This is a genomic window from candidate division WOR-3 bacterium (genome assembly GCA_039801725.1).
Taxonomy (GTDB): Bacteria; Hydrothermota; Tepidihabitantia; order Tepidihabitantales; family DTDR01; genus DTDR01.
In genome coordinates this window covers 1-57,379 of record JBDRVE010000004.1, presented here as the reverse complement: position 1 = coordinate 57,379, position 57,379 = coordinate 1, and the positions used below count along the sequence as shown (strand labels likewise).

Annotated in this window: 63 protein-coding genes (1 of these 63 cut by a window edge); 31 read left to right on the top strand and 32 right to left on the bottom strand. The window is 31.3% G+C overall.

From position 1 onward, the window contains the following. The 4 genes in view from ABIK75_01710 to ABIK75_01695 are tightly spaced (at most 11 nt apart) and all read right to left on the bottom strand, a layout consistent with a single transcriptional unit that may run on beyond the window. Positions 1-437, bottom strand: the start of a protein-coding gene (locus ABIK75_01710) for a Ni/Fe hydrogenase subunit alpha (protein MEO0089813.1). Its footprint begins 853 nt before the window's first position; 437 of the gene's 1,290 nt are visible here — the first part of the coding sequence; the start codon lies at positions 435-437; the stop codon falls past the left edge of the window. Continuing rightward, positions 434-1,210: a sulfhydrogenase 1 subunit delta gene (locus ABIK75_01705; protein MEO0089812.1), complete on the bottom strand. Its 777-nt coding sequence runs from the start codon at positions 1,208-1,210 to the stop codon at positions 434-436. Before ABIK75_01705 ends, ABIK75_01710 begins: the two co-directional genes overlap by 4 nt. 11 nt (positions 1,211-1,221) lie before the next feature. Further along, positions 1,222-2,058 carry an FAD/NAD(P)-binding protein gene (locus ABIK75_01700; protein ID MEO0089811.1) on the bottom strand — a complete coding sequence of 279 codons (837 nt, stop codon included), beginning with the start codon at positions 2,056-2,058 and terminating at the stop codon, positions 1,222-1,224. Continuing rightward, positions 2,055-3,083: a 4Fe-4S dicluster domain-containing protein gene (locus ABIK75_01695; GenBank protein MEO0089810.1), complete on the bottom strand. Its 1,029-nt coding sequence runs from the start codon at positions 3,081-3,083 to the stop codon at positions 2,055-2,057. Before ABIK75_01695 ends, ABIK75_01700 begins: the two co-directional genes overlap by 4 nt. An 847-nt stretch (positions 3,084-3,930) precedes the next feature. On the opposite strand from ABIK75_01695, the gene ABIK75_01690 reads away from it, so the two are divergent. From ABIK75_01690 to ABIK75_01605, 18 genes are all read left to right on the top strand, one after another. Then, complete coding sequence (locus tag ABIK75_01690; protein ID MEO0089809.1) at positions 3,931-4,248, top strand: hypothetical protein; 318 nt, start codon at positions 3,931-3,933, stop codon at positions 4,246-4,248. 15 nt (positions 4,249-4,263) lie between these two features. Further along, entirely contained in the window at positions 4,264-4,713 is a 450-nt protein-coding gene (gene smpB, locus ABIK75_01685; GenBank protein MEO0089808.1) for an SsrA-binding protein SmpB, read from the top strand. Next, positions 4,707-6,071, top strand: coding sequence for an N-acetylmuramoyl-L-alanine amidase (locus ABIK75_01680; protein MEO0089807.1), 1,365 nt, complete (start codon positions 4,707-4,709; stop codon positions 6,069-6,071). Before smpB ends, ABIK75_01680 begins: the two co-directional genes overlap by 7 nt. Beyond that, positions 6,068-6,850, top strand: a complete 783-nt coding sequence (gene murI, locus ABIK75_01675) for a glutamate racemase (GenBank protein MEO0089806.1) — start codon at positions 6,068-6,070, stop codon at positions 6,848-6,850. The genes ABIK75_01680 and murI overlap by 4 nt, the downstream gene beginning before the upstream one ends. A gap of 8 nt (positions 6,851-6,858) precedes the next feature. Further along, entirely contained in the window at positions 6,859-7,575 is a 717-nt protein-coding gene (gene rph, locus ABIK75_01670) for a ribonuclease PH (GenBank protein ID MEO0089805.1), read from the top strand. Further along, entirely contained in the window at positions 7,572-8,225 is a 654-nt protein-coding gene (locus ABIK75_01665; GenBank protein MEO0089804.1) for an endonuclease V, read from the top strand. Before rph ends, ABIK75_01665 begins: the two co-directional genes overlap by 4 nt. Continuing rightward, entirely contained in the window at positions 8,212-9,324 is a 1,113-nt protein-coding gene (chrA, locus tag ABIK75_01660) for a chromate efflux transporter (protein ID MEO0089803.1), read from the top strand. The genes ABIK75_01665 and chrA overlap by 14 nt, the downstream gene beginning before the upstream one ends. A gap of 596 nt (positions 9,325-9,920) precedes the next feature. Continuing rightward, complete coding sequence (locus tag ABIK75_01655) at positions 9,921-10,454, top strand: type II secretion system protein (GenBank protein ID MEO0089802.1); 534 nt, start codon at positions 9,921-9,923, stop codon at positions 10,452-10,454. Positions 10,455-10,462: 8 nt separating this feature from the next. Next, on the top strand, positions 10,463-10,975 hold the full coding sequence (locus ABIK75_01650) for a prepilin-type N-terminal cleavage/methylation domain-containing protein (protein ID MEO0089801.1): 513 nt from the start codon (positions 10,463-10,465) through the stop codon (positions 10,973-10,975). 3 nt (positions 10,976-10,978) lie between these two features. After that, entirely contained in the window at positions 10,979-11,746 is a 768-nt protein-coding gene (locus ABIK75_01645) for a prepilin-type N-terminal cleavage/methylation domain-containing protein (GenBank protein ID MEO0089800.1), read from the top strand. A gap of 7 nt (positions 11,747-11,753) precedes the next feature. Further along, positions 11,754-12,887 (top strand): prepilin-type N-terminal cleavage/methylation domain-containing protein, encoded by a 1,134-nt coding sequence (locus ABIK75_01640; protein MEO0089799.1) that lies wholly within the window; start codon positions 11,754-11,756, stop codon positions 12,885-12,887. Between the two features lie 13 nt (positions 12,888-12,900). Beyond that, complete coding sequence (pilM, locus tag ABIK75_01635; protein ID MEO0089798.1) at positions 12,901-14,511, top strand: type IV pilus assembly protein PilM; 1,611 nt, start codon at positions 12,901-12,903, stop codon at positions 14,509-14,511. A gap of 10 nt (positions 14,512-14,521) precedes the next feature. Beyond that, positions 14,522-15,094, top strand: a complete 573-nt coding sequence (gene pilO / locus ABIK75_01630; GenBank protein ID MEO0089797.1) for a type 4a pilus biogenesis protein PilO — start codon at positions 14,522-14,524, stop codon at positions 15,092-15,094. A gap of 8 nt (positions 15,095-15,102) precedes the next feature. Further along, the gene (locus ABIK75_01625; GenBank protein ID MEO0089796.1) at positions 15,103-15,639 is read left to right on the top strand and encodes a hypothetical protein; all 537 of its coding nucleotides are present in this window, start codon (positions 15,103-15,105) and stop codon (positions 15,637-15,639) included. 35 nt (positions 15,640-15,674) lie between these two features. Next, positions 15,675-16,190, top strand: a complete 516-nt coding sequence (locus ABIK75_01620) for a hypothetical protein (protein ID MEO0089795.1) — start codon at positions 15,675-15,677, stop codon at positions 16,188-16,190. 21 nt (positions 16,191-16,211) lie between these two features. Then, positions 16,212-17,762 (top strand): secretin N-terminal domain-containing protein, encoded by a 1,551-nt coding sequence (locus ABIK75_01615; GenBank protein ID MEO0089794.1) that lies wholly within the window; start codon positions 16,212-16,214, stop codon positions 17,760-17,762. Between the two features lie 31 nt (positions 17,763-17,793). After that, positions 17,794-18,918, top strand: coding sequence for a type IV pilus twitching motility protein PilT (locus ABIK75_01610; GenBank protein MEO0089793.1), 1,125 nt, complete (start codon positions 17,794-17,796; stop codon positions 18,916-18,918). Beyond that, a complete protein-coding gene (locus tag ABIK75_01605) occupies positions 18,905-19,669 on the top strand; it encodes a prepilin peptidase (GenBank protein ID MEO0089792.1) in 765 nt (254 codons plus the stop codon). The genes ABIK75_01610 and ABIK75_01605 overlap by 14 nt, the downstream gene beginning before the upstream one ends. Here the strand turns inward: ABIK75_01605 and ABIK75_01600 are convergent. Beyond that, complete coding sequence (locus ABIK75_01600; GenBank protein ID MEO0089791.1) at positions 19,659-20,090, bottom strand: hypothetical protein; 432 nt, start codon at positions 20,088-20,090, stop codon at positions 19,659-19,661. The genes ABIK75_01605 and ABIK75_01600 overlap by 11 nt on opposite strands. A 354-nt stretch (positions 20,091-20,444) precedes the next feature. Between ABIK75_01600 and ABIK75_01595 the strand changes: the two genes are divergently transcribed. Continuing rightward, on the top strand, positions 20,445-21,203 hold the full coding sequence (locus ABIK75_01595; GenBank protein ID MEO0089790.1) for a YebC/PmpR family DNA-binding transcriptional regulator: 759 nt from the start codon (positions 20,445-20,447) through the stop codon (positions 21,201-21,203). A 155-nt stretch (positions 21,204-21,358) separates the two neighbouring features. Beyond that, the gene (locus ABIK75_01590) at positions 21,359-22,666 is read left to right on the top strand and encodes a hypothetical protein (GenBank protein ID MEO0089789.1); all 1,308 of its coding nucleotides are present in this window, start codon (positions 21,359-21,361) and stop codon (positions 22,664-22,666) included. 1 nt (position 22,667) lies between these two features. Here the strand turns inward: ABIK75_01590 and ABIK75_01585 are convergent, their stop codons facing one another. Genes ABIK75_01585 through ABIK75_01575 form a run of 3 tightly spaced genes read right to left on the bottom strand, consistent with a single transcriptional unit; the run spans position 22,668 to position 24,413 of the window. After that, entirely contained in the window at positions 22,668-23,066 is a 399-nt protein-coding gene (locus ABIK75_01585) for an EamA family transporter (GenBank protein ID MEO0089788.1), read from the bottom strand. Positions 23,067-23,068: 2 nt separating this feature from the next. Beyond that, positions 23,069-24,004, bottom strand: a complete 936-nt coding sequence (locus ABIK75_01580; protein MEO0089787.1) for an ATP-binding protein — start codon at positions 24,002-24,004, stop codon at positions 23,069-23,071. Positions 24,005-24,020: 16 nt separating this feature from the next. Next, the gene (locus ABIK75_01575) at positions 24,021-24,413 is read right to left on the bottom strand and encodes a hypothetical protein (protein MEO0089786.1); all 393 of its coding nucleotides are present in this window, start codon (positions 24,411-24,413) and stop codon (positions 24,021-24,023) included. A gap of 93 nt (positions 24,414-24,506) precedes the next feature. On the opposite strand from ABIK75_01575, the gene ABIK75_01570 reads away from it, so the two are divergent. The 5 genes from ABIK75_01570 to truD all read left to right on the top strand — a co-directional run bounded on the left by ABIK75_01570 (position 24,507) and on the right by truD (position 30,163). Beyond that, on the top strand, positions 24,507-25,343 hold the full coding sequence (locus ABIK75_01570; protein ID MEO0089785.1) for a lipoyl synthase: 837 nt from the start codon (positions 24,507-24,509) through the stop codon (positions 25,341-25,343). Between the two features lie 782 nt (positions 25,344-26,125). Further along, the gene (locus tag ABIK75_01565; GenBank protein ID MEO0089784.1) at positions 26,126-26,680 is read left to right on the top strand and encodes a Fe-S-containing hydro-lyase; all 555 of its coding nucleotides are present in this window, start codon (positions 26,126-26,128) and stop codon (positions 26,678-26,680) included. A gap of 14 nt (positions 26,681-26,694) precedes the next feature. Beyond that, entirely contained in the window at positions 26,695-27,366 is a 672-nt protein-coding gene (locus ABIK75_01560; protein ID MEO0089783.1) for a 4Fe-4S dicluster domain-containing protein, read from the top strand. 20 nt (positions 27,367-27,386) lie between these two features. Further along, positions 27,387-29,018 (top strand): FAD-dependent oxidoreductase, encoded by a 1,632-nt coding sequence (locus ABIK75_01555; protein MEO0089782.1) that lies wholly within the window; start codon positions 27,387-27,389, stop codon positions 29,016-29,018. Beyond that, on the top strand, positions 28,982-30,163 hold the full coding sequence (gene truD, locus ABIK75_01550) for a tRNA pseudouridine(13) synthase TruD (GenBank protein MEO0089781.1): 1,182 nt from the start codon (positions 28,982-28,984) through the stop codon (positions 30,161-30,163). Before ABIK75_01555 ends, truD begins: the two co-directional genes overlap by 37 nt. 3 nt (positions 30,164-30,166) lie before the next feature. Here the strand turns inward: truD and ABIK75_01545 are convergent, their stop codons facing one another. From ABIK75_01545 to ABIK75_01530, 4 genes are all read right to left on the bottom strand, one after another. After that, complete coding sequence (locus ABIK75_01545; protein MEO0089780.1) at positions 30,167-30,652, bottom strand: metallophosphoesterase; 486 nt, start codon at positions 30,650-30,652, stop codon at positions 30,167-30,169. Further along, complete coding sequence (locus tag ABIK75_01540; GenBank protein MEO0089779.1) at positions 30,645-32,045, bottom strand: transglutaminase-like domain-containing protein; 1,401 nt, start codon at positions 32,043-32,045, stop codon at positions 30,645-30,647. The genes ABIK75_01545 and ABIK75_01540 overlap by 8 nt, the downstream gene beginning before the upstream one ends. A 33-nt stretch (positions 32,046-32,078) precedes the next feature. Next, positions 32,079-33,194 carry a PilT/PilU family type 4a pilus ATPase gene (locus ABIK75_01535; GenBank protein ID MEO0089778.1) on the bottom strand — a complete coding sequence of 372 codons (1,116 nt, stop codon included), beginning with the start codon at positions 33,192-33,194 and terminating at the stop codon, positions 32,079-32,081. A gap of 316 nt (positions 33,195-33,510) precedes the next feature. Beyond that, the gene (locus ABIK75_01530) at positions 33,511-33,765 is read right to left on the bottom strand and encodes a hypothetical protein (protein ID MEO0089777.1); all 255 of its coding nucleotides are present in this window, start codon (positions 33,763-33,765) and stop codon (positions 33,511-33,513) included. A gap of 14 nt (positions 33,766-33,779) precedes the next feature. Between ABIK75_01530 and ABIK75_01525 the strand changes: the two genes are divergently transcribed. After that, positions 33,780-33,938, top strand: coding sequence for a hypothetical protein (locus ABIK75_01525; protein ID MEO0089776.1), 159 nt, complete (start codon positions 33,780-33,782; stop codon positions 33,936-33,938). After that, complete coding sequence (locus tag ABIK75_01520; protein ID MEO0089775.1) at positions 33,904-34,311, top strand: integrase core domain-containing protein; 408 nt, start codon at positions 33,904-33,906, stop codon at positions 34,309-34,311. Before ABIK75_01525 ends, ABIK75_01520 begins: the two co-directional genes overlap by 35 nt. Positions 34,312-34,597: 286 nt before the next feature. Here the strand turns inward: ABIK75_01520 and ABIK75_01515 are convergent, their stop codons facing one another. The 10 genes from ABIK75_01515 to ABIK75_01470 all read right to left on the bottom strand — a co-directional run bounded on the left by ABIK75_01515 (position 34,598) and on the right by ABIK75_01470 (position 45,166). Then, positions 34,598-34,903: a DUF721 domain-containing protein gene (locus ABIK75_01515; GenBank protein MEO0089774.1), complete on the bottom strand. Its 306-nt coding sequence runs from the start codon at positions 34,901-34,903 to the stop codon at positions 34,598-34,600. After that, positions 34,904-36,493 (bottom strand): sigma-70 family RNA polymerase sigma factor, encoded by a 1,590-nt coding sequence (locus ABIK75_01510; protein MEO0089773.1) that lies wholly within the window; start codon positions 36,491-36,493, stop codon positions 34,904-34,906. Continuing rightward, positions 36,490-38,157: a DNA primase gene (gene dnaG / locus ABIK75_01505; protein ID MEO0089772.1), complete on the bottom strand. Its 1,668-nt coding sequence runs from the start codon at positions 38,155-38,157 to the stop codon at positions 36,490-36,492. The genes ABIK75_01510 and dnaG overlap by 4 nt, the downstream gene beginning before the upstream one ends. After that, entirely contained in the window at positions 38,135-40,171 is a 2,037-nt protein-coding gene (locus ABIK75_01500; GenBank protein ID MEO0089771.1) for a hypothetical protein, read from the bottom strand. The genes dnaG and ABIK75_01500 overlap by 23 nt, the downstream gene beginning before the upstream one ends. A 1-nt stretch (position 40,172) precedes the next feature. Then, positions 40,173-40,364, bottom strand: coding sequence for a 30S ribosomal protein S21 (gene rpsU / locus ABIK75_01495; GenBank protein MEO0089770.1), 192 nt, complete (start codon positions 40,362-40,364; stop codon positions 40,173-40,175). A gap of 14 nt (positions 40,365-40,378) precedes the next feature. Then, positions 40,379-41,122 (bottom strand): RsmE family RNA methyltransferase, encoded by a 744-nt coding sequence (locus tag ABIK75_01490; GenBank protein ID MEO0089769.1) that lies wholly within the window; start codon positions 41,120-41,122, stop codon positions 40,379-40,381. After that, the gene (locus ABIK75_01485) at positions 41,119-42,267 is read right to left on the bottom strand and encodes a DnaJ C-terminal domain-containing protein (protein MEO0089768.1); all 1,149 of its coding nucleotides are present in this window, start codon (positions 42,265-42,267) and stop codon (positions 41,119-41,121) included. The genes ABIK75_01490 and ABIK75_01485 overlap by 4 nt, the downstream gene beginning before the upstream one ends. A 68-nt stretch (positions 42,268-42,335) precedes the next feature. After that, entirely contained in the window at positions 42,336-42,785 is a 450-nt protein-coding gene (locus tag ABIK75_01480; GenBank protein MEO0089767.1) for a sigma factor-like helix-turn-helix DNA-binding protein, read from the bottom strand. A 12-nt stretch (positions 42,786-42,797) separates the two neighbouring features. Further along, a complete protein-coding gene (dnaK, locus tag ABIK75_01475; protein MEO0089766.1) occupies positions 42,798-44,660 on the bottom strand; it encodes a molecular chaperone DnaK in 1,863 nt (620 codons plus the stop codon). 38 nt (positions 44,661-44,698) lie between these two features. Beyond that, the gene (locus ABIK75_01470) at positions 44,699-45,166 is read right to left on the bottom strand and encodes a nucleotide exchange factor GrpE (protein MEO0089765.1); all 468 of its coding nucleotides are present in this window, start codon (positions 45,164-45,166) and stop codon (positions 44,699-44,701) included. 82 nt (positions 45,167-45,248) lie between these two features. On the opposite strand from ABIK75_01470, the gene ABIK75_01465 reads away from it, so the two are divergent. Both ABIK75_01465 and asnS read left to right on the top strand, forming a co-directional pair. Then, entirely contained in the window at positions 45,249-45,731 is a 483-nt protein-coding gene (locus ABIK75_01465) for an adenosine-specific kinase (protein MEO0089764.1), read from the top strand. Then, entirely contained in the window at positions 45,728-47,014 is a 1,287-nt protein-coding gene (gene asnS / locus ABIK75_01460) for an asparagine--tRNA ligase (protein ID MEO0089763.1), read from the top strand. Before ABIK75_01465 ends, asnS begins: the two co-directional genes overlap by 4 nt. A 1-nt stretch (position 47,015) precedes the next feature. Here the strand turns inward: asnS and rdgB are convergent, their stop codons facing one another. From rdgB to ABIK75_01430, 6 genes are read right to left on the bottom strand one after another with little or no spacing between them, the layout of a single operon-like run. After that, positions 47,016-47,603 carry an RdgB/HAM1 family non-canonical purine NTP pyrophosphatase gene (gene rdgB, locus ABIK75_01455; GenBank protein ID MEO0089762.1) on the bottom strand — a complete coding sequence of 196 codons (588 nt, stop codon included), beginning with the start codon at positions 47,601-47,603 and terminating at the stop codon, positions 47,016-47,018. Continuing rightward, on the bottom strand, positions 47,600-48,685 hold the full coding sequence (locus ABIK75_01450; GenBank protein ID MEO0089761.1) for a sugar phosphate nucleotidyltransferase: 1,086 nt from the start codon (positions 48,683-48,685) through the stop codon (positions 47,600-47,602). Before ABIK75_01450 ends, rdgB begins: the two co-directional genes overlap by 4 nt. Continuing rightward, complete coding sequence (locus tag ABIK75_01445; GenBank protein MEO0089760.1) at positions 48,675-49,328, bottom strand: DUF3108 domain-containing protein; 654 nt, start codon at positions 49,326-49,328, stop codon at positions 48,675-48,677. Before ABIK75_01445 ends, ABIK75_01450 begins: the two co-directional genes overlap by 11 nt. A 54-nt stretch (positions 49,329-49,382) precedes the next feature. Next, positions 49,383-50,165: a hypothetical protein gene (locus tag ABIK75_01440; GenBank protein MEO0089759.1), complete on the bottom strand. Its 783-nt coding sequence runs from the start codon at positions 50,163-50,165 to the stop codon at positions 49,383-49,385. A 12-nt stretch (positions 50,166-50,177) separates the two neighbouring features. Continuing rightward, positions 50,178-50,450 (bottom strand): hypothetical protein, encoded by a 273-nt coding sequence (locus tag ABIK75_01435; GenBank protein ID MEO0089758.1) that lies wholly within the window; start codon positions 50,448-50,450, stop codon positions 50,178-50,180. 28 nt (positions 50,451-50,478) lie between these two features. After that, positions 50,479-50,991, bottom strand: coding sequence for a CvpA family protein (locus ABIK75_01430; GenBank protein MEO0089757.1), 513 nt, complete (start codon positions 50,989-50,991; stop codon positions 50,479-50,481). A 203-nt stretch (positions 50,992-51,194) separates the two neighbouring features. Here ABIK75_01430 and ABIK75_01425 point away from each other — a divergent pair, with 203 nt between their 5' ends. Next, the gene (locus tag ABIK75_01425; protein MEO0089756.1) at positions 51,195-52,796 is read left to right on the top strand and encodes a T9SS type A sorting domain-containing protein; all 1,602 of its coding nucleotides are present in this window, start codon (positions 51,195-51,197) and stop codon (positions 52,794-52,796) included. A 55-nt stretch (positions 52,797-52,851) separates the two neighbouring features. Here ABIK75_01425 and ABIK75_01420 read toward each other — a convergent pair whose 3' ends face one another. From ABIK75_01420 to ABIK75_01405, 4 genes are read right to left on the bottom strand one after another with little or no spacing between them, the layout of a single operon-like run. Next, positions 52,852-53,994 (bottom strand): acyl-CoA dehydrogenase, encoded by a 1,143-nt coding sequence (locus tag ABIK75_01420; protein ID MEO0089755.1) that lies wholly within the window; start codon positions 53,992-53,994, stop codon positions 52,852-52,854. A gap of 13 nt (positions 53,995-54,007) precedes the next feature. Further along, a complete protein-coding gene (locus ABIK75_01415) occupies positions 54,008-55,132 on the bottom strand; it encodes an acyl-CoA dehydrogenase family protein (GenBank protein ID MEO0089754.1) in 1,125 nt (374 codons plus the stop codon). Positions 55,133-55,134: 2 nt separating this feature from the next. Beyond that, entirely contained in the window at positions 55,135-55,896 is a 762-nt protein-coding gene (locus tag ABIK75_01410) for a CoA-transferase (protein MEO0089753.1), read from the bottom strand. Positions 55,897-55,898: 2 nt separating this feature from the next. Beyond that, entirely contained in the window at positions 55,899-56,870 is a 972-nt protein-coding gene (locus ABIK75_01405; GenBank protein ID MEO0089752.1) for a CoA-transferase, read from the bottom strand. A 152-nt stretch (positions 56,871-57,022) separates the two neighbouring features. Between ABIK75_01405 and ABIK75_01400 the strand changes: the two genes are divergently transcribed. Further along, positions 57,023-57,379 (top strand): hypothetical protein (locus ABIK75_01400; protein MEO0089751.1); only part of this gene is annotated, 357 nt, incomplete at its 3' end.

Sequence of the window (57,379 nt, the reverse complement as noted above, 5' to 3'; positions counted from 1 at the left end):
ATGGAATTTCCAAATTTCTTAATTCTCAAACCAATTTGAACGAGATCCGGAAATTTTTCTGCCATACTAATAGCATCGGGAAATCCCAAGAAGTCAGGCAAGGCAAGAAAGAAAAGATGTAAGGCATGACTTTCTAACATTTCTCCATAATGAGCTAAATCTCGTAAAAGGATAATTTCGTTAGGAACTTTAATATTACCAATTTTTTCTAATGCCCGAATCGCTGAGTAACGATGGGAAACATTACAGATTGCGCAAATCCGACATACTATATTCAGTACTTCTTCTGGGGTTTTGTTAAGGACCAAGGTTTCAAAAAGCCTGGGACCTTCGGGAATTTCAAATTTGATGCTTTTAAATTTATTCTTGTAAATTTCAATATAAATATTTCCGTGTCCCTCAACACGGGTAACTAAATCTACTTTTATTTTCTTCATCTTTTATTTTTAAGTTGTTTTAAAATTTCTTTTGCTTTTGTTCCCCAAAATAGTCTCACTTTTTTTTCTAATTCCTTAAAAGGAATGTTATTTTCTTGAAAGATTTTTAACCAAGAAGAAAGGTTTAAATCTTCGTAAGGACCGAAACAGCCAACACAAGGTAGATTGTTAGTTGGACATCTTGCTGAGCAGCCGGCACGAGTTAAAGGACCTAAACAGGGAATCCTTTTTAAAAGGAGACAATTGTTTTCTCGCCATTTGCATTCTAAACAGACAGGATAATAAGGTAATTCTACCGGCAGATTTCTCAAAAGTCTTGTAAAGTTAAAAAGAAAAAGTTTAAAATCAATAGGGCAACCCGGAATAAAATAATCTACTTTTACATAATTTTCTAATGGTTTTGATTCCAAGGGTTTTAAAATAGCAAATTTATGAGGATAAACGGAGTTGAAACGGGTTAAAAAATCCTCTTGGTGAGAATACATTGATTGTAAACCACCAAAAGAAGCACAAGTCCCTAAGGCTACTAAAATTTTGCTTTTTTCTCTTATTTTTTTAAGTTCTTCTATTTGCTCTTCGCTGGTTATCGAACCTTCAACGAAGGCAATGTCTAAATTTGTTTTTTCATTTCGTTTGCTTGTTGCCAAACGAAAACTGACAATTTCTACCGAATTCCAAACTTTTAGAAGATAATCTTCATTGTGAACAATAGTTAATAAATCACCGGCACAGCCGGTAAATTCATAAAAACCAACTTTTAATTTCTTTTCCATATTCTTAAATTTTATATTAAATCTTTCATATGTAATACATCCCAATAAGTAAAAACTGGTCCGTCAACACAAGTATAAATGGAACCAATAACACAATGTCCACATTTTCCCATACCGCACCGCATCCTTCTCTCTAAGGTCATTAAAATTTGGTGTTTAGGGATTTCTAAACTTACTAATTTATCAATTACAAATCGATACATTATCGGCGGACCACACACTGCCGCATAGGTTTTTTGCGGATCAATATCTTTTAAATATTTGAAAAGTTCGGTTACCACCCCAATTTTCTCGGTCCAAGTTCCGGTATCATCTTTGTCTACTGTTAAAAGACATTCTAAATCTTCTCGTTCTTTTAATTCTAAAAATTCCCTTAAAAATAACATTTCCTTTGGTCGTCGGGCACCATAAAGAAAATAGATCTTTTTAAATAAATCACGGTTATCTAAAGCATACAAAAGTAAAGAACGCAAAGGCACTGCTCCTAAACCGCCAGCAACAATAATTAGATTATAACCATACATTTTTTCAATTGGAAATCCATTGCCATAAGGTCCCCGAATATGAATTATTTCATTCTCTTTTAATTTAAACAGTTGCTCTGTTAGAACACCAATTTTCCTAATACCAAATTCTAATAAACCAGGACGAGATGGTGAGGAGGAAATAGAAAAAGGGGCTTCCCCAGCTCCAAAAAGAGAGATCATCATAAATTGGCCAGGTTTGTAGTTTATAGTTAAGGCTTTTTCAATATCTATCGGCCTTACTTGGAAGAAACGTACATTTTCAATTAAATCATATCTTCTTACAATTCTCATTGGAATAGGTTGGTACAAATTTTCGTTCATTTTTTAGCTCCCTCTCCTTTTAAAATTTTTGTTATTTCAGTCACATTAATATTCACTGGACAATTAGCGATACAGCGACCACAACCCACACATGCTGGTTTGCCAAATTCGGTAATGAAGGCTTTTAATTTATGAGTGTACCAAAGTTTTACCCGATCTGCTCTTCTTTCACGAAAGTTAAAGCCACCAGCAACCAAGGCAAAAGTTTTTAACATACAACTATCCCAAAATCTTTCCCTTTTTCCAGGTTCATCTTCGATGCCTAAATAATCAGCAATATTAAAACACGTACAGGTAGGGCAGACCATACTACAAGTTCCACAAGAAAGACACTTTTCGCCAATTTCTTCCCAGATTTCTAAATCATAACTTAATTCCATAATATCCGGCATCGCAGTAAGGTCTAAATTAAGTTGGTATTGATTATCTCGCCACTTCCGCCATTCAATATAACGATTTAAATCCTGAGAGGTGATTTTTTCTTCAAATAGATCTAAACGACAACGTAATAAATCATCTCCTTCTGAAGAGCCAACCCAAACAAGATAGTAATCATCTAAGTCAGTAAATCCTAAATCAAAACCTTCTTCGACAAAGTGAGTATTCAAGGACCGAGCAAAGCACTTTTCGTCAGGAACACACGAAAGAGCAACGATCAATGTTGACTTCCTATGGATTAAATAATAATAATCAGGATATCTTTCTTTATACAATCGATCTAAAATTAAAAGAGCATGAATTTCGCAAGGATGGACACCAAAGATAATTCTTTTTTTAACATCCTTTAAGGCATTTTCGTATTTACCATCTTTGGTATAAAAGAAGGTATTAAATTTTGGTGGAATAAGAAATTTTTTTAAAGGTAAAATAGGTCTTAAGGCATTGAGATTTAATAGGGAATAATCACTAATTTTTTCATAGACATCAATATCTCCTTTCTTTATCGGTCCCCAAACTTCTCCAAAGTCTTCTAAACTTTTTAGATATTCCTTTAAATATTCCTTTTTTAATTTATAAGCCTTCATAACATAAAAATTATATCAATACTTAATACAAAAGTCAAATGAAAAAAGTAAATGTGTTAGCGCGTGTTTTACCAAGTTAATAAAAATTAAAAAAACTGGTAACCTAAAGGGGTATTTTTTCGTCTTATATATAGAAGGAAAAAAGGAGTAGTTGATGTTGAAAGTTTCGTTAGATAAGTTATTGAAAATAAACCTAAAAGGGAGGTGCTTAACGCGGTCTATTTTCTATATTTAATAACTAAATAATATATTTTCTAAAATTTACCTTAATAAAGCAGGAGGAGTTTGTTTTCTATTGGATAGGGGACTGTATAGGAGATATTATAGTATTTAGTCTTCATTATCGATAAAATGAGAGTTAAGAAAGATATATTAATTAATAATTAGAATTAAGAATTGAATAAACTCTCAATATTAGTTTCTAAAGATAAATAAGATAATTTCCTAAAAATTGATTTCAGTTTTATGAAGTATTTATATTCTATCTTGATTTTCTTACGTCAATATAAATTTCTTTCTTGCTTCCTAATCTCCTGTTTTAAACCTTAATAAATAGATACCTGGCTTTTACTTGAAAGAGTCAGTTTTTAATAGTAATATTTTATATGAAAATTTTTCTTTTGTTTCTAAAAAGAATAGTATCACTTACTCAGAGACCCTCTGTTCGAGATAATCTTTACTTTGAATAATATCAACCTTTGTCTGATAAATTGAAACTGAAGTATATAGATTGCCAATGAGAAGCGTATTTCTACTTGAACTTATCAAATTCCAATAACAACGATATTTTAGAGTTATACTCTGTATTTACTTGATTTTATATATTTCTTTATTATAATTTATTACTATGAAAAAAGAAAAATTCGATTATAATAAAATTAAAAAAGAGTACGAGAAGGCTGGTTTTAACGTAGCGAAATTAGCCGAAAGGTTGGGGATTTCTTATAAAAAGGCTTATTATCTTGTTCATTATAAATCTCTTTTGATTGAGGATGAAAGTACGTATGATAAAATTAAAAAACTTCTTAATAAAGGAGTAGGTTCAATCAAAGAATTGGCAGATAAAATTGCTGTGAGCGAAACGGTAATTCGTTGGCATCTTAAAAAATATCCTGAGTTAAAAGAAAAATTTCTCAAAAATCGGGAGAAAGCTAAGAAAAAATAAGAGTATTTCTAAGGAATGAAAATTGTTGCTCAAAACCGAAAGGCTATTCATAATTATTTTATTGAAGAAAAATACGAAGCAGGAATTGAATTAAAAGGAAGTGAAGTAAAATCAATAAGAGAAGGTAAGATTTCTATTGAAGAAGGTTATTGTACAATTGAAAATGGCGAAATGTTTTTAAAAGATGTCCATATTGCTCCTTATGAAAAAGGAAGCGTTTTTAATCCCGATCCCAAAAGAAAAAGAAAATTACTACTTCATAAAAATGAGATAAAAAGATTGGTCGGTAAAATAGAGAGGAAGGGATATACCTTAATTCCCTTAAAAGTCTATTTTAATGATAAAGGAAGGTGTAAAATTGAAATTGCTTTAGCAAAGGGGAAGAAGGTTGTTGATAAAAGAAAGGAATTAAGAGAAAGGGCACTTAAAAGAGAAGAACGGTATTATCATAAATATAAATGGTAATAAGAAAATCCTTTTTCTTATTCCTTTTATTTCTTAATTTTCTTTTTGCCCGAAAAATTATTGTTGGTAACGAAACGACAGAAACTATCGTTTTTGAAGATAAAGAATATTTATTGTTAACCGATTTCATTAAAGGATTAAACGTACAATCTTGGTTTGTTGAAAACAAAGTTTTTTTAATTTTTGATGATTCATTAAAGACAGAAATAATTATTGATTTAGAAAAGCCGTTGATAAAAATAAATTTTGAAGAAATAAAAGTTCCTTATCCAGTTTTAAAAATAGGAAACAATTATTTTTTATCCTTGTTTACTTGTGAAAAAATTTTAGAGAAAATAAAAATTCCTCAACCGGAATTTCCAATAGAAAAAAAATCTATTGTGCCCGAAGTTACTCAAATCAAAGTTTATGAAAAAAAGGACACCACTATAATAACTTTTTATTTAAATTCCGAGGCTTATTTTTCTACCAAAAGTTCCTCCCATCGGGACTATGAGATAAGTTTTCAAGCTAAATCTCAAATTAATAAATTACCGGTGCTGGGGCATTTAAAAAGTTATGAAATAAAAAAAGAGGATGGTTTTAATATTAAATTTTATTTAAAAAAAGAATGCGATGTTCGAATTAATAAAGAGAAAGGCGTAGTAGTATTGAAATTTTTACCTCGATTAAAAGAGGGAATAAAATTAGTAGTGATTGATCCGGGACATGGCGGAAAAGATCCAGGGGCAATTGGTAAAATGGGAACGAAAGAAAAAGATTTAAATTTAAAGATTGCTAGGAAGTTAAAAAAGTATTTAGAAAAATATGGCTTGGATGTCATTTTAACGAGGAATAGCGATATTTTTCTTTCTTTATCAGAAAGGGCAAAGATTGCTAACGATAATAAAGCAGATTTATTTATCAGTATCCACTGTAATTCGGCACCAAAAAAAAATTCTTATGCTAGTGGTTTTGAAGTCTATTTTCTTTCAGAAGCGAGGAGTGATTGGGAAAGGGCTGTAGCGCAAGCCGAGAATGAAGTAATTAAATACGAAATTACTAAAAGTGATGTCAACGATGATCTTTTAGCTTTTATTCTTGCGGACTTAGCACAACAAGAATTTTTAAAAGAATCCCAAGAACTAGCCGCCGCCATCCAGGATGCGGTATGTGAAGTTCTGGATATCGAGAATCGAGGAGTTAAGCAGGCAGGGTTTTATGTTTTAAAAGGTGCTTTCATGCCGGCGGTGTTAATCGAGTGTGGTTTTTTAAGCAACCGAAAAGAAGAAGCTCTTTTAATAAAAGATTGGTATCAAGATAAATTAGCAAAAGGTATTGCTGAAGGAATAAAGAGGTTTATTAGTCAAAAGAAATGATTGGCGTTTTTGACTCAGGTTTAGGAGGTTTAACCGTAGTAAAAGAGATAAAAAAAATAATGCCGGAAATTAAAATTCTTTATTTTGGCGATACAGCTCATTTGCCTTATGGAGAAAAGTCTGAGGAAATCATTAAAAAATACACTTTGGCTGCCTGTAATTTTTTGAAGAGAAGAAAAGTAAAAGTAATTGTTATTGCCTGCCATTCTGCTTCTTCAGTTGCTCTTGATTACGTAAAGAGCAAAATTTCTTTGCCGATAATCGGTGTGATTGAAGCAGGAGTAAAAGCCGCTATTAAGAAAACTAAAAGTAAAAGAGTTGGTGTGATTGGTACTCGCATCACAATTAAATCAGGAGCTTATGAGAGAGTTTTTAAAAATTATGATAAGGAGATAGAAATTATCGCTCGACCAACACCTTTATTAGTACCGTTGGTGGAAGAGGGTTGGATAAATCATTATATCACTAAAGAAGTTTTAAAGTTATATCTTCAACCTTTAAAAGAAGAGAAAATAGATACTTTACTTTTAGGGTGTACTCATTACCCTTTATTAAAAAAAACAATAAAAGAAATATTTAAAAACAAAATTGCTGTTGTTGATTCTGCTGAAGAGTTGGCTAGATCAATAGTAGGTTTTTTAGATTATAAAAAAATAGAAAAAGAAAAAGGAGAATTAATAATCTACCTTACCGATATTCCACCGGAATTTGAAAAAATTGCTCGTAATTTTTTAGGTTTTTCACCAGAAAAAGTTATGCGAGTAGCGCCCCAAGAATAACAATGGTAATAAGAAAAGATGGTAGAAGATATGATGAGATAAGAAAAATTGAAGTCAACATTGGATATTTAGAAAATCCTTTAGGTTCTTGTTTAATAAAAGCTGGGAATACAATTGTATTATGTACTGTAAGTTATGAAAAGAAGGTTCCACCTTTTTTATTAGGGAAAGAGAGCGGTTGGCTTACAGCTGAGTATTCTCTGTTGCCTGGTTCTACTTCTCAAAGAATTCCACGGGAAGCAACAATCCTGCGAGTAAATTCTCGGTCTCAAGAAATAAAAAGATTTATTGGCCGTTCTCTGAGGGCAGTTATTGATTTATCAATTCTTAAAGATATCACTCTTTATGTGGATTGTGATGTTTTACAAGCTGACGGAGGTACGAGGACGATTTCTGTTACCGGTGGTTTTTTTGCTCTTATGGATGCTGTTAAAAAAATGCTTCGTATGGGAATGATAGAAAAAAATCCAATTATCGATTACTTAGCAGCAATTTCTGTGGGAGTTGTTAATGGCGAAATACTTTTGGATTTAAATTATGAAGAAGATTTTAATGCCGAAGTAGATATGAATGTTGTTTTGACAGGAAGCGAGAAAATTGTTGAAATTCAAGCAACAGCTGAAAAAGCATCTTTCTCTTTGGAAACTTTTTTAAAACTTTTTCAATTAGCAAAAAAAGGAATAGAAGAACTAATTAATCTGGAGAAACAATATTTTACTCTTTGATAAATATTGAAGTCTTAAAAAGAGAACAAAAGAAAATTGCCCAAAAGGTAAAATTAATTGATGTAATAAAAAATATAAAAATTATTGGCGCCTGCGATGTTGCTTTTTCTTCAAATTATGGGTATGCTTGTTTTGCTACTTTTAATTATTCTGATTTAACTATTTTAGAAGAGGTTGTTATAAAAGATACAATTGATTTTCCTTATATACCAGAATTTTTAAGCTATCGAGAATTAAAGTTTATTATAAAAGCTTACCAGCAAATAAAAAAGAAACCCGATGTAATTTTAGTAGATGGTCAAGGAATATTACATCCCCGGAAAGCCGGAATAGCGACCCATTTAGGGGTCATTCTTAATAAACCAACAATAGGTGTCGCTAAGTCCTTATTGATTGGCGAAATAGTAGGAAGTTTAAAAGAGGATAGATTTTCCTATTTACCCGTTTTTCTTAATGACGAAGTTTTTGGCTTTGTGTTAAGATCCCGAGCAAAGACAAAACCAATCTATGTTTCTCCAGGAAATTTGATTACTAAAGAAAAAGCGTTAGAAGTCATTATCAATTGTTGTAGAAATTTTCGTATTCCTGAACCTTTAAGATATGTTCATAATAAGGCAAAAATGGCAAAATTAAAAGATGAAAAAGGTTAGTCTCAAAGAATTAGCAATGGTTTTTCTTAAAATTGGGTTTATAGGTTTTGGTGGAGGTATAGCAATGTTGTCCTTAATAAGAGAATATTGCGTGAAAAAGAAAAGATGGATTAGCGATGAAGAGTTATTAACTGCTGTCGCGATTGGTCAAATGCTTCCTGGTCCTTTTGTGCCCAACTACGTAGAATTTATCGGATATTCTTTAAGAAAGATTAAAGGGATGGTTATCTCAGTGGTTTCTTTTTTATTACCTGCTTATTTTCTCACTTTAATTTTAAGCATTTTGTATTTTCGTTACCAAGAGTTGAGTTTAATTGAAAAAGTTTATAAATGTTTATCACCGGTAATTCCCGCAATTTTGTTTTCAGGAGGAGTGGCTTTAGCAAAATATATTTTTAGAAATAAAGAAACGAGAGATATTATTTTTTCAATAATAATTACTATTTTAGCTTTTCTATTAATAAGTTTAAAAGTAGAAATTTTTTTTATAATAATTATTTGTGGTTTTTTGGGAATATTAGTAAAAGGGTTAGAAAATAAAGAGCCCTCAAATTTTCTATTTTCTTTTGCTTCTTTATTTATACTATTTATTCTTTTCTTTAAAATCGGTGCTTTAACTTTTGGAGGCGGTTACGCAGCAATTCCTTTTATTAAGCAGGAATTTGTTGATTTTCGTAACTATCTTTCAGAAAAGGATTTTCTTATTGGGATAAGCATTAGCCAAATTACTCCTGGACCGGTAGCAATTATTGCTACTTTCATTGGTTATCGATTAGAAGGTATTTTAGGTAGTATTATCGCTACCATTGCAATTTTCTTGCCCTCAGCAATAATGCTTTATTTTGCGATAAAACTTTATCAAAAAATTGAAAAGAACTTCTATATTCGAAGTTTTTTATTTGGCGTCAAACCAGCGATAATTGGATTTATTTTTCAAACAGGTTTATTTTTCTTTTTAAAAATCCTTAGTAATTGGTGGTCAACTATTTTCTTCTTGATAATTTTTTCTCTTTTAATTCTAACAAATTTAGATCCTTTTTATATAATCATTTTCGGTGCCTTTTTTAATTTTTTTGTTAATAAATTTATTAATTTTTAGATAACCTTAACTATTTTCTTGCTTTGGTATTCACTTGTTATCAAAAAGTTATTAAAATAATCTTTCTAAATGATTATAAATAGATTGCTAAAACTTCAATTTTAAGTACATGCTAAAATTACATAAGTTTAAATAATCGAAAAATTAATGAAAGCACTTTTCACATTAATATCCTTGCTTTTTTTACAATTATTATATTTTTGCTATAACATATCATAATGATGATAAAAATTTTGCTTTATTGCTTTTTATCTAAAATTCTTGTGCCGAAGTTTTAAACACCGTTGAAAAAGCAAGAGAAGATCTAAAGAGAAAGGTTTGGAGAAAGAAATAACACCAATTTTCAAAATGATTTTTTTAACAATCCCTAAAATGGGACAAAGAATAGCTTTAAACTGCTCCTGTTAATAATTTCCTGCCAATCTTTTCAAATAATTTCTCACTAATAACTTTAATAGATTTTTTATAATATTTCCAGACAAAATTATCGAAAAATTTTTCTCTCGTGATTAAGATATTCCATTAACTTAATAACCCTTCTAGCACATTTATTTATATTTATTGACATAACAAAAAAATTAGATTATAATTGTTTGATGGAAAAAAATGGTTTTACATTAGTGGAGTTGTTAATAGTCATAACTATAATTGGTGTTTTAATCTCTCTTCAAGTACCTAATTTCAACTTAATGCGAGAAAGAGCCAGACAGACAGCAGTTAAAGCTAATATGCATCTTTGTCAAGTTGTTATTGAGACCTTTCATTTAGAGCAAGGGCACTACGCTGAGGATTTTTATGAAGATGGTTATGGTTCTTATTTCCCAGGTGGAATTTTTGAAGTGAAATTAGGAAAATTTCCTACAAATCCTTATACCGGTAAAGAATTAACACCGGAAGATTTTGACGAAGAAGATTATGATAATAAAGAAGATTGTTTTGATACCAGAGAGGACGGCCCTAATGATGTTTGGGGATACGATCCTGGTACTATTAGATATGGTATGTGGTATCCCCCAGGTTCACAATATCCTTCTAATTATGGGTTAATTGGTTTCAATATTGCCGGTGAATCCATAAGAAGTTATAATCCTGAACACGATGAAGTGATAATTTTTGTTTTGCATAATTAATTAAATTTATGAGAAATAAAGGGTTTACTTTAGTTGAATTATTAGTAGTAATTTTTATTATTGGCATTTTAATTAGTTTTTTAGTTCCTCCGATTGTATCTCGAGTAACTCAGAATGCTCGAATTACTGTGGTTAAAAATCGATTATATCAGTTGAGGAAAGCGATAGTTGGTGAAGTTGGCGCAAATTATGTTGATTATGGATTTAAAGGGGATGTTGGTAGATTTCCGAGGCACTTGATTGAATTAGCAACAAATCGTCCAGATACATTAAGAGAATTTATCTATCCGGGAAAAGAATCGATACCTGCTTGGAATCCTTTTACTAAAAAAGGTTGGAACGGTCCCTATGTACGAGATGATCCTGAGCACTCCTTTTTATATGATCCTTGGGGTACCCCGATTATGTATTATTTAGGACCAAATGGTGAAACTTTAGGATTAAAAAGTGCTGGTCCTGATGGCGAATGGTACGATCCTCAAAGACATCAGGTAAACGATGACATTATTGTATTATTTTAATTAATGAAGAAAGGTGTCACTCTTTTAGAACTGTTGATTGTAATGGTAATTATTGGAATATTAGCTTCGGCAGCAGTAAAAACATGGGATGTAACATTAGAAAGGCAAAGAATCGAAGAGACGATAAAAGAGTTAGATGAAATTGGCAGAGCCATTGTAGGTGATGAACGATTAACATACATGGGAACAAGAATCGATTTTGGTTTCGTTGGCGATTGCGGAATGTTGCCTAAAAATTTAATAGATCTTGTTGTTAAACCAGATTATGTAGATAGTGCTTTGTGGAAAGGACCTTATTTAAAGCCGGCATTTGCTGAGAATCCTAGAGGGTTTTTGATAGATGCCTGGGGTGACTCTTATAAATATTATCCTGAAAGTTTAATTATCAGAAGTTATGCGGGTGGTGGCGATGTTAATTATCAAAAATGGCTAACAAAAAAATTAGCAAGTTCCTTTTCCGACCTTTTTAATAATGAAGTAAGTGGAATAGTATACGATGCTTTAGGAAATCCGCCTGACTCAATAAAAGCTACTTATATATCAATAACTTTTTTCTATCCACGAGAAGGTAGAATGATTATTGATTCTATTCATCCACAAAGTGGTGGAAATTTTATGTATGCCGGAGTTCCTATCGGAAAAAGAAGATTGGTGTGTGTATATCGAGATACTCTTCAATATGACTCCATTGAAAAAGTTATCAACGTTTATCCTCGAATTGGAGCCAAAAATATTGAAATAAAATTTAGCCGAGTTAATTTTCAGGAATAATTTAATTATGAAAAGAAATAAAGGAGTTACGTTATTAGAAATGATTGTTGTGATGGTGATCATTGGTATTCTTGCCGGTATTTCCTTAAGCGCGATTGATCGAATTCGTGAACGTTCCCAGATAGATGAAACAATGGAAGAATTAAAAAAACTTGGTAAAGCGATTACTGGTGATCCGGAATTAATTATTGATGGAAAAAGAGTGGATTTTGGTTATGTGGGTGATATGGGAAAGTTACCTGATAGTTTAGGCGCTTTAGTAAATAATGAAGGTGGTTTATGGAAAGGTCCTTATTTGAAATTAGATTTTTTAGAAGATAAAGAGAGTTATAAAATTGATGCTTGGGGAAGATATTATCAATATACTCCCGAAGATCTAGCGATTAGAAGTTTTGCTAATGGCCGATTTACTTTAACCTATAAAATTGCCGAAAATTATAATGATTTATTTAATAACAAAATTTATGGCTATGTTTATGATAGCGAAAAAAATCCACCGGGAAATATGGCGGTTAATTTTCGAGTAAGCTGCGAATATCCTAAAGATGGAGAAATAGTATATGTAGAATCTATACCTCATTGGGATGGTTTTTTTTCTTTTGAGAATATTCCGATAGGTATTCATTTAGTAAAAGTTTATTCTCCTAAGGAAACTTTGCGTAAATATGTAACGGTGCTACCTAAGTCTCAAGTTTTTGTGGAATTTCGATTGCCAGGAATTTTCCGGGGAAGTTTGGTTTACGTAAACAATTCTGCTGTCTCTTTTTCTATTGCTCCAGATACAAATTTTAACAATTTCTCTTTTAAATTATTTAATCCTACGACTGAAACAATAAGAATTAATAGTTTTAATTTAATTTCGTTATCATCTTCTGATAGTATATTTTATGAAACTATTGTTATTGATAGTGTTATTGTTGCCGATTTTGATGGCGGTAATAGGTTTGGGACAAATGAAAATGTAGATTTTAATAGAATAGATAGTATGGTTGTGTTTTTTCCCCATGCTATTAGAATGTTTACATTATTAGGTTTTTATAATAATCGTAGACCTAATGGCGATATGCCAGTTAATTTAAGAAATAAATTAGTAAAAATTAGAACTAGTGATGGTTCAGTGAATCAATTTTTAATTCCTTAAAAGGGGGTGAAAAGTGAAAGGTATTGATTTTAAGACACTGTTTCAAAAAGAAGGAAAAGGTGCTTTGTCAATTGATATTGGTTCTCAATCAGTTAAATTTGTTTATATGGAAAAAGATAAAGTTTGTGCTTATGGTTTAAGAGAATTTGTTGAGATTCCTGATATTAGCGGAATTATTAGAGAATTGATTAAAGACGTGAAACCAGCAAAGGTGTATTCTTTTGTTAGTGGCCCTTCGGTAAGTTTACGTCAGGCACCTTTTCCTAAAATGTCAAAAAAAGAATTGCGAGACGCAATTTTTCTACGATTAGATAAATACTCTCCTTTTACTATTGATGAAGCAATTTTGGATTATAAAACTTTAGGAACAATAGAAGAAGCAGGAAAAGAAGCTAACAACGTAATGGTGGTGTCAGTAAGAAAAGATATTATTGCCGATCATATTGCCACTTTAAGAAAAGTTGGTTTAGAACCAACAGCTATTTCGGTAATTCCTTTTGCCTTAGCTGCGGCCGCGAAGAAATTTGGAAATCTTAAAGAAGAAGAAGTAGTTGCTCTTTTAGATATTGGCGCTGAATTTACCGACATAATCTTTATTAGAAATAAACAATTAGAATTTACACGAACGGTTACCACTGCCGGAAATTCTATTACTGAAGCAATGACTGTAGCAATTATGACCGAGGAAGGAGAATTGGCTTTAAGTTTGGAAGAAGCGGAAAGATATAAAAGAATATATGGTATTCCGGAAGAGACTAATGAAGAGACTTTGCCTAACGGAGTAAAAGTAAAAAGATTACTTAGTTTGCAACGTCCGGCTTTAGAAAGATTTTTAGGAGAGATAAATCGAACCATTGATTTTTATAAAAGAGAATATGGCATACCAGCGATAAACCGAATTTTAATTTGTGGTGGCGGCGCAGAACTTAAAGGTTTAAAAGAATTTTTAGAAGAGAATTTAAAAATTAGTGTTGAGGTGTTTGATCCTTTTAAAAATTATAACCTTTATTTACCAAATTATCCCCAAAATATTGGTCACCGATTGGTTGCTTGTTTAGGACTACATTATGATCCAGAGGCGGTAGATCTTTTGCCTTCTGAGATTAAATTCAGAAGATATGCAGCTAGAGACTTACAAATAGTGGGTGCGATAGCCATAGTTTTAATTCCTTTGCTTATTCTTATAAATATCGGCTTAGAAGTTCAAAAAGCCATAGAGCAAGGTCAAATAAAAAAACTCCAAAGGGAACTAAAAGAAGTCGAAGTAATTTCTCAGGAGTATACTAATTTAAAGAATAAAGTAGATGAATTAGAGGCTCAGCAAAAATTACTTAAAGGAATTGTTGGTGAAACAGAAGTAGTGACACCTCTCTTAAGATTTTTCTCAAGGGAGGTACCTTCTAATATTCAGCTTAATAGCCTTACATTTACCGGGCTTTCTAAAATTAATATTAAAGGTGTAGTGACCGGCAGACCGGAATATTTGGAAGTTGATTTAGCAGATTTTATGTGGAAGTTAGAAAACAGCAAAATGGTAAAAGAGGTTAATTTGATTAATAAAACAAAAACTTATCTTATCGGAGAAGAAGTTTTGAATTTTGAATTGGAATGCCTATTAGAATAGGGAGGTAAAGATGAATCTTTTACAAAGAAAATGGCTAGTGGGTGGATTGATTGTACTTTTTTTAATAATTGTGATTTTTGTAATTTTCTTTTATCAGCCCAAAATTGCTTCGCGGGCAAAATTAAAATCAGAAGCTAAAGCGTTAAAAACAAAGATTGAGGAATTAAGAAAATTGGCTAAGGAGACAGAAGTTTTAAAACAGAGAATCGCTAAATTAGAGGAAGAGAATAGAGAATTTGTTGCCCGTATTGCCCCACGAAGCGAGGTTTTACAATTGGTTAGACAATTGTCAGAAGAAGCCAAAAAATATAATATAAAATTTCTCAGTATTCGACCACCGGGTTTGGATACTCTTTTAACACAAGAAACAAAAGAAAATCCTTTAAGACCAATTCCTTTTGAAATTACTCTTCAAGGAAGGTATTTAGATATTGGAAAATTTATTGCTGATTTAAGGAAATTCCCTTATTTTATTAAAGTTTACGAATTAGAATTTACCGGTAAAGATGAGATAAAACCATTAATTGAAGCAAGAATTCTGGTTAACATATTTGCTTCTAGTTTAGTAGGAAAAATTTTGTAGGAGGTATTATGCGAAGATTAATACCTATTTTGATTCTTTTGTTTATTCTAATTTTTGTTGGTTCACGAATTTTAAAGAAAAAGCCTGTTCAACAGGCTGTCCGAAAAACACAGGAGGTTGTTGAAGGAAGTAAGCGAGCAAGAAAAGCTGGAAGAAGAGTAGGGAGTTTAGAAAAAAGGGAAAAGAAAAGTAGAGAAGAAAGACGAAAGGAGAGAGAATTAAGAAAATTAGAAAGAAAACGATTAAAAGAAGAAAGAAGGAGACAGAGAGAATTACAAAAATTACAAAGAGAAGGTAGAAAGAAAGCGAGAAGAAAAAGAACTAAGGGAATGTATATCTTACAAGCAATTATAACAGTAGAAAATACTCCATACGCTCTAATCGATGGAAAACAATATAAAGTGGGTGATGAAATAATGGGAAGAAGAATTGTAAAAATTGAATCTGATAAGATTACTCTTGACTATCTTGGCGAAATTACTACTGTGCGTGTTGGCGAGAATTGCGTTCCCTTAACAACATTAAGAAGTAAAAAAAGGAGATAAATTGACATTTTTAAAAATTTTATTACTATAATAATATGCGACAAAGGTTAATTATTTTGATTGGAATTTTAGTAGTCGTTTTGATTTTTTTTACTTTATTGCGGCCAAAACCCAAATCAAAAATTACTTCGGTTACTAGAATTACGAAGTCAAAAGTAAAACAAGAAACATTGGCAGTTTTGCAAAAACAAGAAATTAAAAAAGAATCGATAGTTCCTTCAGTGGTTAAAAAGGAAACATTAACTGTCGTTAAAATTTCGGCAAAAAAAGAGACTTTAGAGTTTAAACCGATGGGTACCGCCAAGATAGAAGAAGATACTGAGAAATGGGGAGAGGATCCTTTTGTAAGAGATTTTTCTTATGCTGCTGAAATGAAATCGTTGGTTGTTTCAGCAATTACCATAAGTAAAAACGAGGCTTACGCAGTTATTAACAATCAAGTAGTTCGTGTTGGGGACATTATTGATGGAAAAAAGATAGTTGCTATTGAGAAAGATAGAGTAATTGTAGAAAAAGGTGGAAAAAGATTCACAATTTTTTTGGGTGAATAATTAATAAAAGGAGGAAATATTATGAGAAAATATATTTTTCTATTAATTTTAATAATGTGCTGTTTTTCTTACGGAAATTTTTTAAGAAATATTTATTACGAAGAACTTTTAGAAAAAATCAGAATTACTTTGAGTTGCGATACTTTTTGCGAGTTTCAAACTTCTCTTAATTTGTTTCCGCCCACAATTAATATAATTTTATTCGGTGTAAAATCTTCAACAAAGGAGACAATCGAGGTAGCAAAATTTGGTATAAAAAATTTTATAATCAAAGAGGATAAAGAAGGAACAAAAGTAAATATAAACTTGGAAGCTCCTTATGCTTATAATGCCTTTCGTCAAAATAATTTAATAGTTTTGGAATTAAGTAAAGAAACCGTTTCATTACCTACCGAAAAGAAGATGACAGAAAAAACAGTTTCTTTAGAGGTAAAAGATGCTGATATCATTGATGTGTTGAGAATGCTTTCACGTTTAGGAAATATTAATATAATTGCTTCACCCGAAGTAAAAGGAACAGTAACTATGCGTTTTGATGATGTTCCTTTTTCGGTTGCCTTTTCTGCTATTTTAAGAGCGGTAGAATGTAATGCAGTAGAAATTAGTGAAGGGGTAATAATGGTAAAACCTTTTAAAAAAGATATTGAAGGAGAACTTCATACCCGAGTATACAATTTAAATTATGCTGAAGCAAATGATATTAAAAAAGTAATAGATAAATTTCTTTCTTCCAAGGGGAGAGTAGAAGCAGTGGAAAAGAAGATTGGCGAAGGAGGCGGAAGTAAAAGAGCTTCTTATTTAATAATTACTGATATTCCTGAAAAATTAGCAGAAATCGAGAAATTAATTGCTGAACTTGACCGGCCGGCGCCACAAATTTCTATTGAGGCTAAATTTATTGAAACAACAATATCTTCGGATGAAATTTATGGAATTGACTGGTCAATACGAACTGCAGCCACTGCTACTGTTCCTGATATTGGTAAAGAGATAGCAATACCAATAACTTTTAAGCATTTAATAATTGGTAAACTTTCTTTTGCTCAGATGTCAGCGGCTTTGGAATTATTGCAATCAAAAGGAAAGGCAAAATTACTCGCTAATCCTCATACCTTAACTATGGACAATCAAAAGGCTACGGTGGAAATGGTGACGAAGGTTCCTTTATTAGAAGTTCGCGTCGATCCTGAGACACGAGAAAGAGTTTATACTTGGCGAGAAAGATCGATAGGGATTATGTTAACAGTTTCTCCTCATTTAACGAAAGATGGAAGTATTACAATGGAAATAGAACCAAAAGTAGAAGCGATCATTGGTTGGCGAACTGCTGGCGAGCAGGAGGTCCCAATAATTGCTACGCGGGAAGCAAAAACTCAAGTAGCGGCCAAAGATGGTGAAGTGATTGTAATCGGTGGTTTGAAGCGAGAACAAGAGACTAGGGCGGAAACGAGGATTCCGATTTTGGGTTCTATACCAATTTTAGGAAAATTATTTACTCGAACTTCTATAAGAAAAGAAGAAAGTGAATTACTTATTTTTATAATCCCGAGAGTTATAGAAAGCCAAGGATAATTTTTCACTTCAATAATTTAGTTTTAATTAAATGGAAAAAAAAGAAGAGAAATATGTTAAGAAAATTGATGAATTATTGAAATATGCAGCTGCTTATGGGGCGTCAGATTTACATATTACCGCTAATAATCCACCAATAATTAGAGTAAATGGCGAATTAAAAAGAATTCCTGGACCTCCTTTAAAAAAAGAAGATACAAAAGAAATAATTTATTCAATTTTGAATAAAGAACAGATTGAAACGTTGGAAAAAAAAAGAGAACTTGATTTTTCCTATACTTGGGGAGAAGCTACCGAGGGGATGAGATTGGAGTATGTGAGCAAAGATCGAATCCGAGCACGGGTAAATGTTTTTTTGGATATGAATGGTATTGGTGCTGCCTTTCGGATTATTCCGGCAAGAATAAGAACTTTGGAAGAACTACCGGCTCCACCGATAGTTGCTGAATTGGTGAGAAAAAAGAGAGGATTAATTTTGGTTACGGGTCCCACTGGATGTGGTAAATCTACCACCTTGGCGAGTATGATTGATTTGTTGGACAGGGAAAAGGCTTTAAGGATAATTACCATTGAAGATCCGATAGAATATGTTTTTAAAGGAAGAAACTGTTTAATAAGCCAGAGAGAGATAGGGGTTCACTCTCGTTCTTTTGTTTCGGCTTTAAGAGCATGTCTACGAGAAGACCCGGATGTGATTTTAATTGGCGAAATGCGAGATTTGGAAACAATTTCTTTAGCGCTTACTGCTGCCGAGACTGGTCATTTGGTCCTTTCTACTCTTCATACTAATAATGTCGCAGAGACTGTCGATCGGGTAATTGATGTTTTTCCTGCCGAACAACAAAATTTTATTAGGCACATTTTTGCTAACGTAATTGTTGGTATTATTTCTCAAATTTTGGTTCCCAGAAAGGAAGGCGGAAGAGCAGCAGCAATGGAAATTTTGGTTGGCACACCAGCAATAAAAAATCTTATTAGAGAAAATAAGTCTTATCAGATTCCTTCTTTGGTGCAAACTGGTACCGAATTTGGAATGCAAACTTTAGATCAATCTCTGATTAAACTTTATCAACAAGGGATAATTACTCGGGAAACTTTGTTTGAATATTGTAACGATGAAAAATTTGTTAGGAGTGTTTTGAGTGGCGGTTTTTAATAAAATTTTTGCCTTTGTCATTGGGTTAGTCTTCGGTAGTTTTTTTAATGTTTTAATTTATCGAACTCCCAGAGGGATTTCTATTATAAAACCGAGTTCCTTTTGCCCTTTTTGTCAAAAAAAAATAAAGTTTTATGATAATATTCCTTTAATAAGTTTTCTTCTCTTAGGTGGTAAATGCCGTTGTTGTAAAAGATCAATTTCTTTTCGCTACCCAATTGTCGAATTGTTAACTGGTTTCATTTTTCTATTTAGTTACGAAAGGCATAATTTTTCTTTTAAAACTATTTTGCTAATATTCTTGTTTAGCGCTTTATTAATAATATTTTTTATTGATTGGGAATTTCAAATAATTCCTGATTGGCTAAATTATCCAGGAATATTGTTTGGTTTTTTGTTTAATATTGATAAATTCCCCTTATTTTCTTTGTACGGAATCGTTGTCGGAGCGGGTTTTTTATTTCTTTTGAGATTAATATGGCTATTATTAAGAAAAAAAGAAGCGATAGGGGGTGGCGATATAAAAATGGCTGGTTTTTTAGGTAGTTATTTTGGTTATAAAAATGTGCTTTTTATTATATTTTGTGGAGCTATTTTAGGATTGGTTGTTTCTTTATTCTTATTAATACTTAAAAAGAGGAGTATAAAAGATTATATTCCCTTTGGAAGCTTTTTAGCAGTGAGTACAGTTTTAAATTTTTTGTTTGGTGAGTACCTTTTTTATTGGTATATAAATCTTTTTAAAAGATAATTCTTTTTTTCTCTAATTTAAATTTACCTTCTATTTCGCTATATTCCAAGAAAGAATCAATTTTAATATTTTTACAAAGTTGACGAATTTTAAACTCATAACCTTTAGGATAAAAAAGAGCAAAATGAGAAGAGAGATAAGAGAAATTTTTCCATTCCTCTGCCTCTTGTTCATTTAAAGTAGAAATGGTTTCTACTTCAGCAATCATAATTATTTTTTCATTTCTTAAATCAATTACTACCAGATCAGGATAATAATAATTACCATTGTTGGCGCTGTATATCCCTCGATGCTTATCAGGATGATTGGCATAAGTTTTTAAATAAGGATACTTTTCATTAGGATATCGATAAACTGTTTGTTTTAAACAAAGGATTAATTTATCATGGATTACTAATTCTTCATAAGGCCTCTCTGCCATCTTTAAAATATGAGTTAAAAGAAAGTTTTTGTCAATAATTAGAGGGAAGTAACTAATTAATAAAATGCGGTATCGTTAGATAGGTTAAATAAATTTATTAATTAAAATTTTTAATTTCTGATTGTTTCAAATCAATTTTAAATTTTTATAAGTGATATAAATTAGAGATTTAAAAAAATCTACCCTTTGGGTAGTATCTACTATCTTGGCGGTAGAGGAATTAGTGTTTGAGTCGATTATTTTATTAATAGCGAAAAATAGAAAAATCAAAATTTTAGAAGGTTTTTTTAAATATTTAATAAATTGACAATTATTAAATTTGTTTTATAATATTTATAGAAAAACGGAGGAATTATGGCTGGCCATTCTAAATGGGCACAAATAAAACATAAGAAGGCTAAGGTGGATCAACAGAGAGGTAAGTTATTTTCTAAATTAGCAAGAGAAATAACCACGGCGGCGCGATTAGGAGGGGGGAATCCTGATTTCAATCCTCGCTTAAGAATGGCGATCGAGGCAGCAAAAGAGGCGAATATGCCCAGTGAGAATATTGAAAGAGCTATAAAAAGAGGAACCGGTGAACTTCCTGGAGTAGTTTATGAAGAGATCGAATTTGAAGGTTACGGTCCAGAGGGAGTAGCAATTATTGTTAAGACTCTTACTGATAATCGCAATCGAACAGTTAATGATATTCGGCATATTTTTTCTAAATACGGTGGTAATCTAGGCCAAGCAGGTTCGGTATCTTGGCAATTTAGACCTAAAGGAGTAATTATGGTAAGTAAAGAAAAAGTAGATGAAGAAACAATTTTTAATATTGCTTTGGAAGCAGGGGCGGAGGATATAAAAGTCGATGAAAGTTCTTATCAAATAATTACTTCTTTAGAAGATTTTTCCAAAGTAAAAGAAAGGTTAAAGGAAAATAATGTTCCTATTGACCACGCAGAATTAACAAAATTACCCTTAACTACCGTAACAATAACTGATGAAAAAGTGGCGGAAAAGATATTAAAATTGATTTCCGCAATTGAAGAATTAGAAGAAGTTCAACAGGTTTATTCCAATTTTGATATTAACGAAAATATTTTAGAAAAATTTGCCGCCAAAGAATAGGGGTTAAGATTTTAAAGATTTCCAAATTATCTTTTGATTTTAAATTAAAATTATGTAGTACTATATTTTTATTTTTAATTTTAATACTATTACCACTTTTTTTAAACCTTCAGTACCGATATTTAGGAAAAAGTGTAAATATCACTTATCGCAGGATGTTTCAATATTTTATTATCTCCCAATCGCCCCCCTATTTTTTATCGGAAACACCAAAACCTTTAATGGCTTTTTTCTGTTATCTTTTTTCTTCTTTTATTAATTATCTCATTATCTCTTTTTTAATTTCGTTAGGTTTTTTTTATTTTTTAAAAATTAGTGAAAAATTTTCTAATTCTTTCTTTGCTGGTTTTTTGGCTTTCCTTTACTCTCTTTTTTTCTTTGAAGATAGTTGGCAAAATCTTTTAAGCGTGTATTGGGTGTTTTTATATATTCCAATAATGATTATTTCTCTCTATTATTTCTTGATAAAAGATTATTTAAAATACGGAGTATTAAATCTTATTGCTGGTTTAATAAGACCGGATGCTTGGTTTATCGCTTTTATCTTTTTATTACCGGTATTTTTTTGGAAAGAAAAAAAATCGTTATTTTTATTTTTGCCCTTTTTAGCTCCTGTTGTTTGGCTTTTTTTTGATTATCGTGCTTTTTCTACCCCCTTTTATTCTTTTATTATAACTGCTCGTTATCCAATTATTACGGGAATTCCTCTTGTAAAACCACAAAATTTTTTTCCAATAGTTTTTAAAGATCTTAGCAGTCAAACAGGCTGGTTATTTCTGATAATCTGTTTCTTGGCAATAATTTCAACAATATATCATTGTCGAAATAATCTTGAAAGTTATTTGATTTTATTGGCGGCAATTTTTTCGCCCTTTGTCTTTTATTTTCTTCTTTCCTTTCGTGGCGGAGTTTTACCAATGAGAAGATTCTTTTTACTATCTTTGTTTTTTTTGAGTTTCTTTTTATTCCAAACTTTTGATATCTTTTTTAAGAAGAAAAATATTAAATTTTTATTACCGATAATTTTGTTTTTACTCCTTTTTTTCATAAATCCACCAATTGATAAGATAGAGAATATCAAATGGAATTTAAAAGATGAAGAAGATAAAATGATAGCAATCGAAAATTCTATTCCCGTAATAAAAAATTATTTATTAACTTTAAAACCGAAATATTTAATTATACCCTTTAGAAGAAAAGTTATTTTTGAATATTATCTTTCAAAATCAGAGATAAGTAATAATTTAGAAAGTTTTCGAGAAATTATTGCTTTAAAGAAAAATATAAAAGATTACGAAAATTCTTTAGTATTTTATTTGTTAAAAGATTTTGCCGGTGTCGAAACGTTTTTTGATTTTCTTTCTCAATTTCGTGTTCATACGTTAGAAGAAGAGAATCTTATGTTTGAACCAATATTTTCTCATCCTTGGTATCGAGTTTATTTCCTTAAAAAGATTGAATAACTTAACTGCTAAGAAGATAGATTGCTATCAAACTAAAAATAAAACCTAAAAGATGTTTGAGGGTTATTGGTTCCCTGAGAAAAATATAGCCTAAAATCACGGGAAAAACGATATAAAGTGAAGTTATTGGAAAGACTACTGAAGCTTCACCTTTGTTTAAAGCAAAGTAAAAACCGATTGTCCCAATACCGGCAACTAGACCATTTATCAAAGAATAGAAGGAAAATTTATTAATCGGCAAAGGAAATTTAAAAATAAAAAAGCAGAGGAAAATTACTGTACCCACATTAGAAAAAAAAGATAGAGGAAAGGGAGGATAAAATTTCCCTAATAATTTAGTACCAAATCCCCAAAGTCCCCAACCAAGTAAAGTAACTAAACAATATATTCGACAATCCATGATTAGATATACTCAATAGTTGAAGGTGGTTTGTCAGTAATATCGTATAAAACTTTTACACAAGAAGGAATTTCTTTAATTAATTCATCACGGATTTTTAATAATAACTTATAAGGCAGTCTTTTGGCTTTAGCCGATAAAGCATCCTTAGATTCAACAGAACGAATGACAATGATGTCACCTAATACCCTCTGATAATCTTTAATTCCAGTGGCTTTGTCACTTAATAACACTGGAAAGGTTTGAAAACTTTTAACTCTTTCTGTTAATCTTTCAACAATTTCGGTTGCTTTTCTAACAATTTCTACTCTTTCTTCAGTTACTTCACCAAGTACGCGACAAAGCAATCCCGGTCCCGGAAAAGGTTTTCTTTGGTAAACTTCTTTTGATAATCCTAATCGCTTTGCTACTCTTCTTACTTCTGGTTTTAATAAATCTTTTAATGGTTCAATTATTTTTAAACCATATTTTTGTGGATTTATTCCAATTTGGGATAAGACGTTATGCTGAGTTTTTATTTTTGCTTCCGTTTCAATAATATCTGCCTTGATAGTTCCTTGCGCTAAAAACTCTGCCTTTTCTTCATTTATTATTTCTTGAAAAATTTTATAAAAAGTTTCTCGAAAGGCAATTCTTTTTTCTTCGGGATCTGTTAACCCCTTTAAGGCTTTAAAAAAATTTTCAACTCGATGATATATTTTTACTTTAATACCGAATTTCCTTAATTCTTCACAAACAAATTTGTCTTCATCTTTTCTCATTAAACCATCATTAATGAAGACAGCAATTAAGTTGTCACCAACTGCTTTGTGTACAAGGACAGCCGTGGTCATCGAATCGACACCGCCAGAAACAGCGCAAATTATTTTTTTATCACCAACAATATTTTTTATTTCATTAATTTTTTGATAAATAAATTTGACGACATTTTTTAGCATAAGTAATTATAGTAAACTAATAAGAAATATCAAATTTGGGAAACCGGCCAGATACCGCAAAGAAACGGTTTTTTTCATCCATTAAAATCAAAATATATTTTCCTTTTTGTTTACTTAAAGAAGCCGGAGAAGGAAAAATCCATAAGAATTGTTTATATTCGTCTGGTTTGATTTCTAAAATTTTATGATTAGCACAACGAAGAGTTAAATTTTCTATTTTAAGAATAATATCTTTGAGAATAAATCTTTTTTTACCGCCATTATATACTCCCACCAATGCCTGATAAGAACTTTGGTAATCAGGAATTTCTACAATAATCTGATGTCGGTAATCAGTTTTGGGAGAAAAATAATAAAGTTTATTTACCGTAATTTTAATTTTTGGTTTAGAAAAAAATAAGAAAAGCATCCTTATATAAAAGATAATTAAAATTTATAAAATGTCAAGAATTAAGAATTTCTCTTAATTTGATTTTTTTCTTAAAAGTTTTATAATTTTTTTATGGAATCCTATTTTGCTAAGTTATCTTCTTTACCAGGAGGAGAGGATTACGTTTTTTTGAAGAGTATTTTAAAAAAATATAATTTACACACTGTTTGTGAAAATGCCAAGTGTCCAAATTTAGGAGAATGTTTTAGTAAAAGATCTTTAACTTTTCTGATTTTGGGAAATATTTGTACAAGGAGGTGTGTTTTTTGTGGTGTGCCCAAAGGAGTTCCCGAAAGGGTTTCGGAAGATGAACCAAAAAGAGTTGCTTTAGCAGTTAAAGAGCTTTCTCTTAATTATTGCGTAATAACTTCTGTTACTCGTGACGATTTAGAAGATTACGGCGCCGAAATTTTTGTTAAAACAATTGAAGAGATAAGAAAAATATCATCGAATACTTTAATCGAAGTATTGATACCTGATTTTATGGGTGAATTAGAGGCACTTAAAAAAGTGGTTTTAAGAAGACCTAACGTTTTGGCACATAACATTGAAACTACCAAGAGATTAACAAAAATTATTAGGGATAAAAAAGCTGATTACTTTCGTTCTTTATGGATTTTAAAAAAGGCGAAAGAATTAGATAATAGAATTATTACTAAAAGTGGTTTTATGGTCGGTTTAGGGGAAGAAGAAGAAGAAATTTATGAAACTCTGCTTGATCTAAAAAAAGCCGATGTGGATATAGTTACTATTGGTCAATATTTGATGCCTTCAAGAAGTAACTATCCGGTGAAAAAATATTATAGAGAAGAAGATTTTAAAAAATTTGTTGAATGGGGTAAGAAGATTGGGATAAAGAAAATTATTAGCGGAATCAAAGTAAGAAGTTCCTATCTGGCCGGCATTTAATTTCTGGCCAACCAAAACATCGTTGTTAAATAAGTAATTGTCTGTTAAAAGCAAAATTAAATTATAAAGAAGACTTAATAATTCTAATATCGCAAAAATTATGCTATTTATGAAAAGGTAATCATAAAAGAATCAATTGCTATGGTAATTAACAGAAAATTATGATAGTTTCGTAAAATTATATTTACTACTATTTTTCAAATTATTTTGATAGAAATTGTTAAAATATAAGATTAGTAATTATAAATTATTTTTAATAATTTTTCTTAAATAAAAACCTATATAGTATTCTATACTGCTCCCTATTTAAAAAGGGATAAAATCCCTTTGTTCAATAAGAATGAAGCCTAAAAATAGGTAAGTGAGAAATTTAATTAATTATTGGACTGGAGGCGCCTTTCTTTCACTAACTACCTCCATCTTAGAGTTATTTTCAATAAAACTATCTTAACTGAACTTTCAATAATTGTTGCCATTTTAATCTTATTATCTTTAATTTTATTTATTTTGTGGTATTCACCAGAGGATAAATAGTTAATTTTTCCCGTATATAATATATACGTAAAAGAAGGCAAAAAGGTTACCATTTTTTAACTATTTAATAAAGGAGCTGTTGTTAAAAAAGTGTTTACATATTTAGAAATGATAATATAATAATATACTATCATGTTTAATAGTTAGATTGTTTTCAATTTTAAAAGTATCTTCTAATATAAACATTTTATTTTCATTGAAATTTATTTTATAAATTATTATAATTTAATTTTAAGTAGGAGGAAATGATGGAAGTAAAAAGAATTGTAACTCCGCTAACCGATGAAATAGTGGAAAATTTGAAGGCAGGGGATCAGGTTTTAATAAACGGAGTTATCTATTCCGCAAGAGATTTAGCCCATAAGAGATTGGTAGAAGCGATCGAAAAAAAAGAAAAGTTACCTTTTGAATTAAAAGGAGCAATAATTTATTATGTAGGTCCTGCGCCGGCAAAACCAGGCTATCCTATTGGTCCAGCAGGTCCAACCACCTCCGGAAGGATGGATCCTTATACACCAATTTTATTGGCCAATGGTTTAAAAGGAATGATAGGAAAAGGCAATAGGAGCGAAGCAGTAAAAAAAGCAATGATGCAGTATAAAGGAGTTTATTTTGGTGCGATTGGAGGTGTCGCGGCTTTAACGATGAAGAAAATAAAGAGTGCCAAAATAATTGCTTATGAAGATTTAGGTCCGGAGGCAATTTCCGAATTAGTAGTGGAAGATTTTCCGGTAATTGTGATTAATGATATTTATGGTAATGACTTGTATGAAATGGGTGTTAAAAAGTATGCTAAAGCATAAATAAAGTTAAAAATATGAAAGAAGTAAAAATTTATATAATGGGAAAAGAGTATTTGGTACCCGAAGGTTTAACAATTATGCGAGCATTAGAATACTGCGGATTTCTTTTGATTCGTGGTGCAGGATGTCGCGGTGGTTTTTGTGGCGCTTGTTCGACTGTCTATCGTAAGAAAGATTCTTTTCGTTTAAAAGTTGGTTTAGCTTGTCAGACCACTGTGGAAGACGGAATGTATTTAGCTCAAATTCCTTTCTATCCTGCTAACAAAGCACTTTATAATCTCGAAGAATTGGATTATGATACTCAAATCTTTATAAAATACTATCCTGAAATTTTAAGATGTATTTCCTGTGGTAGTTGTAATCGAGTCTGTCCGCAAGATTTAAAAGTTATGGAATACGTGAATGCAGCAATAAGGGGAGATGTTAAAAAAGTTGCTGAATTATCTTTTGATTGTATTATGTGTGGTTTATGTGCCTCTCGTTGTCCAGCGGAAATTGTGCAATATTACGTGGGCCTTTTAGGAAGAAGGATTTATGGTCGATTAATTCAAAGAAAAGCAAAAGATTTAGAAAAAAGAATAAAGGAAATTGAGGATGGGAAATTTGAGAAGGATTTACAAGAATTGATGAAGATGCCTGTCGAAAAGTTGAAAGAACTATATGAGAAAAGAGAGATTGAGCCTTAATATAATTAAGGAGGTATTCAATGTATTTTGATTATATGAAAGAGTCAATAAAAAAAGTAGAAAGTACTCGGGAGAGAAGAAGAAAGGAGATTTTCCCTAAATTAAAAGCAGAAGAAAAGCAAGAACTTTTAAAAAACTATCATCCTGATTATAAACCGGGAACAGTCCGAGAGATTAAAGTGGGAGTAAATAAAGGAGATTTGGTTGTTAATGAAATTGCTGATATTTTAGAAAGTTATTCTTATTTAAATCCAGAAAATTTTAAATTAGAAAATATTGATTATGATGTGGATATTTTAATTATTGGTGGCGGAGGAGCGGGTGTGGCAGCAGCGTTATCTGCCTATGAATACACAAAAAATATCCTTTTAGTTACTAAATTAAGAATTGGTGATGCTAATACTACAATGGCGCAGGGAGGTATCCAAGCAGCCGATAAGGAGAATGATTCCCCGGCTATTCATTATTTAGATGTGATTGGTGGCGGAGGATATAAAAATATTCCTAAGTTGGTTTACACTTTAGTTACCGATGGTCCCAAAATTATCAAATGGTTAGAAGATTTAGGAGTAATGTTTGATAAAAAAGAAGATGGTAGTATGATTACTATTCACGGTGGTGGTACTTCTCGAAAGAGAATGCATACTTGTAAAGATTATACCGGAATGGAGATAATGCGGGTAATTAGAGACGAATTTTTAAATAAAAAAATTAATTTCTTAGAATTTACTTGTGCGATTGAACTATTAACTGATGAAGATGGAAAATGCTGTGGCGCTGTTTTGTTAAATTTGGAAAATGGCAAATTAATCATTGTTAAAAGTAAAGTAACAATTTTGGCAACTGGTGGTGCCGGTAGATTACATGTCCAAGGATTTCCTACCTCTAATCATTATGGAGCAACTGCTGATGGCTTGGTATTAGCCTATCGAGCTGGTGCCAAATTTATCTATCTTGATACGATCCAGTATCATCCCACGGGTGTGGCTTTTCCTGAGCAAATGTTAGGACAATTGATTACTGAAAAGGTACGAAGTTTAGGTGCCCAGTTAGTAAATTGTGATGGTGAACAGTTTATTTATTCATTAGAAACTAGAGATGTAGTCTCTTCGGCAATAATTAGAGAATGTTTGCGAGGAAAAGGTATAAAAACACCTGGCGGTTATTATGGTGTGTGGCTTGATACTCCTTTAATTGAAATCCTTCAAGGCGAAGGCACAATTGAAAAAGAATTGCCTGCAATGTTTCGTCAATTTTTACGTTTTGGGATTGATATGAGGAAAGAGCCGGTGTTAACTTACCCAACGCAACACTATCAGAATGGTGGGATTTTAATTGATGAAAATTGTGAGACAAATGTTTTGGGGTTATTAGTTTGTGGGGAAGTAAGTGGTGGAGTTCACGGCAGAAACCGTTTAATGGGGAATTCCTTATTAGATATATTAGTATTTGGTAAAAGAGCAGGTAAAAGGGCTGGTGAAATTTTTAAAGAATTACCACCAATTAAGAAATTAACTTTGAACCATTTAATTACCTATCATAAAGAATTGAAAGAAAACGGTGTAGATGAGAAGAGGAAGTCACCCAAGATTTTACCTGATTATCGGAAAGAAGAATTTCAACAAAAATTTCCTTTTTTGGTAAACCTATAAAAGTAAAAGTAAAACCAGAAGATTTTTTTGTTAAAGAAATTGTAAATTTATCTTTACAAGAAAAAGGAGAATATGCAGTTTATTTATTAGAAAAGAAAAATTTTAATACGCTAGATGTTATCTATATTTTACAAAAGAAATATAAATTTGATAAAATCTATCGTTTAGGGTTAAAAGACCGGTATTCTTATGCTTTTCAATATTTAGCTTCTAACACAGTAGAGAAAGAAACGATAAAAGAAAAAAATTTTTCTTTAACTCTCTTAGGTTTTTTAGATAGACCCCTAAAAAAAGAGGATTTATTAGGAAATTATTTTCAAATTACTATCAGAGATTTAAAAAAAGAAGAAGGAGAAAGAATGATTGATAATTTTTGGGAAGCAAGGATTAATGGTTTACCAAATTTTTATGACGAACAGAGAATGGGGAGTGCACGGCACAAACAAGGATTTATTGCTTGTTATTTAATAAAAAAGAATTATGAAAAGGCTTTGAAACTTTTTCTTGCTACTCCTTCTTCTTTTGACGAAAGTAAAATTAAAAAATTAAAAAAATTTTTGAGAGAAAATTGGGGAAAATGGGAGGAAGCAAAAAATTTGGCAATTCGGGAGTATTTGCCAGTTATAAATTATCTAATAAATAATCCAACAGACTATAAAGGAGCTATTAAAAAAATTCCTTTAGAACTTCTGAAAATTTTTGTTAATGCTTATCAGGCTTATATTTGGAACGAAACCTTAAATTTGTATCTAAAAAATCTGTCTATTTCGATTTTTCCTGTAAGATACAGTTTTGGTGAATTATATTTTTATAAAACTTTACCAGCTTCCTTTAAAGAAAAATTATTAAATCTCTTTATTCCAGCACCTTCTCCCAAAATAAAAGAAAAAAACGAAATTATTAATATTATGGAAGAAGTTCTAAAAAAAGATGGGTTTTCTTTAAAAGACCTTAAAATAAAATTGAGCATCCGTGGCCTCTATTTCAAGCCTTATTTAAGAAAAGCAATAATTTTACCTACCCAAATGAAGACCAGTGATTTATTGCCTGATGAGTTATATAAGGGAAAATATAAAATTATTTTAAATTTTATATTACCAGCTGGTTCCTATGCAACAATTCTCATCAAAAGATTGACAATCTAAATTCTAAATTTCTAAGATATCAATTTTATTTTCTTTAGTATCAAGTATAGCGATTGTTGCTTTGCCAGTTAAGAGACCACAGGCTTCACCGGGATTCACATAAAGTATGTCATCTTCTTTTTTAATTTCGTATCGATGGGTGTGTCCGTAGATCACATAATCAGTATTTTTTACATCTTCTTTCTTTAATTTGTGAAAAACAAGGAACTTTTTGCCATTTAAAAATAATTCTAAAGGTGCTTCGGTAAGCAAAAAGTTATTTTCTTTTGCTACTTTTAATAAGCCATCTTTTTCTCCATCACAATTTCCAAAAACAGCATAAAATTTAGCCTGAAGATTGCCAAATTCTTTTAAAGTGAAAGGTGCAACAAAATCGCCACAATGAATTACACCGATTAAGTTATGTTGGTTAAATATTTCTATCGCTCTTTTTACTTTTTCTATGTGATCGTGGGTATCAGAAATTATTCCTAACAGGCATTTATTCATACTCAAAAGATAAAATTTTTACTTTAATATTACCAACAATATTTAGGACTTTTACTTGTTCTTCCACATCGCCCACTTTTAAAATTAAGTGAGCCGAAGAGGCAGGAAATTCGCCGAAGGTGGGATCGCAAGAAATCCATTCATTAAGAAAAACTTGATTCCACGCATGATAATAAAAACCATTACCAGCGTAAACTAATCCCACTACTACTCTCGTGGGAATTCCTAGGCTTCGACAAAGGGCAGCATATAAAGTAGCATGCTCGTTACAGTCCCCTTCTAAATTTTTTAAAATTTCAATTGCCGAAGGATAAGATGTAGTTGCTTTCTTTTTAAGGTTGTGGAAAACCCAAAATAGAATTCTTTCTGCTTGGGCTTTTGGTTCAGAAAGATTTTGAGTAATCTCTATTGCTTTCTTTTTGATAAGAGGATGGGTAGATTGAATTATCGGTGTGGGTTCAAGATAAATTTTTTCTTTTTCGGAGATTTTTAACTGTTTAATTTCTTCTAATTTTGGTTTTGTAATTTTAATTATTAATGGTTTTTTACTGATTATCTTTTGATTAGGAAGATCTAAATCTAAATATTCAAAAGAATCAATTCCTTGAATTTCTAATTTTAAAGATTTAATTTTATTCGGTTCAGGTAGAAAGGTATCAATCGGAATAGAAAAGAAAGAAAGAATATCTAAAAAATCTTTATTCCATTCAGCCATTGCTTTTTGTGGTGATTCCTTGATACCAATAATTCCTCCAGGAGAGACTTCTTTTAATAAATTCCCTAGGGAATCTAAATAATAAAAAGATTTCACATTGGCCATTTCAATTTCATAAACAAATGAAGAATAGATTGTATCATTTATAATCACAGTATCTTTTCTTTGAAATTTTATTTCCGCTGGTAAAATAGAAAAGAGAGTAAAATCTAAAATATTTCCTTTCCAATTTTTTAGATTTTGTGTAATGATTAAATAAGGCAACACACTAATCGGATAAGTATTGGGAGGAAGGGTTAAATAATGTTTTATAACTTCTGAACCAGTTTGCATAAGATAATAAAGGGTATCTTTTTTAACTTTGCCATTTATTTTTAAAATATTCTTGCCAGAAATTTGTTCAGATTCAATGATTTTTAAATTTAATTTGAAATTAGTGATAAAAGAAGTATTTGCAATGACTTCTTTTAATTGATTTCCTACTTTTAATTTTAATTTGATTCTATTATAAAATTTTATTAAAGTATCACCTCTATTGATTTTTAGTAAAGAGTAACCAATCTTTGTCTCATTTAAATAATAACTTAACCAGTTTTCCGTATTTTTTAAAAAAACACCTTTCTTTTGACAACAAAAAAGTAAGATATAAATAAATAAAATCTCTTTTTTTCTTATCATATATTCTGATACTCTGTTTTTTGCTTTAAATATTTATGAACGATGCCTTCTACTGCCGTATTCGATTAATTCTCTGAGGGCTTTGGGGTCAAAGGCATTCTGCATTGCTGTTTCGTAAGTAATTTTTCCCATTTTGTAAAGTTCGGCAAGATAAGCATCAAAAGTAATACTTCCTTCAGCCGAAGCTGTTTGAATTGCTGAAGGAAGATGTTCGATTTTCTTTTCTCTGATTAAATTCCTAACTGCCGGTGTTGCCATCATTATTTCAAAGCAAGCAATTCTTCCTTTTCCTTCTGCTCTTAAAAGTAATCTTTGAGAAAATACTGCTAATAAAGAAATTGAGAATTGTATTCTAATTTGATCACGGATTTCTGGCGGGAAGATATCGATAAACCGCGTTACCGTTTCGGTAGCATTAGTGGTATGCAAAGTTCCAATTACCAAATGTCCCGATTCAGCGGCCCAAACAGTAGCTTCAGCAGTTGCTAAATCTCTAATCTCACCTACCAGAATTACATTAGGGTTGGATCGTAATCCTTTCATTATTGCCTCACGGAAAGAAGAAACATCCACACCCACTTCTCTTTGGGTAATAATTCCTGCTTTATGGTCATGAACAAATTCTATTGGGTCTTCAATCGTTAAAACATGGCGAGGAGAATTTAAAATATAATCAATGAAACACGCTTGAGTGGTTGATTTTCCTGAACCGGTAGGTCCAGTTACTAATATCAGACCGTGAGGCCGATCTAATAACGCTTTAATTTTAGGAACGAGATGGGGAAGAAAGCCAATTTCTTCAAAACTCATAATATGTTTAGGAATTAAACGAAGAGCAAGACCAAAAAATCCTTTCTGTTTATAAATTGCCACACGAAATCTACCGTGTTCACCAAAATCTAAACCAAAGTCACCACCACCCCCGTCATTAATTTGTGCTCTCAAATGTTTAGCATGCTGAGCAGCAATATCTTTAAATTTTTCGGTCATTTCCGGAGTTAAAACCGGTTCTCCTTCAATAGGATAAAGTTTACCATCAATTCTTAAAGTCGGAGGTCGTCCTACTGTGAGGTGAAGATCAGAAGCTTTTCTTCGGACACATTCCATTAATAATTTGTTAAAATATTCTTCTACATTTTCTACTTTCATAATTATTTTTACTAAATATTTTTACTTACTATCTTAATTATAACCCAAAAATTTTTATAAGTCAATGATCAAAAAAGTAATTGTGGTAAGACATGGTTACCAGGTTAATAAGGGTATTGAGGTAGAAGATGTGTTGAAATTATTCAATAAGTTTCTTAAAATAATAGGCGTCCCAAGAAGAATTAAGAAAATAAAGAAATTAAAAAGGGACGCCTATGGTTCCATACAAAAGTAAAAAGTAAAAATGATAGAAGAATACAACAAAGGTAAAAATATAAGCCAAATCAGTAGAAAATACAGAGTCTCCTGAAATACCCTAAGAAAATGGATAAAAAAGATACAAAGAAAAAGGAGAAGATAGTCTTAAAGAACTCACAAGAAAGCCACATAATTCACCTAAAAGAATTCCTAAAGAAATCCAAGAGAAAATACTGGAATTATATAAGAAAACTAATTGGGAAAAAAGGATTGCTTTGAAACTTAATTTAAACGAATGGAGAGTAAAGAAATGTCTTTCGGGTAAAATAGGAGAAAGAAAAAAGAAAAGAAAGAAAAAGATTTTATTCAGCATCTTGGAGTTATGAAATGAAAAAACCTTTTACCTATGTTCAAGTAGATACCAAAGATATTTTGGATAAGGGAACATTAGGAACTGAATTATGCCGAATATTTTCTCTTCTTAAACTACCAATATACCAATGGAAATTTTGTGAAAGTATTTCCAGATTTAGATTTATTTCCTAATAGTTATAATTTAAATCAGGAGAACGGCTTTCTTTTTGTTGGGTTGGTAATGATGTGGCTAAGATGTTGGGGAATAGATAAAGAAGTATTTTGGCAGGAGGATTGGGGTAAGGAATTTGGCGGTGATGATCCTCATAAATTGAGATTAATTAATGAGAGGCGGTATAAAATTTATGGTGCTGTTTTAGGAAAGGCACCAAAAGGAAGGAAAGGATATCAAGGAAGGGTAGAAAGGTCGCATAAAACCGATGACGAAGAATTTTATATTCCTTTGATACCAACTTTTAAAAATTGCTCCCATTTTCTTAAAGAAACACAGAAATGGCAGATATATTATAATACCAAAAGACCCCATTTTTGGCTATTGTATTAATAATTTAACTCCATTAGAAAAGCTTAAATCTTTAGGATTAACTCATCTAAATGAAAATTTTGCTAATTTTTCCGGTTATTATTTTAGATTATTATGCTCCTGATTATTGTCACTTTATGGCTAGTAACGATGTTTTAACCAATTACACGAATAGCGATAAATTATTTTAAAGATAAAATTCTTAAAAAATTTTTACTAAAAAACAATGACTTAATTAATTGTTATTTTTTGATTTTTAGGATAACAAAATTAGAAATTAAACAGAAGATAATCCAAAATTTAAAAATTATTTATGACGAATTAAAATTTTTATATCCTTTATTATTTTAAACCCCATTTTTTCATTAATTTTATTAATTAACTCTTCTTTAAGGTAATTTAATTCTGTTTTCCATTCAGCCGAAGGAGTTTGGAGGTAAAGGATATTATCTTTGACATCAATAGGTTTTATTCGAGGATAAAAATTTTCGCCAACAATCTCTTTCCATTTAAATACCACTTCTTTTTCTATCAATTTTTCCCACAGTCCTAGTTTTCTAAGAACTTCGGGTAAAATTTCCTTTAGGGAAGTTAATTTTTCCGTTTTTTTCATTTATTTTTCTAGTAGTTCTTTCAAAAAAGAAAATTCTTTTAAAATTGCTGGATGGCGTAATTTTTTTAAGGCCTTAGCTTCAATCTGTCTCACTCTTTCACGCGTAATATTAAAGATTTGGCCAACCTCTTCCAAAGTTTTTTGAATACCGTCACCAATGCCAAAGCGGAGTTTTAAAATTTTTTCTTCTCTTTTTGATAAATAGGTTTGTAGTATTTTTTCTAATTTTTCGTTTAACAGAGAAATACCAGCTTTTCTTGCTGGAGAAGTAGTTTTTTCGTCTGCTATAAAGTCACCGATGAAACCAGATTCTTCGTCATCTATTGGTTTATCTAAAGAAACGCCATGCTGAACAATTTTTTGGTATCGTTCAATCTTTTCTTTGCTTATTCCTAATCGTTGAGCGATTTCACTATCCGTGGGTTCTCGGCCAAATTTTTGTAAAAATTTTTGGCGAGCGTGAGTAATTTTGTTAATCGCATCTTGAATATGAGATGGAATTCTAACTGTTTTAGATTGTTCTGCCAAAGCTCGAGTAATCGCTTGTTTTATCCACCAGGTAGCATAGGTAGAAAATTTATATCCCTTTTTATAATTAAATTTTTCAACTGCCTTTATTAAACCTACATTTCCTTCTTCCACTAAATCGGAAAATTCTAAACCGCGATTAGCATATTTTTTAGCAATAGAAACAACTAAACGAACATTGCCATTTATCATTTTATCGCGAGCAAAAAGAATTTTATTTTGACACTTTTCAATATTTTGCCATGTTTCGACTACCTTTTCATAATTTTGATTAAAAAAATCTTCGTATTCTTTTAACTTTTCTTTAAGATTTTTAATTTCATTTTTATCTTTGGTAACCTTCAATTGATTCATAACAGTTTCCATTTCATTCATCTTGAGACGAAACTCTTCAACAAATTCATTGATGACAGAATGTTGTAAACTTAAATTTTGAATTCTTCTTAAGATGCTTTTCTTTTTCTCTTGTATTTTCTTTAATACCGCAGGTGTAGGTTTTTTTTCATAAAGCTCTCTAAGAACATTAATTAATTTTTTTAAAGTTTTTATCCGACGAATAAATTGTTGTTTTTTGTGAGACATTGCTCGGCGATTGATAAGATATTCATATTCTACTCGCACAATTTGTTCCAATTCTTTTTCTCCCTTTTCTACCAATTCACAAAGTTCTATTAATCTTTCCACCAGAGGCAAACTGTTAAATAAATAGAAAGTAATTTCCCGATAACCTTCTTCCATCATTTTTGAATATTTAATTTCTTCTTCTTTAGTTAGGAGAGGTAATTTTGATAAATCACGAAAATAAAATTTAGTAGCGCTTTCGAAAGGTTCAATAGTTACTTTTTTGGGTTTTCTTAACGCGATCTCCGGAGTTTCCTCTTCGATAATTTCGATACCCATTTTATTAAGGTTTAATAAAATTTCCTCCACTTCTTCGGCAGTATTTAATTCTTCCGGAAGTAGCATATTCAATTGGTCGTACGTTAATTTTTTATTTTTATACTTTAAAATTTCATTGTAAAATTTTTCTAAAAGAGCCTTTTTGTTTTTGCTAGCGTTCATTTTTCTCCTTTGATTAATTTTTTTTTAATTTCATAAATTTTTTTCAAAATTCTTTCGTCAGTTTCTCCCCGTGCACATTTTTCTAAATAATAATGATAAAGATACTTACTTACTAAATCTTTAAAATCTTTTTCTTTTATACCGATGATTAATTCCGGAGGTAAGAAGGAAATCAATGTGAGTCTTTTTTTAAGCTCTGGATTTTTAATTTCATCAAAGATTAAACCAATAGACATTTTTTCTTGGTTATTAAAATTTTTAATTATCTTGATAATTTCTTGAACTTCTTCAGGAAAATCTTCCTTGGCATATTCGTTTTCCACAATCCATAAATATTGAGGGTAATTAATTAACACATTTATAATTTGATTTTTTAAATCTCTTAAAAGATTAGAAATCTCTTCATATTTAAAAAGAAAAGTACTCTTTATTTCTTTAATACCTAAATCCACTTTCTTGTAATTAAAAATTTCACTTATTTTATTTAAATATAGCTCTTTTAGCATCGAATCGCAAGTAAAATTTATTACTTCTAAAAGTTGTTTTAAAACTTTTCTTTTTTCGGAAATTGTTTGGGGGTTTAAGATTTTCAGATAAAAATCGATCAAATCATAAGGTTTTTTGATTATCTTTTCAAATTCTTCTAATCCTTTTTCATTAATGTACTTATCGGGATCATAACCTTCGGGAATAAAAGCCACCAAGGGATTGAGGCCGGTTTTTAAAGAAATTTCAATTGCTCTCTTGGTGGCTTCTCGACCAGCATTATCACCATCGAATAAAATAATTATTTCTTCATTATATTTTTTTAATAATCTCGCTTGATCAATTGTAAAACCAGTACCTAAAGGCGCTACCAAATTTTTAATTCCTTTATCGAAAAGAGATAGTAAATCAAAATAACCTTCTACTAAAATTGGTTGATTCTTAGTTAAAAATTCTTTAGTTTGATAAAGGCCGTAAAGATTTTCTCCCTTTTTAAAGATTAACGTTTCTGGCGAATTAAGGTATTTTGGTTCAGTTTTCTCGTCTAATGCCCGACCCCCAAAACCTACAATCCTTCCTTGATGATTAAAAATAGGGAATACGATACGGTTTGACAACCATTCGCGGAGTTCGCCTTCTTTTCGGTAGGCTATTCCACTTTCGAGTAATAATTCTTCTGGATAACCTTTTTTTTGAAGCACTCTAATCAATAGATTGCCCATAGGAGCATAACCTAATTGAAATTTTTTGATGGTTTCTAAAGATAACTTTCTTTGTTCTATAACATAATTAAGAGCCAAAGAGTGAGTGAAAAGCTGTTCTTGATAAAAATTACTCGCTAAGTTAAGAATTTCGTAAATTTCTTTTTGTTTCGTATCTTTTTTTTCTTCTTCAAAGATACTTATTCCTAATTTTTCAGCTAAAAACTTTACTGCTTCCGAAAATTCTATTTTTTCATATTTCATCACAAAATGGAGAACGTTGCCGCTCTCCTTGCAACCAAAACAATGAAATAATTGTTGGGAAGGATTTATATAAAAAGATGGTTTAGTATCATTATGGAAAGGACATAATGCTCGATAATATCGCCCAACTTTCTTTAAAGGAAGATAGGAGCTTATTAATTCAACGATGTCACAATTTTCTAAAATTTTTTCAACAATCTCTCTTTTGGACATCTTCCTCTACCAATTTTATTTCGGTTTTAGGTACAATGAATACAAATTTTTCGGCTATAACTTTTAATAGATTATCTTTAATTTCAATAATTTTACCAACTTGTTTCAATTTTTCAATATACACTTTGGTACCTACTTTTAACTCTTGATCCTCTAAAGGAGATAAAAAAAGCTTCTTTTCCTCTTGAATTTCTGATAAACTAGTTTCAACAAATTTTTTCGCTTCTTTTATTGTTTCTTTTTCTTCAATTTTAATTTTTTTTATAAAATTTTCAATTTCTTTGCGAGCATTCAAAAAAAATTTTTCTTTTTCTTTCAAAAATTTTTTAATATAATCTTTAGAAATTATTTCTAATTCCTTATTTTTTCTTTCGTATTCTTTAATTAATTCTTCAACTCTTTCTTCTTTCTTTTTTAACTCTTTTATTTTTTGTTCATATTCCGCACTTTTTTTACTTAATTCTTCTAATTTTGTTTTCAATATGAAAAAATCAGATTTTAAATATCGGCTAGCTCTTTCAATAATTTCTTTTTTTATTCCAACGGTTTGGGCAATTTTTAAAGCGCTAGATTCTCCTGGTATTCCGATGATGAGACGGTAAGTAGGTTTTTCTTTATATTCCATAGCTGCGTTTAAAAAATTTAATGAATTATGGGCAAAAATTTTCAATCGGAATGAATGAGTAGTAACAAAAACAAAAACATTTCTTCGGGATAATTCTTCTAATATTGCCATCGCTAACGCATCACCTTCCTCCGGGGCTGTATCTCTTCCTAATTCATCCAATAAAATTAAGGAGTTTTCATCTGCTTTTTCAAGAAAATTTTTTACTTTTGTAATATGAGCATGGAATGAAGAGACGCCTTTTTCTAATGATTGTTCGTCGCCAATATCCGCAAAAATTTTTTTAAAAAGCGGAATTTTGGTATTTATTCCTACCGGAGGAAATATTCCTGATTGGGCTAAAAGAGAAATTATGCCAATTGTTTTTAAAACTACAGTTTTACCACCAGCATTGGGTCCAGAGATTAAAAGAATTTTTATATTCTCTGGTAATTGAAAAGAAAGAGGAACAACCTCTTTCTTTATTTTCACTAAAAGTGGATGACGAGCATCATTTATTTGAAATTCATAATTATTAGAAAATTCAACTTTTTGGCAACGATACTCCTCAACAAATTTTGCTTTAGCATTTAAAAAATCTAAATAGGCAATAGTTTCACAAGTTTTCTTAATATCAGAATATATTTTGATTATTTCTTGAGTAAGGTTTTTTAAAATTTTTTTCTTTTCCTCCTCTAATTGGCAATTAGCTTTTATTAGTAAATTATTTTCTTCAACAATTTCTATAGGTTCACAAAAAGCAGTTTTTTCGGTTTCGGAATAATCGTGAATAATTCCGGGAAATTTGCCAATGGAATCAGCCTTTATTGGCAAAACGTATCTTTCTCCTGATAAGGTATAATTATTAATTGTTAAAAAATTTGATTTTTCTTTAATTATTTTCTTTAGTTTGTTAACAATTTTTTCTCGTAAATTTTTTATTTCTTCAAAGATTTCGGAAAATTTTGGAGAAGCTTCATATTTGATTTCTCCATTTTCATCAATTTTTTCTTCAATTAAAGAAATTAATTGTTGATAGTCCTTTAAATTGTTAAGATAAAAAGAAAAGGATAAAGGAGCATTTTTAAAGGGAAAATACTTTTTCAGTTTTTCTACATCTTTTAAAAAATTTTTAATTAAAACTAAAGTTTTTCCATCAAAATAATGTTCTTTTTTTAATTTTTCATTTAAAAAATCTGCCAGATTAAAAAAATGTTTATAAGAAGGTTTTTCTTTTAAAGAAAGATAATATTCTAAATGACAAAATTCTCTTTTGATTATTTCTATTTCTGAAAAAGGCGAAAGATTTAAAGTCAGTTCTCTCCCCATAGAAGTTTCACAGTATTCGGCAATTAAATTAAGAACCTTCTGATATTCTAAATTATGAAGAGTATCTTTATCGCAAATCACTTTACATTTGTTGCATCTTTTTGCGCCATCTTCTAATTGCTTCCGCCAGGCGTTTCTTTCTTCGTTCGCTGGGCTTTTCATAATATTCTTTTCTTTTGATGTCTTGTAAAATCCCAGCTTTTTCTACTGCCCGACGGAAACGACGAATAAAGCTTTCAAAAGGTTCGCCGTCTCTTACTTCAATCTTGGTCATTTTTTCACCCCCTTTTAAATATTATTAAATTCATATAAAATTAAACTCACTGCCACAATTCCTGCGGTTTCGCTTTTTAGTCTTCTTTTTCCTAGAGTAAAAAATTTTGCTCCTTTTTCTTTAGCCTTTTTTATTTCTTCAGAAGCGAAACCACCTTCTGGACCGATTATTAACAAAATATTTTTAATAGCATCTCTATTTTCAATAATATCGGCTAATCTAGTTTCACTATTTTCGTAAGCTAAAAGAACCAGATCAAAAGATGAAAAATTTTCTGTTAATTGACTAAAACTTAATGGTTGATAAATTTTAGGCAAAAGAGTGCCGGCAGAAGTTTTTAAAGAAGAAATAGCAATTTTTTTTAATCGTTTTAATTTGTTTTCGGTTAGTGAAGCTATTGTATTTTGAAAATATACAGGAAGAAAACCGCTGATCCCCAGTTCAGTTGTTTTTGCTAGCATTATTTCGGTATTTTCGCCTTTTAATGGCGAACATGCTAAAGTGATAGCAATATTGGGTTCCCGTGGCAAGTATCTTTTATTTAAAATTTTCCCTTTTAACTTTTCTTTTTGGGTGTAAGTTATTAAAAATTCATACTCGTAACCATAACCATCGGTTAGTTTTATTTTATCTCCAACCTTATGTCTCATTACTTTTAAAATATGTTTTGCTTCTTCGTCTTTTATTATTATCTCTTCACCAATTTCTAATGAATTAGGATAAAAATAAATTTCACAAGATAAAAAATCTTTTTTCATTTAGTCTCTTGTGGTCGATAAGGTTTAGGAGGCGATTCTAAGGATATTTTTTTTAGTTCTTCCAGTAATCTCTTTTCTTCTTCCGAGAGTCGGGTAGGGAAGAAAATTTTGATTTTCACTAATAAATCACCGCTAATATTTTGACCTTTTAATCCTAATCCCTTAATTCTAATTATTTGTCCGTCTCGGACACCAGGACTAATCTTAATTTTTTTATTACCCTCTAAAGTAGGTACTTCAATCTCACCACCTATTAAAGCGGTGGTATAATGAATAGGGACTTCGACCATTAAATCCGTTCCTTGTCTTAAAAAAAGAGGATGGGGAAGTTCTTCAAACTCAATAATTATATCTCCTTTGCCTCCTTCGCCATAATGTCCTTCGCCTTTGAGAATTAAATGGTTTTTATCCGTAATTTCTTGAGGAATCTTGATCTTAAATATTTTTTTCTTTTTAATTCGTCCGCTTCCTCCGCAAGTTTTGCACAATTCTTTTACTACCTTGCCATTACCACCGCAATGAGGGCAAGTAGTAATTTTGATTATTTGACTAAAAGCGGTTCTTTGAATTTGTTGAATTTCTCCTTTACCTTTACAAACAGAACATGTAGTTTTACCTTTACCTCCGATTCCTTCACAATCAGGACACTTTTCATACCGCTCTAATTCAAAAGTTTTTTCTCTACCCTCGGCAATGTCTTCTAATGTTAATTTCATCTTTACCCTTATATTTCCGCCGACCGGTTTTCTTTTTCTTTCTTTGGTTTTCGGTTCCCAAAAATCAAAAATCGTTTCCTCTTCAAAAAATCTTCGAAGAAAATCAAAGGGATCAAAACTGCTGCCGAAAATATCCCGCCATTCATCAGCGTGAGTAAAATGTTCCCAAGTAAAGCCACTCGGACCAAATTTTTGAGACAATCCTTCGTGACCGTACAGATCATACAATTTTCTTTTTTCGTCATCCATCAAAACTTCATAGGCCTCGGAAATCTCTTTAAATTTTTCCTCTGCTTCCTTCCGATTATGAGGGTTCATATCAGGATGATATTTTTTAGCCAGGCGTCGGTAAGCCTGTTTAATTTCTTCTTTTGTAGCATTACGGGAGACACCTAAAATTTCATAGTAATCCTTTTTAGTTTTTTCCATAAGAATAAAGAAAATCTAGTTATCTTTAAAATTTAATTAAATAACAAAAATTTCTTTAATCTACTAAACTAAACCTTTACCCTTTTAGCCTTTAATAATGGTTTGGCGGCTTCTTCTAATTCTTTTATTGCGGTATTAATTAGTTTCTTATCTTTTTTAATCAGCGCTTTTTTCAATTTTTCCAGCTTGGTTTCGATCTGTTTTCTTTCTTTTGCTGCTAAAATATCGCCGTATTTTTTTAGTTTATTTTGAATAGTGAAGTACTTAATACGTCCGCGCATCAATGGTTTTTTTAGTTCTTTAAGAGCAGCGATCAACTCTTTGCTTCCAAATCTCCTTAGAATTCGCTCTTCAATTTGTCTTACCCGTTCACGGGTGATATTAAGTTTGTTACCGATTGCTTGTAAAGTATGAGGGATTTCGCCGCCTAAACCGTAACGTAATCTAATAACTTCTTCTTCTCTTTTTGTTAAAGATTTAAGTATTTTTTCAAGTTTTCCATCTAAATTACTTACCATAGTTTCTCCTTTTTAAGATTTACTATCTTCATCATAAACTTCATAATCTTTTTTATCTTTTTCTTCTTTTTGACTTTGTGTTCGCTGATACATGGCTTCTGCTAAACGATGACTTGCCCTCTGCAATTCATCAATTGCTCGTTCAATTTCTTCTTTGTTATCTCCTTTCATCACCTCCTTTAATCGATTTAATTTTTCCTCAATTTCCCTCCTATCACTTTCTGAGATTTTATCACCAAACTCTTTTAGATTTTTTTCGATTGTATAAGCTAGCGTATCAGCCTTATTTCTAGTTTCTACCAATTCCTTTTTCTTACGATCTTCTTCGCGATACATTTCTGCTTCCTTGATCATTCTTTCGATCTCTTCTTTGGTAAGACCGGAAGAAGGGATAATTCTCATACTTTGTTCTTTTTTAGTGGCTAAATCTCGAGCAGTCACGTGTAAGATTCCGTCAGCATCGATATCGAAGATAACCTCAATTTGGGGTACTCCACGAGGAGCCGGAGGGATACCATGAAGTTCAAACTTTCCTAAACTTTTATTATCCGCAGCCATTGGTCTTTCTCCTTGTAACACATGAATAGTAACTGCTGTTTGGTTATCTTCGGCGGTAGTAAATATTTGGCTTTTTCTTACAGGAATAGTTGTGTTTCTTTCGATAATTTTAGTAAAAACACCCCCTAACGTTTCGATGCCCAAAGATAAAGGAGTTACGTCTAAAAGAACAATGTCTTTGATTTCACCAGCAAGCACCGCTCCTTGAATAGCGGCACCAATAGCAACTACCTCGTCAGGATTGATTCCTTTATGGGGTTCTTTACCAAAGAAATCTCTTACGACTTCTTGAACTCTTGGCATTCTTGTTTGCCCTCCCACTAAGATAACTTCATCAATATCTTCCGGTCTCAATTTCGCATCGGCTAGACAATTTCTTACAGGTTCTAACGTTTTTTGAATCAAATCTTCCACCATTGCCTCTAAACGAGCTCGTGTTAACTTTAATTCTAGATGAATTGGTCCTTTTTCAGGATCGGAATAGATAAAAGGTAAGCTTATTAGAGTTTCATATTTGGTAGAAAGTTCTCTTTTAGCTTTTTCTGCTGCTTCTCTAATCCTTTGTAAAGCAGTCCGATCTTTGGAAAGATCCACTTTGAATTCTCTTTTTGCTTCTTCTAAAATCCATTCAACAATTCGGGCATCAAAGTCGTCGCCACCCAAATGAGTGTTACCATTGGTAGCGATTACTTCAAATACTCCTTCGCCTATTTCTAAAATAGAAATATCGAAAGTACCTCCACCTAAATCATAAACCGCAATTTTTTCGTTTTTCTTTTTATCTAATCCATAGGCTAGAGCAGCCGCAGTTGGTTCGTTAATAATTCTTAATACTTCTAACCCAGCAATTTTTCCAGCATCCTTAGTAGCTTGCCTTTGGGCATCGTTAAAATAGGCTGGTACGGTAATTACTGCCTTATCAATTTTTTCACCCAAATATTGTTCAGCAGCATTTTTTAAATATTCTAAGATCATTGCTGAAATCTGCGGAGGGGAATACCTTTTTCCTTCTACTTCTACCCAGGCATCTCCATTATCAGCAGGTACTACCTTATAAGGAACTAATTTTATTTCTTCAGTCACTTCGGAATATTTTCGTCCCATAAACCGCTTAATAGAATAAATTGTTTTGTCCGGATTTATTATTGCCTGTCTTTTAGCAAGAGTTCCGACCAATCTTTCTTTACCAAAAGCCACTACTGATGGAGTTGTTCTTTCTCCCTCGGGATTAGGAATAACTATTGGTTGACCTTTTTCCATTACTGCCACGACAGAAAAAGTAGTTCCCAAATCTATCCCGATTACTCTTTTTCCCATTTTACCTCCTTTATTTTTTTCATATTTATTAGACTCATTTATTCTTCTGAAGGATTTTGTTTTTCTTTACTAACAATCACTTGAGCTGGTTTTAACACATAATCTTTGTATAAATATCCCTTGCTAACCTCTTCTATTATTTTATTAGGCGGTATTTTGTCGGTTTCTACATATCCCACGGCTTCAGCATATTTGGGATCAAAATCCTTTTCTAATAAAGAATATTCTTTTAATCCGTATTTTTCTAATACTCCTTTTAACTGATTATAAATTATTTCTAATCCCCTTTTCAAACTTTGAAAACTATTATTTAATTGAGAGTGAAATAAAGCCCGATTGAAATTCTCTAAAACGGGGATAATATCGATAAAGAACTCCTTTAAACTAAGTTCTTTAGCCATAAGTACTTCTCGCTCTTTTCTTTTTCGAAAGTTATCAAATTCAGCTAAAAGACGAAGATAACTATCTTTTAGTAAACTAACCGGCCCTACCTTTTTCTTTTCCATCTTGACTTTTACTATCTAATTTATTATAATATACCAAAAATTTGAAGATTTGTCAACAAGTAAAGAGTTAAGGAGGGAAAGTATGGAAATAAAAATAGTTGAAATTAAAAAACCAGCCGATGTAAATGTAATTTTGGGACAAAGTCATTTTATTAAAACGGTGGAAGATTTATACGAAGTAATTGTGGCGACAAACCCCCATGCCAAATTTGGTCTTGCTTTTTGTGAATCTTCCGGTCCATGTTTAGTACGAAGTGAAGGAAACGATGAAGATTTAAAAAGTTTAGCAATTGAGAATGCCTTAAATATTGGTGCTGGTCATTCATTTATTATTTTTCTGAGAGATGCTTATCCAATTAATATCCTAAATGGTATAAAGCAAGTGTGTGAAGTATGTTCTATTTATGCAGCAACGGCTAATCCTTTAAAAGTAATTATTGCTGACGATGGTGAAGGTCGTGGGATTTTAGGTGTGATTGATGGTTTTGCTCCTAAAGGCATAGAAAAAGAAGAAGATATTGAGAAAAGAAAGAAATTTTTACGAGAGATAAAATATAAATTATGATTTGGATAGAAAATATCAGTGATTATGAGGGGAAAGAAGTTATTTTAAAAGGTTGGGTTTATAACAAAAGATCTTCGGGCAAAGTGAGATTTGTGTTAGTTCGAGATGGTACAGGTATAATTCAAGTAGTTTTTTCTGCTAATGAAGTAGATGAAGAATCTTTCGAGCTGGCTGATAAAGTTACACAGGAATCTTTAGTAGAACTTAAAGGTATTGTGCGTAAAGATTCTCGAGCACCAGGAGGTTTTGAGATTATTGGCAAGGAATTAAAACTTTTGAGTTCTTCAGAAAATTATCCAATCACTAAAAAAGAACACGGCATTGATTTTCTTTTGCAACACCGACACCTTTGGATTCGTTCGCGAAAACAGTTTGCTATCCTGAGAATCAGGGCAGAGATAATTAAAGCCTGTCGTGATTTTTTAGATAATCGAGGATTTATTTTAGTTGATGCTCCAATTTTGACCCCTACTTCTTGTGAAGGTACTACCACTCTCTTTGAGGTTAATTATTTTGATAGAAAGGCTTATCTTTCTCAGAGTGGTCAACTTTATAATGAGGCAGCGGCAGCTGCCTTAGGAAAAGTTTATTGCTTTGGTCCTGCCTTCCGGGCAGAGAAATCAAAAACACGAAGGCATTTGACTGAATTCTGGATGGTTGAGCCTGAAGCAAGTTTTATGGAACTTTTCGATATTGTTGATTTAGCAGAAGAAATGATAGTGTATATTGTGGAGAGAGTATTAGAAAGAAGAAAAAAAGAATTGGAGATTTTAGAAAGAGATATAAATTCGTTGTTGAATATCAAAAAACCTTTTCCTCGAATCACTTATGATGAAGCGATAAAAAAATTACAAGAAGGTGGTTTTAAAATAAATTGGGGAGATGATTTTGGTGGCGACGAGGAGACTTTTCTCTCAAATCTTTATGATAAACCTTTGATAATTTATCATTATCCGGCCAAATGCAAAGCCTTTTATATGAAAAGATTGAAAGAAAATCCAGAAATTTCGCTTTCTGTTGATATTTTAGCACCCGAAGGATATGGGGAAATTGTCGGTGGCGGTCAAAGAGAGGATGATTTAAAAGAATTGGAAAAAAGATTAATAGAATATAATCTACCAAGAGAGCCTTTTGAATGGTATTTAGACTTAAGGAGATACGGTAGTTTTGTTCATTCGGGATTTGGTTTGGGAATTGAAAGAACAGTCGCTTGGATATGCAAAATTAAACATGTGAGAGAAGCGATACCATTTCCTCGAATGATTGATAGAATTTATCCCTAAATTATTTTATTAGAGTTTTTAGAAAGTTTTTTAATTGAAAAAGAGCTTTTGCCCGATGACTTATTTTATTTTTTTCTTCTCCAAGAAGGGCAAAAGTTTTATTATAACCTTTTGGAATGAAGATTGGATCATAGCCAAAGCCTTTATTTCCCATTTCTTTATCGCTAATATAACCTTCGCATTCACCTTCAAAGAATTTTACTTTTTTTAAGGATAAAGCCAAAGCCATTACACATTTAAATTTTGCCTTTCTTTTTTCTTTTTTCACACCTTTTAATAAACTCAGTACTTTCTTGATATTTTCTTTGGAATTTCGTTTTTTGGTAAATCGTGCCGATTTTAGACCTGGGGCACCATTTAAATAATCAATCATTAAACCTGAGTCTTCACCAATTGAGATATAACCCGTTTGTAATAACCCAGTAATTGCCTTTTTATAAGCATTTTCATAAAAACTGTCACCATCTTCTTTACAAATAAATTTAATTTTTAAATCCTGAGGAGTTAAGATTTGGACGTTTAAATCAGAGAGGATTTCTTTTATTTCCCTTATCTTTCCCTTGTTATTAGTGGCTAAAAAAATCTTCATAAATATTTTTGATATTCTTTTTTTTCTTTTAATATTTTTAAAAAATTTTTTATTTTATCAAATTCTTTTTTATCACAAACAAATATTAGATCCTTTTCTTTTATCAAAATCAAATCTTTTATACCTAAAGAAAAAACCGGTAAATCTTTTGTATAAAAAATAGAATTTTCTGTCTCCCAAGAAAGGATATTACCGATTTTGATATTATTCTTTTCGTCTTTCTCAAAATATCTTTCTAAGGCTAAAATTGAACCTACATCGTCCCAATCAAAAGTGCTCTTTACTACGGCAATTCTTTCAGCCTTTTCCATAATCGCATAATCAACAGAAATATTTTCTGCCTTTTCATAAATTTTTTCTAACAACCTTCTTTCTTTTTTTGTTCCCAAATATTTTTCCAATAATTTTAAATCTTCATAAAGGGAAGGCATAAATTTTTCTACCTGTTTTAAAAAATAATCTATTTTCCAAACAAACATTCCGCTATTCCAAAGGAATCTTTGGCTTTCCAAAAATTCTTTTGCCTTTTCATAATTTGGTTTTTCAACAAATCGTTTTACTTGGTAACTTTTTAAATTATCTTTTTCCTCTATTAAATTATCAATCTCAATATAACCGTAACCAGTTGCTGGATAAGTGGGCGGAATTCCGAAAGTCACCAGGTAATTTTCCTTTGCAATTTGGAAAGCGAAATCAACGCATTTATAAAATTCTTCTTGATTTTTAATTAAATGGTCAGCAGGCAACACAATAGTTAAGGCATCGTTACTCTCTTTTTTGATATGGAAAGAAGCCAAGGCGATAGCAATGGCAGTATTTTTGGATTGGGGCTCAATTACTAAATTATTTTCTTTTAATTTTAATAAATCTTTGGTATTTTTTGCTAAATCTTTAGGGACCACATATTTCTGATATTTTAAAGAAATAAATCCAGTAATTCTTTTTTTGGTTAGTTTTAACAAAGATTCGTTATAAAAAAGTTTTAAGAATTGTTTTGGTCTTTTAAATCGGCTTAAGGGCCAAAATCTTTCTCCTCGACCACCAGCAATAATTATTGCATATCTTTTTAAATTATCTCTCATAATCTCTGATTATTGCTTTTAAAAGTCCACCAAGAAAATTTGTTTTAATAATTAAAGGTAAATAATCTTTTCCCTCTTGAATATAGATACTTCCTAAAATTTTTGCTTTTGGTTTTGTTTTGGGGTAAATTTCATATGTATAAAAAGAACCAATATTGGTATTGATAAACAATCTTCTTTTCTTTTCTAAAATTACTTCGTAATTTTGCTTATTATAATGAAGAAAACAATTTTTAGCCATTTTATCTTCGGCAATAATTTTACGTATATAAAACCAAAAAGTCAAGATATCTTTTATTTCATTAATTAATGGAAAAATAGTGTTATCACTGTAAATAATTTTATTATTTTTATAATCAAAATAAATACTGCATCTCTCCTTAAAATTTTTTTCATTAATACTTTTATAAGCAAATAAAGTTTTGAGATGAGTGTCAGCATAACTTATTAAGGTATCGGCAATTTCCACGAGAGGGGATAAGTTTTTATTTGAATGGAGATAACAAGCGAGACGATAAGCTTCTTTTTCTTGATAAATTATCTTTTTACATTCTAATTTTAAAGAACCAACCTTAATAAATCCTAAATAAAGGTCGTAGTGAATTGTTTCATTAAAGAGATTAAATAAAAATAAAAGAAGCATAAAATAAAAAAGCCCCGAGGATTTAATCTCGGGGCCTCCTAATAAAGATTTTGGTTATTGAGTTTTTACCCAACGGAGTCCGGGAACTTTTTGATAGGCGACTTTGATATCAACGCGGGTGCCACTAATTGCTTTTATTAAAATTTTACCAAAATTATCATCCACTGAATATCCGTTGTTATTTCTATCTAGCCAAAGATAATAGACACCATTTATTTCAATATTTTTTCTTTGAGTCGAATAAACACCCGGTTCAGGTGCCATATTTTCAGCATCAAAATTTCCGGAAGCGATTTGAGAAATTGCATTTCCTTTATCATTATAATGAGGAGAAGTATAATCACCGGGATTAACAATAGACATTGGTGCAAATTCGCCCCGGTCATCAAAAATATAATCTAAATTAGGCCAATTCGCTTGATTGCCAATTGCCAAGGGAATGGCACCATTATCAGTTAATTGCAAACCGCTTGGATGATCGGGCGAAGGATCGCTAGCACCATAAACACTTACTTCGCTTACTACCGGTGTTAGATCTAAACTCCATTTTTCACTTTCTTCATTCTTTTTGTAGGCGGATACTTCAATTAGTTTTGCTGGACCGCTTACATCATAAGAAGTAACGGTTGATGGTAAAGAAGTATCTCTTATGCCATCTACATAAATATAGTAACCATCAACATTGGCCACTTGAGTCCAAGTTAAACGAAGTTTTGCACCATTATCAATCGGTTGATAAGAAACTGTTGGTTTTTCCGGTCTTTCAACCACTTGTTCGCAAGCAAGGAAAATTATAAATAATGAAATTAAAAAAAGGAGTTTAATATATTTCTTCATTTTTACCTCCTTTTACTTTCTTGTTGGTGGTTTTACCTTTGGCGCTGGTGGTGTTGGTGGTTTTGGTGCTGGTGTTACTGGTTTTTTCGTATGGAATTGTTGATAATGCTCTTCATAAACAGCCTTTAATGAATCTAACGTAGCAGTTAGGATATTTATTTTTTCTTTTAATTGGGTTATTTCATTATTTAATTTATCCATCTGTTGAGTTATCTGTTGACCTGGCTGACAATTGAAAAATAATAATACACTTAAAAATAAAAAAAGAGTGATTAGGTATCTCATTTTACTTCCTCCTTTTAAATAAAAGTAATTATTTTTTACCATTAATATAGAATAACAAATTTTTCAGATTTGTCAAATAGTTTCTTTTTAAAAATTTTTTCTCAATTATTGAAGAAAATTGATCGCCATAATTATATAATTGATAAGTAAGGTTTGACTTTTTTATTAAGTTTTCGCTCTTTGGATAGATATTTAAAGAGAGAAAGATAAAAAACCAGATTAAAATAAGACCTTTAACGGTTTCTAAGATACCGCCCAAAAGATTATCCAACCAATTTAGATGAAGGGCTTTTAAAATTGCTGCCAAAAAATAACCAATTAATTTAAAAATAAAAAATAAGATAATAAAAACAAAAAGATAGATTAAGATTTTAGAAATAAATAAAGGAAGGTGATAAGGTTTTAGGAAATTAAAGAAGTAATTATAATATTTATCAAGAATTTTTATTCCAACAATTATTGTTAAGATTGAAGAGATAGAAAAGAAAAAGCCCTTTTTAATTCCTTTTATAAAAAATATTATTAGAATAATTAAAAGAATAATAGTTATTAAAATCCCACACCTCCTGCTTTATATAAATATTATAATTAAAATTTTTATTTTGTCAATAAATTAAAATTTACTTTAGTATTAGTTGTTTTTCTTTTTTATTGACTTTTTTTGTTAATTGGTGTATAATTTAAGTAAACGTAAATCCGCAGAAGGTTTAGGCGATTTACGTAAGGATAAAAACGGAGGAAATGGTGAAAGTACGAATTTTAATTATTTTCTTTTTTATTTTTTTAATTCAAAAAAGCGATGCTGGCTTTATCAACGGATTTGAGAACTATCAACCACCAAGAGAAGTTAACTCTCCTGTTGAACTTTATGGAACATTTATTAACCAAGAAGTGGAATATCCTTATGATTGGGGAAGAGATGCTTTGATTGATACCTCATACCTTTATGATTTTGACGGTGATTATGATGAGAATACTGGTTGGCTCTGGGTCGTTTTGGCACCAGGATTTGATTCGGTTTTCAGGATTTATCGTTCTACTGACCGAGGTATTCATTGGACATTATGTTATGAATTTTATCACGGCATAAAGAGTTTATATCCAAAAGTTGGGATTGTCCTTGGTAGAGGTGATTCAAACTATGTCTATGTTTTTGTTCTTCATAAGGGTTTAAATAATACTGGTGATATTGGCGGTGTAAAAATCAAATTTGATTTATCGGGTTGGAGTGATTTTTGGATTACTTGGGATAATGATACGATAAATGATTTCTCGGTTTGTAAGGATTTTCGTTCTAACTATTGGCTATATTGCATTGCCAGTAACGAGAATCGGGGTGGATATAATACAAAAATATATCGCTCTTCTGATTATGGTCGAACTTGGGATAGTCAAGCAGGTTATAATATTTATGACCCACATATTGTCTTTGGGACAGGTAGTAATTTGTTCGTCACTTGGGTTCGACCAACGAGAGATACTGTGTGTTTTCAAAGAAATAACAATTATGGTACTCCTGGCTATTGGCTAGAGTTAAGAAATTTACATATTTCACCTTCTCGTAAATATTGTCCAAAAGTTTCTCCGGCGTTTACTACTCCTGATAGTTGGGCGACGACTTGGGTTCTTTATGAAATAGATTATAACAATACTGGCGATATGGATATTTGGTATGCTGTTCGTTCTCATGCCTGGGGTGATACCTGGCGAAAAATGAATATCCTTTCTGCTTCAAGTCTTTTAGATGAAAGGGTTCCTGATGTTAAATATTATAAATCAACAGGAAATATCTATATAAATGCTGCTTATATTATTTATGATTCAAGTTACACCGAAACAAGTTATGTCTATTCCCGTTGGAGTGATGCTAACAATCCTTTTGATTTTCACGAAAGAAATAAAGTAAACGATTCGGGAACCCAGGTAGGAACTTTATTTAGTTCAAAAACTTGTGGTCCGAAAATAATCTATTCTCCTGGTGCACCGGCTCCGGGTGGCGGTGTTTTGTACGCAAGGGCTGGTATTTTCTATTTACCAAAAGGTTTATATTTTGATGCTCCCTGGTTCCCAAGCGCTATTGAAAGAGAAAAAGAGTATAAAGCAAAAATATTAAAGATAAAGACAATTTCTCAAAAAGAAGTGGTTTTTCAGTTTACCAAAGAGGTTAGCGATATTGCTATTTATAACTTAGAAGGTAGATTGGTAAAATCCTTTATTAATAAAGATAAACAGGTTATTTGGAATGGCAAAGATAAATCGGGTAAAGAAATGCCAACAGGTGTTTATCTGATTAAATTCAAAACGGATAAAAAAGAGTTTACTCAGAAGTTTATTTTCTTAAGATAAGAAAAGGAATAGGCTCCGGTTAGATTAATTTCTTTTAGCCGGAGCCTATTTATTTTTAACTAATTAAATTTCGGGCGATAACAATTTTTTGAATTTCTGAAGTTCCTTCATAAATTTCCATACATTTGGCATCTCGGTAATATCTTTCTACCGCATAATCTTTTGTATAGCCATAGCCACCATGGATTTGGACGGCTAATCTTGTTGCTTCAACTGCTACTTGGGAGGCAAAATATTTAGCCATACTCGATTCTTTGGAAAATCTTTGAACCCCTTTATCTTTTAAAGAAGCAGCATAATAGACCAATAATCGGGCTGCCTGAATTTTTGTTGCCATATCAGCAAGCATCTCTTGAATCATTTCAAATTCATAAAGATATTTTCCAAATTGTTTTCTTTCTTTAGTGTAAGTCAATGCCTTTTCCAAGGCTGCCTGGGCAATTCCGACTGATTGGGCACCAATATCAATCCGCGAAACATCTAAGGTATGCATTGCAATTTTAAATCCTTCGCCGATATTTCCCAAAAGATTTTCTTTTGGCACTTTACAATCTTCAAAGATTAATTCACAATTGGCGGTTGAACGTAAACCCATTAAGTCTTCATGCTTACCAATGCTAAATCCTTCAAAATCTCTTTCGACAATCAAGGCACAGATTCCTTTATGTTCTTTTTCTTTATCAATTGTTGCAAAAACGATAAAGATTTTTGCTTCGCCACCATTGGTAATAAATCTTTTTGTGCCATTTAATAAGAAATAATCTCCCATATCTTTTATTGTTGATTCTAAATGGGCTGGGTCACTACCAACATTTGGTTCAGTCAAGGCAAAGGCACCAAGCGCCTTACCTGTTGCTAAAAGGGGTAAATATTTTTTCTTCTGCTGTTCGTTGCCAAAGGCTAAAATTGGATAGGCACATAAGGAATTGTTAACCGCCATTATCACTCCAACAGAACCAGATGCCTTAGAGATTTCTTCAACAGCAATCGCCAAACTGGTAAAGTCTAGACCTGCGCCACCATACTCTTCCGGAATAATCATTCCCATCAATCCTAGTTCTGCCATCTCTTTGATTATCTCATGGGGAAACTCACCAGTTTTATCAATCTCACTGGCAATTGGTTCAATTTTCTCTTGGGCAAATCTTCTTGCGGTATCTTGAATCAATTTTTGGTTTTCATTTAATTCAAAATCCATCTTTCCTCCTTATTTAAAATTTAAAAATTTTTAAAGCCTCACGGGCAATTATTAATTTCATTATTTCGGAAGTTCCTTCACCAATCTCACAAATTTTGGCGTCTCTAAAAAATCTTTCTAAGTTTAATTCTTTACTTATCCCATAATAACCATACAAAGAGAGAGCATAATCACAGATTTTTACTGCTGTCTCAGAAGCATATAGTTTGGCATTGGCACTTTCTTTATCTGCCCTTTCTCCTTGATTTTTTAATAAGGCAGCATAGTAAGTCAAAAGGGAAGCACTTTCTATTAGATTATCGGCTTCGGCAATGATTCTATAAACAATTTCCGATTTTGTCTCTCTTTTCTTTTCCCAAAAAAGTATTGCTTCATAAGCCCTTTTGGCAATTCCCAAAGAAAAGGCAGCAATACTAATTCTGCCGCCATCCAAGGTTTCCATTATATATTTATATCCTTCGCCTTCTTTCCCTAAAAGATTTTCTTGGGGCACCTGACAGTCTTCAAAAATAAGTTCACAAGTAGAAGAGCCTCGAACACCAAGTTTATCTTCTTCTTTTCCGATACTAAAACCTTTAAAATTCTTTTCAATTATAAAAGCAGTAATCCCTTTTTTACCCAAATTTCTATCCAAGGTGCCAATAATCACAAAGATTTCTGCTTCTTGTGAATTGGTGATATATCTTTTTGTGCCATTTAAAATATAAAAATTGCTCTCTTTCTTTGCCCGTAATTCAATCGCACTCGCATCACTTCCTGCATTTGGTTCAGTCAAGCCCATTGCGCCAATTTTTTCGCCTTTTGCTAAAGGAATTAAATATTTTCTTTTCTGTTCTTCATTCCCATATTTAAAAATAGGAAAAGAACATAAAGAAGTATGGGCAGCCACTGTCAAACCAGTTGAAGGACAAATTTTTGATATCTCTTCAATAACAATTGCATAATGTAAATAATCTAATCCCAATCCACCATACTCTTTCGGATAAGGAACTCCTAAATAACCTTTTTCTTTTAGAAGATTTAGATTCTCTTTTAATAAATCGGGAAAATAGTCAGTAAGTTCTTTTAGATTTTTCAAATTCTCTTTTACCTGTTCTTGGAAATTTAAATAATCTTTAAACTCCTTAAGTTTTAGCATTTTTAGATATAAAGTCTATCTTTATCAACTTCTTCTCTTAAAACCCTTAATTCTTCTTCGGTTGGCTCAGGAGTTATTTCAACTTTATCGGGAACAATCAATTCAAAATCGGTATTTTCAATTACCTTTTCAATTGTCACTCCTGGATGGAGAGAGATTATTTTCATTCTTTTTGTCTCATCGTCAAAGCCAAAAAGTCCTAAATTAGAAACAACTCGATAAGGACCAGTATTTGGTGGCAATCCGGCTTTTTCTCTTCCATCTTTACCATCTAAATAACCAGGGGTTGTCATAAAATCAAGTTTTCTAACAAATCTTTTCTTATCGTGCTGTCGCATAATAATGATTGTCTTCCAGCAATGAGAACCAACATCATTTGCTCCGCCACTTCCTGGCAATCTTACTTTCGGTCTTTCATATTCGCCAATAACGGTTGTATTTAGATTTCCGTACATATCAATCTGGGCACCACCAAGAAAACCATACTCAATAAATCCCCTTTGAGCGGTCTCCATTATATCACAAATACCACTTGCCGCAATTCCTTTATAGAAAGTTCTCGAATCACCAACTCCTAAAGGTAATTTTTCTAACCGAGCACCAGTGCCGCCAAATTCAAAGATGCATACCAAATTTGGTGCATAAAGTTTCTGCGCCAACGCTGCTGCTAACATTGGAATACCTGTGCCAATAAAAGCAGTCTTTCTATCCTCCATTAATCTTGCTGCTACGCAGATAATAAGTTCAGTTTCACTATATCTCATCTTTACCTCCCTTGAATCATTTTACTTAATTTTTCTAATCTCTCTCTGCCAATCAAGTCTAAATACTCTTCATGGTTTTTGACACCGTAGACATATTTATCAAGATATTCCTTTGTCTTTTTCTCATCTTTTGATAATTCCAAGAATTCTTTTAAATGTTCTTCATCTCGCCAATATTTATAACACATCTCACCAGGATGGGAGCCATAAGGAGCCAAAACAACCGCATCAACCAAATAATAAGGAATAATTGTCCTTTCTGGATATTTTCTTATCTCTTCGTTATCAATTAACTCTTCACAAGAGACAATCAATCTTTTACAAGCACGGGCAAATTCAAAGGCAAAACCAGAGATACCATCGATCTGACAATTACCATATTTATCTGCCCGATGGACATGGATAAAACCAACGTCCAAATATAAAGCAGGTAACAAGACTACCTTTCTTTTGGTAAAAGGACATTCAACAATTTTGGCAGCACTATGTTTGAAGGTATCCGTGCCCAACATCGAAAAGGTTGGCACAAAAGGTACTCCCATTGCTGCTGCTTTAAAACGCCAAGCCAACGCCGCATTACTCCATTCAACGGTTTTTACTTTGCCACTTTCAATCGCCCTTCTTAAAATGTTAGAAATACCATAGACTTCATAACCGACATAAGTAATATCCATTTCCGAAACCAAATCTGCTGCCAATAATAAATCAATCTCAAATATTCCTTGACCAGCAACCCTTAAATTCTTCTTTCCCTGCCGAACCAGTTCCCTAATTAAAGACATTGGCGCCCTTACGGTACCATATAATTCCGTACCGATGTAATCACCATCTTTGACAAACTTTTCAATTGCCTCTTTCTCACTCATTACCTTTTCTTTCATTGCCAAATCTTTATTTTTATGGACGAATTCTCGGAATTCAAAAGGATCAGAATATTGAATCAATTTTCCCTTGCCTTCTTCAATAATTTTCATAAAACCTCCGTTTTAAAATCCTATATTATGATAAAGAAAAAAATATAAAAATCAATTTTTTAAACTTACCGATTCATAATTTTTTTCTATTTAATTTTTCCCAGATTAATTTTATAAATTGAAATTTAATTAAATAATTTTATAATATAAAAATGAAAGGAGAAGAAATAAAAAAAGTGTTATTCTTTTTTTTAACTTTTTTGTGTTTTATTATAATGTGTTCTAAAACGTCTAAAATAATATATCCGGCAAATATAATGCCCGAGATATTAAATCCCAAAGCTAAGTTGGTAGCAGAAATATTATTTCCGATTTCGCCAGGTGAAAAGAAATCTTTTTATTATCAATTTGCCAAAGGAGATACCATTTTATTTAATGCCTGGACTGTTAAAGGAAACGATATAAGTGAAATATCCATTATCAAATGGCCGGACATTCCAATAGTAAGTGCATATGGAATTAGGGAATTAACGAATAAGAAAATATTTGTTGAAAAAAATTCAATTTAT

Coding starts and splice junctions, on each gene's coding strand:
- ABIK75_01705 (MEO0089812.1), bottom strand. CDS start 1,210: ATGGAAAAGAAATTAAAAGTTGGTTTTTATGAATTTACCGGCTGTGCC.
- ABIK75_01700 (MEO0089811.1), bottom strand. CDS start 2,058: ATGAACGAAAATTTGTACCAACCTATTCCAATGAGAATTGTAAGAAGA.
- ABIK75_01695 (MEO0089810.1), bottom strand. CDS start 3,083: ATGAAGGCTTATAAATTAAAAAAGGAATATTTAAAGGAATATCTAAAA.
- ABIK75_01690 (MEO0089809.1), top strand. CDS start 3,931: ATGAAAAAAGAAAAATTCGATTATAATAAAATTAAAAAAGAGTACGAG.
- smpB (MEO0089808.1), top strand. CDS start 4,264: ATGAAAATTGTTGCTCAAAACCGAAAGGCTATTCATAATTATTTTATT.
- ABIK75_01680 (MEO0089807.1), top strand. CDS start 4,707: ATGGTAATAAGAAAATCCTTTTTCTTATTCCTTTTATTTCTTAATTTT.
- murI (MEO0089806.1), top strand. CDS start 6,068: ATGATTGGCGTTTTTGACTCAGGTTTAGGAGGTTTAACCGTAGTAAAA.
- chrA (MEO0089803.1), top strand. CDS start 8,212: ATGAAAAAGGTTAGTCTCAAAGAATTAGCAATGGTTTTTCTTAAAATT.
- ABIK75_01655 (MEO0089802.1), top strand. CDS start 9,921: ATGGAAAAAAATGGTTTTACATTAGTGGAGTTGTTAATAGTCATAACT.
- ABIK75_01650 (MEO0089801.1), top strand. CDS start 10,463: ATGAGAAATAAAGGGTTTACTTTAGTTGAATTATTAGTAGTAATTTTT.
- ABIK75_01645 (MEO0089800.1), top strand. CDS start 10,979: ATGAAGAAAGGTGTCACTCTTTTAGAACTGTTGATTGTAATGGTAATT.
- ABIK75_01640 (MEO0089799.1), top strand. CDS start 11,754: ATGAAAAGAAATAAAGGAGTTACGTTATTAGAAATGATTGTTGTGATG.
- pilO (MEO0089797.1), top strand. CDS start 14,522: ATGAATCTTTTACAAAGAAAATGGCTAGTGGGTGGATTGATTGTACTT.
- ABIK75_01625 (MEO0089796.1), top strand. CDS start 15,103: ATGCGAAGATTAATACCTATTTTGATTCTTTTGTTTATTCTAATTTTT.
- ABIK75_01620 (MEO0089795.1), top strand. CDS start 15,675: ATGCGACAAAGGTTAATTATTTTGATTGGAATTTTAGTAGTCGTTTTG.
- ABIK75_01615 (MEO0089794.1), top strand. CDS start 16,212: ATGAGAAAATATATTTTTCTATTAATTTTAATAATGTGCTGTTTTTCT.
- ABIK75_01610 (MEO0089793.1), top strand. CDS start 17,794: ATGGAAAAAAAAGAAGAGAAATATGTTAAGAAAATTGATGAATTATTG.
- ABIK75_01600 (MEO0089791.1), bottom strand. CDS start 20,090: ATGGCAGAGAGGCCTTATGAAGAATTAGTAATCCATGATAAATTAATC.
- ABIK75_01595 (MEO0089790.1), top strand. CDS start 20,445: ATGGCTGGCCATTCTAAATGGGCACAAATAAAACATAAGAAGGCTAAG.
- ABIK75_01590 (MEO0089789.1), top strand. CDS start 21,359: ATGTTTCAATATTTTATTATCTCCCAATCGCCCCCCTATTTTTTATCG.
- ABIK75_01585 (MEO0089788.1), bottom strand. CDS start 23,066: ATGGATTGTCGAATATATTGTTTAGTTACTTTACTTGGTTGGGGACTT.
- ABIK75_01580 (MEO0089787.1), bottom strand. CDS start 24,004: ATGCTAAAAAATGTCGTCAAATTTATTTATCAAAAAATTAATGAAATA.
- ABIK75_01575 (MEO0089786.1), bottom strand. CDS start 24,413: ATGCTTTTCTTATTTTTTTCTAAACCAAAAATTAAAATTACGGTAAAT.
- ABIK75_01570 (MEO0089785.1), top strand. CDS start 24,507: ATGGAATCCTATTTTGCTAAGTTATCTTCTTTACCAGGAGGAGAGGAT.
- ABIK75_01565 (MEO0089784.1), top strand. CDS start 26,126: ATGGAAGTAAAAAGAATTGTAACTCCGCTAACCGATGAAATAGTGGAA.
- ABIK75_01560 (MEO0089783.1), top strand. CDS start 26,695: ATGAAAGAAGTAAAAATTTATATAATGGGAAAAGAGTATTTGGTACCC.
- ABIK75_01555 (MEO0089782.1), top strand. CDS start 27,387: ATGTATTTTGATTATATGAAAGAGTCAATAAAAAAAGTAGAAAGTACT.
- ABIK75_01545 (MEO0089780.1), bottom strand. CDS start 30,652: ATGAATAAATGCCTGTTAGGAATAATTTCTGATACCCACGATCACATA.
- ABIK75_01540 (MEO0089779.1), bottom strand. CDS start 32,045: ATGATAAGAAAAAAAGAGATTTTATTTATTTATATCTTACTTTTTTGT.
- ABIK75_01535 (MEO0089778.1), bottom strand. CDS start 33,194: ATGAAAGTAGAAAATGTAGAAGAATATTTTAACAAATTATTAATGGAA.
- ABIK75_01530 (MEO0089777.1), bottom strand. CDS start 33,765: ATGCTGAATAAAATCTTTTTCTTTCTTTTCTTTTTTCTTTCTCCTATT.
- ABIK75_01525 (MEO0089776.1), top strand. CDS start 33,780: ATGAAAAAACCTTTTACCTATGTTCAAGTAGATACCAAAGATATTTTG.
- ABIK75_01515 (MEO0089774.1), bottom strand. CDS start 34,903: ATGAAAAAAACGGAAAAATTAACTTCCCTAAAGGAAATTTTACCCGAA.
- ABIK75_01510 (MEO0089773.1), bottom strand. CDS start 36,493: ATGAACGCTAGCAAAAACAAAAAGGCTCTTTTAGAAAAATTTTACAAT.
- dnaG (MEO0089772.1), bottom strand. CDS start 38,157: ATGTCCAAAAGAGAGATTGTTGAAAAAATTTTAGAAAATTGTGACATC.
- rpsU (MEO0089770.1), bottom strand. CDS start 40,364: ATGACCAAGATTGAAGTAAGAGACGGCGAACCTTTTGAAAGCTTTATT.
- ABIK75_01490 (MEO0089769.1), bottom strand. CDS start 41,122: ATGAAAAAAGATTTTTTATCTTGTGAAATTTATTTTTATCCTAATTCA.
- ABIK75_01485 (MEO0089768.1), bottom strand. CDS start 42,267: ATGGAAAAAACTAAAAAGGATTACTATGAAATTTTAGGTGTCTCCCGT.
- ABIK75_01480 (MEO0089767.1), bottom strand. CDS start 42,785: ATGGTAAGTAATTTAGATGGAAAACTTGAAAAAATACTTAAATCTTTA.
- dnaK (MEO0089766.1), bottom strand. CDS start 44,660: ATGGGAAAAAGAGTAATCGGGATAGATTTGGGAACTACTTTTTCTGTC.
- ABIK75_01470 (MEO0089765.1), bottom strand. CDS start 45,166: ATGGAAAAGAAAAAGGTAGGGCCGGTTAGTTTACTAAAAGATAGTTAT.
- ABIK75_01465 (MEO0089764.1), top strand. CDS start 45,249: ATGGAAATAAAAATAGTTGAAATTAAAAAACCAGCCGATGTAAATGTA.
- asnS (MEO0089763.1), top strand. CDS start 45,728: ATGATTTGGATAGAAAATATCAGTGATTATGAGGGGAAAGAAGTTATT.
- rdgB (MEO0089762.1), bottom strand. CDS start 47,603: ATGAAGATTTTTTTAGCCACTAATAACAAGGGAAAGATAAGGGAAATA.
- ABIK75_01450 (MEO0089761.1), bottom strand. CDS start 48,685: ATGAGAGATAATTTAAAAAGATATGCAATAATTATTGCTGGTGGTCGA.
- ABIK75_01445 (MEO0089760.1), bottom strand. CDS start 49,328: ATGCTTCTTTTATTTTTATTTAATCTCTTTAATGAAACAATTCACTAC.
- ABIK75_01440 (MEO0089759.1), bottom strand. CDS start 50,165: ATGAAGAAATATATTAAACTCCTTTTTTTAATTTCATTATTTATAATT.
- ABIK75_01435 (MEO0089758.1), bottom strand. CDS start 50,450: ATGAGATACCTAATCACTCTTTTTTTATTTTTAAGTGTATTATTATTT.
- ABIK75_01420 (MEO0089755.1), bottom strand. CDS start 53,994: ATGGATTTTGAATTAAATGAAAACCAAAAATTGATTCAAGATACCGCA.
- ABIK75_01415 (MEO0089754.1), bottom strand. CDS start 55,132: ATGCTAAAACTTAAGGAGTTTAAAGATTATTTAAATTTCCAAGAACAG.
- ABIK75_01410 (MEO0089753.1), bottom strand. CDS start 55,896: ATGAGATATAGTGAAACTGAACTTATTATCTGCGTAGCAGCAAGATTA.
- ABIK75_01405 (MEO0089752.1), bottom strand. CDS start 56,870: ATGAAAATTATTGAAGAAGGCAAGGGAAAATTGATTCAATATTCTGAT.